Raw genomic sequence first — 57,671 nt, 5'->3', positions numbered from 1 at the left:
CCATAATTACCTTTTCATTTTCTTTCATATTAGCCAAACGCCCCTTTTTATATAATTCTACTTATATTGGTCTAATAACTGCCCGAACTGGACTTCCATCTGCATCTGTTAAGGCAAGTGGTAATGCGATTAATTCATAATCGCCGTCTGCTACGTGATCTAGTGCGACATTTTCTAAAATGTGTATGCCATGTTTAAACAATTGATGATGCGCTGCTAATTCTTTATCATCTAATGGATCAACTGATGGTACATCCACCCCAATTAAACGTATACCTTTTTCTGAAAGAAACGGTGCTATATCCGCACGTAAATGCGGAATTACATCTGGAAATTCATTAGCTTTACCATGTGAAGATGTGCGTAACAACAATCTTTCTACACCTTCTAAATGAAAGTTTTCTAATTCCTTTTTCCCAATGCTTTCAAGATTAGAAACGTCAATAATTCGCGTAGGTCCGACATAAACTTGAATATCTAAGTCTATTACTTTTTTTCCATCATTATCAAAATGAAAAGGTGCATCAATATGAGTACCTGTATGAATACTCATCGTTAACTTTCCGACATTTACTGAGCCACTCTCTTCTTTTGACCATGAAACTTCATACGAGAATGGTGTATCCCCTGGCCAAGTTGCAATATCATTATTTAGCGGTTGTGAAATATCAATCCACTCTGATGTTTTCATTCTTATGCCACAACCTCTCGCTTGTTTTCAAACTGCTTATATTCTTCATCTTTCATAATTTCCTTTAAAATCTGAACAGATTTCCATACTTCCTCGTACGTATTATATAAAGCAACTGGTGCAAGTCTCACTCCATTTGGCGCTCTAAAATCCGGAATTACTCCATTTGCTTTTAACGCTTTACATATGCGTGCTGCTTCTGCATGCTCTAAATAAATATGACCGCCTCGTTTTTCATCTTCTAATGGATTTCCAATTGTAAATCCGTAATCTTTTAATTCGTTATCAATTAAATCAATCATGTATCTTGTAATATGTAGCGATTTTTCACGTAAACGTTCTATACCAGCATCTTTAAATATTTCAAGAGAACCAATTAAAGGTGCAGTACTTAATACGTGCGGTGTACCAATTTGATAAGCACCTGCATGATCAGCAGCTGTTAAAGTATGTTCCATATCAAACTGCTTATCTTTTCTAGAACTAAACCAACCTGATAATCCTGGAAGTCTATTAAAATGCTTTTTATTTACATAAAGGCCCGCAACTCCACCAGGTCCTGCATTTAAATATTTATAATTACACCAAATAGCGAAATCAACATCCCAATCTTTAAAATAATGCGGAATAGCACCGATTGAATGACATAAATCGAATCCGATATGAATACCACGCTTATGTGCTTCCGCTGTTAAACGTTTCATATCAAGAATTTGACCGCTTCTATATAGTACAGAAGGTAATAAAATTAGCGCGACATCATCTGTCATTGCCTGAATAATATCATCTTCAGAAAGTGTTCTACCATCTCGGCTTTTCACTCGTACTAAATGCTCATCTGGATCTAATCCTTTTAAACGAATTTGGCTTTGAAGTGCATATATATCTGACGGGAATGTTAATTCATCCGCAAGAATTTTTGTACGTATTCCTTTCGGCTCATAGAACGTAGCGATTACTTGATGAATATTCGTTGTCGTGGAACCGGTTACAATAGTTTCTTCTGGTAAAGCTCCAATAAGAGGTGCTGTCAATTCACCTAATTTCTCCGAAAGGAAAAACCAAGGATGTTCACCCTCTGTCCAGCCATCAATTCCATACTTCTTCCATGAATCTAGCAATGTAAGTAACGATTTCTCTGCTCTTTTTGAAAGTAGTCCTAATGAGTTTCCATCTAAATATATTGTTCCTTCTTTTTTATAAAATTCAGTTTGAAAATCTTTCAGTTCATCATGTTTATCACATTCAAGCGCATATTCATAAGTTGGTTGAAATGGTTCTTTATACATGGTGTCACCTTCTTTTAATTTTCTTTTTATTCTAACTAATTGAAATATATCACCTTAGTTGATATGACGTCAATGATATTATGTCAGTTGACTTTATATATGAATTTCTTTTACAATACAATTATATTTTCAGATATTTCAGTATAAAGAGGTGATTCTATGAAAAACAGTACTCTTTCATCAAGAAAACACCGCTCCTTAGAAACAAAGAAGAAACTATTACACGCTGGTTACACGATTTTTATACATAATGGATTTCAAAAAACGACAATTACACAAATTATTAAACATGCAGAAACTGGTTATGGAACGGCATATGTATACTTTAAAAACAAAGATGATCTCCTTATCGTTTTAATGGAAGATGTCATGAATCAATTTTATGATATTGCTGAGCGCTCCTTTTCGCCTCAAACGAAAGAAGAAGCACATAAAATGATTCAAAATCAAGTTAGAGCATTCCTACAACTAGCAGAAAAAGAACGAGCTATATTGCAAGTTGTTCAGGAAGCTATAGGATTATCAAAAGAGATACGTCAAAAATGGGAAGAGATACGGGAACGCTTTATAAACAGTATTACGCAGGATATTACATACTCTCAAGAAAGTGTATTAGCACATCCTGAATTAAATAAAGAAATTGTAGCTCGTGCTTGGTTCGCTATGAATGAGATGTTTCTTTGGACGATTGTGAAAAATGATAAAGAATTAGAGTTAGGAGAAATTGTGCATACATTGACGGAAATGTATACGACGGGGTTATATAAATAGCACCCCTTCAATAAAAACGATATTTCCAAGGTAAGAAAAGCGAACATAGCCTTACCTCTTCTGAACTTGCTTATTGGATAACAGAAAGATTTTGTATTGATAGAAAGATGTACCAAACAGAAATTAATATTTTTAATGAGCAAACTTCAAAAAAATAACCTGTTACTCAACAAATTAAGTACCAGGTTATTTTAAATATTTTATTACCGATACAATGATACAAATTAGCGATGTAAGTAAAAGCAACAGTCCCATATTCTTATTCTTTTTTTCATCCTTCTTAACATTTTGTATCCCCATAGCAGCAAGCATAAAACCTAATAATAATTGCAAAATAAGCATACTTTGCTTCGAATCATCATTCCAACTGTAAATAGAATAGCCCATTACAATAATAGCGAGTATGATTGTGGTAATTCTAATCATAAAAACACCCCCTATTTAATTCTATTGTTTTAACCTACTCACCATTCCAACAATAAACTTATACTCATCTCTTCCTTTTCTTACTTTCTTAAACCCTTCTTTCGTATCAAAAATAAAACACGTTTTTCGAAACCAAATCCGTACATATAAAGACTCCAAGTAAATAGGTTTTATAATTCCTCGCTCCTCAAATTCAGTTCCATCTTTATTTTCAATTTCTGTGCGGACAAACCACCTATTCCCAATACCAATTTCAATATACTTCACATAAATCCCCCCTCCGGAAATTACTTTCTGACTATTCTATTATTTCCCTGGCAAGCGCACATTCCGACAGAACATGCGCCCATAAAGAAAAAGTAGATTACAAAAATCTACTTTATAGCTTATATTTTTGCATTCGTTTATAAAATGTACTTCGAGGTACATCTAAAAGTTTTGCAGCTAACGAAACATTTCCATTCGTCTTTTCTAGCGCTTCAATCATACTATCACGCTGTATTTTCTCACGGAAATTTAATGCGTTCTCTGTTTTGTTTTCTGCTTGCAATTCAAGTTGATGTTGATTTCCCATCATTGTTTGTAATAAGAAAGCGATTTGTTTTTCGCATATTTCCCTTCCTTGCGACAAAATGTATATGCGTTCTAATACGTTTAATAATTCCCGAATATTTCCGGGCCATGTATGCTGTGAAAATTGATTACAAATACTCTTTGGAAATACAACATTCCAATTCTTTCGTTCACAAAAATGTTGTATGAAGTACGGTATATCCTCTTTTCTTTCTATTAACGATGGAACATATAATGGATAAACATGTAATCGATAATATAAATCTTGACGGAATTTCCGTTCTTCTACTAATCTGAGTAAATCTTTATGTGTCGCAGTAATAATACGAATATTTACTGGTATCTCTTTTGAACTACCAATTGGGGTTACTGTTCGTTCTTGTAAAACACGCAATAATGCTACTTGCATCTCTGGCGGCACTTCACCAATTTCATCTAAAAATATTGTTCCTCCGTCTGCTTGTTCGAATTTCCCTTTATACCCTTGGCGCCGCGCACCTGTAAACGCTCCTTCAGCATAACCAAACAATTCACTTTCCATTAATTCTTTCGGTAATGAACCACAGTTAATAGCTATAAAAGGACCAGTTTTTCTTGGACTATTTTCATGAATTGCTCTCGCTACATATTCTTTCCCTACACCTGTTTCACCACATACATATACACTAGCATCAGTTGGGGATACAAGCTTAATTTCTTCTAAAGTATGTTGAAATGCATTGCTTGTCCCAATAACTCCAGGGAAAGTAATTCCGTTTATAAATGGGGAAGTTGAAAATACATTTCCTTGTTTATTTTCCTTTACATAAATACATTTCCCGATCATTCTATCATTACTATATACTGGTACTTCTAATTTAGGTTTCAATCCATTTTGCATTAAATCTTCAAGTTTCATTCGTGACCAATTAGAAACTCGTTCTCGAACCTTCTTGCTTGCAGAAATGATAACATCACGATGATTACAAATAACAACTTGTTCATCACTGTCAATTACATCTAAAAAACGATGGATTAAATGTAGTTCATTTTGATGCACTCGAATACTACATTCACGTTCAATCGCATGTGCAATCGAAGTTACCATCCCGAGCATATATGGATGTGAAAATTCAATTGGACAGGAGAAATCTAGCACACCAATTAATTTCCCATCATCATTATGAATCGGAGCGGCCGCACAGCTCCAGCTATGAGATGCGACAGAATAATGTTCTGTACCACTTATCATAATAGCCTCTTCAATCTGTAGCGCGGTTCCTATCGCATTTGTACCAACAGCTGCTTCCGTCCATTTCACACCTTCAATGAAGTTAATATGTTTCGCTCGTTTTAACGTTTGTTGATTTCCACTTAGCGATAGAACGTAACCGTCTGGATCAATTAATAATGCCATCATTTGCAGTTCATCAATGGTTTTCCTCATATTTTGTAATTGAGGTATTGCTATATCAAGGAAGATTTCGCTCTTTTTCTTTTGATCTTGAAAAATATTAGAAGACAAAATTTTCTGACCTTTATTCATATGAGGATTCACATTTGCTTGTTTACATCGATGCCATGACTCTGAAATTCTTTCGTTTATACGGTTCGAATCAAGAACTCCTTCATCAACAAACTTTTTCCATGTATGTAAGTAAAACGGTGAAGCTAACATTGTATCATCTCCCTATTCATTGTTTTGGAGATCTGTAAAAACATACTTTTATTATAAAACTGAATAAAAGCGTTTTCAACAAAACTAGAAAGACGACACGAATATGTTAATAATTTGAATATATTAATGCGCTTCTTTATTCTTTTTAAGTAAAACTATATTTTGTATAATGGACGCAAAGACAATACATAACCAAAACCACTTTTGTGGATTGCCGTCTATAAAGAAAACTATCACCGCGATTGCCAATAAAATAGTGGATGCTAAACTAAAATATAATTTTGTTTTAATTCTCATTCCCCCTCACCTCTCTATCAAATTACAGTACATACTAACTCTTCATTTTTCAACTCTACTATGTACTCCTGTAAAACATATTCTCTTCCGCCATGTTTTTCATACCAATCATGTATTCTTTTAACATGCATCTCATCACTTCTAATTTTCGATTCAATTTCTTTATACTGTTCATAACTATCATATTCCCATATGGCGAATATTTCTGTTGTACCATCATTATTATCTTTCATCCAGCGTCCTATTAACTTGGAACCATGCTTTAACTGATTAGGTAAGTTCGTGTGAGTAAAATGCTCATTAAATATTTTTATAAATTCATTCTTTACTATATAGTACTTTCTTCTGTAAAACATTCCTCTACACCTCTTTTATGAAATGTACTAATACACCTTCCCATTACAACCGTATTATAATACTTATTATCTGACAGCCTTTTATCATTTTTCAAAATACCTTCTACTTCAAAACCTGATTTTTTATATAGCTGAATGGCTTTTTCGTTTGTCTCTAACACTTGTAATGATATCTTTTTCACTTCATTTTCATCAGCCCACTGAATAGATTGTTACAATAGACTCTTGCCCATTCCATATCCCCAAAATTCTTTTAAAATACAAACGCCAAAGTCTACTTTATGAGCTAATTTCTTCAAATTTGATCCTTCACATCTTGAAAATCCTACGATTTGGTTGTTCACTTCTACAACTAAAAAGAGATTTTTCGTCTCTTCACTATCTGCTTTTATTATTTTTTGAAAACCTACCTTATCTATAAATCCCTCTCCAGCTTCTCTATCCATATTTTCAGTTTCGCCATCGATTTGAACTCTAATTTCCGATAACTGCTCAGCATCCGTTTCAGCTGCAGAACGAATTGTAAAAGTTAATCCATTTATATGAAACTCTTGTCCTTTTATAATCATTTCAAACTCCTTTTAAATGCAGTCTATTGATGCTATTATAATTTCTTTACCTTGTTTCTCAAATTGTTGAATCGTTTCTTTACTAGCCTCTTCATCTGTTATTATAAGGTCAATTTCTATCAGTGACTCTCCTTTTATAAAGCAGTCTCTTCCAAGTTTCTTATGAGGAGCTAAACAAATATTTCTTCTAGCAATTTTACTTACTCTTTTTCCAAAATAAGCAACTTCCGGAGTTGCAGTACTTATACCGTTCAATGAAATGCCACCACCTGTAGAGAAATAAAGATCAATAGATAATCTACTTATCATTTCAGAGGCAAGTGTATCTGTCATATTCCCTGATGGTTTCACCTTTCCACCAATTAAGTATGTATCAATGTTCTTATATTCCCGTAAGGTACTAGCAATTTCTAAAGCATTCGTAATCACTGTAAATGACATTTCAGGTAAGTATTTTAACATGGCATAATGAATAGAAGCCCCGCCAATAAAAACGGAATCTCCTTCTTGTATGTAGGATGCAGCAACTTTCGCAATCGCTTCTTCACCTAGTGAACTATCACGATAACGTTTCAATGGTTCAGCAGTTAAATTCCTTACTCTAGTAAGTTCGATTGCACCTCCATGTGTTCTTTTTAACAAGCCATCCTTCTCCATAATAGATAAATCTCTTCTTATAGAATCAATAGACATATCGAAACTTTCCGCAAGATCTTTAGCAATTACCCTTCCATCTTTCTTCAGTAACTCTAAAATTTTTTCTCTACGCTCTTCAGTAAACATGTTCCCACCACCATTATTGAAGATTCAGAAATTTAATCTTTATTTTAATTATATGCACGCCTCTTCCGTTTTACAATATTTTCAATTCTTATTTATTCCGTTTTATACAGTATTCTCCCTCTTTCTATCCTTTTTAACTTGAAAACTTCACCAAAATAATTAAATAATATATATATAGCAAAGCTGCCCTTTAACAGATATATATTGGAAACTTGATAATTTAGCATCTAAATAAAAAACAGTCTTATAAGACTGTTTTTTTGTTTGTAAAGTTATAAAGTTTACTAGTTACCTATCTCAAGCAATACGTCTTTTGCACAAATTGTCACTTCTTCAAATGGGCCATCAAATAATACACCTAATTCGAACCCTTCATTAGTAAGATCTATTTCATGACATAACCACCAAGCACCTTCAAAATCTTCCGGAATAGAACATTTCGTTACGCCTGTAAAAGTTACTTCCAGTTTATCAAATTCACTGCAAGTACCACTGCAATCTAATATAATAATTAGCGTATCTTTTGATATTCTCTCTACTGATTTGACTACACTGTCATGTAGTGAGTAATCATGTAACTGAATAACATTTGTTGGGAGTTTTTTCTTAATCGAATGGAATTGCTCTAAGTAGAATCGATCTAAATGAGCCCTTCTTTTCTCACAATCCTCTATCCATTCTTTCATAAGTTTTTTCAATTCACTAGAAGGATATTCTGAATTAATTATGGTGTTATGAATAAATGGGTGTATGGATTCAGGAAGGGATTTTAATAAATCTGTTTTCCTTTCCTTTATTTCCTCTATTAAACTTTGTATATCCATTTCTGACCATTCTTTTATAGACTCTATAAAACTTACAAATTCTATAATTTGCATTTCTTTATACCAATCTCCAGTGAAATTCTTCAATCGCACCACCCCTAAAACATTTTAACATCCCACAAAAGCAATACATCTATTTATTATATCATTCCAATAACTATTTTTTCTAAAGAAAAAATGCAAAACTATAAATATTCCGCCTTTTATTTCTAAAATTTCAGAATATTTACAACAGTTGATAATTAGAATACATTTTACTAGTACAAAGTTTCACCTGTACAAAATCTAAACAAAAAGGGATGGTTATATGTTGAAGAAATTAGTAGCAGGTACACTAGTAGCGGGATTTGCATTCACTGGAGGACTTGGAGTAGCAAGTGCTGAAGAAAAAACTAACACAATTAAGTCTTTTGATTATTTAAAAGTGGATGAACAGAATGTTAATTCACTTACAAAATTAAGTGATCAGGACAAGAAAGATATCCAAATTACTATGGTATTACCAGAGCAAAATGAAAATGGAGATTGGTTAGCTTACGGTTTTACTAGCCGCGAAACATTAGATGCTTATATTGAAAAGGATAAAAAAGTACTTAAAAATAAAATTAATCCTTTAGGTAGCGGTGCTGGTAGTACTGATTTTTATGAACATAAAGATAAAGGTGGCCAATATATTTACTGGAGCAGCGGTTTTAAAAACTTACCTTCTAGCTGGAATGACAGAATTTCTTCTGTAAGTACAGCATCGCCTTCAGCAAGTTATTCAACGACACTTTGGGAGCATACTTCAACACAAGGCTATGGAAAAGGTGTTGTATTCAAACATGCTGATTGGTACGGTAAAACTGCTAATTTAGCTGCTGATTGGAACGATATTACTTCAGCGATTGACGTAAAAAAATAATAAGATATTCAATTTTCCCTGTAAAAATTCAAACCACTATTCTCTTATTCATTTAGAGAATAGTGGTTTATTAATTTTCTATTTAAGCATGTACAGCATGCCCTACAGCTTGTAATAACGCTTCATGAATCGCTTCAGATAAAGTTGGATGCGCTGCAATATAATCTCTCATAATATCAGCGGTAACTTCTGTATGAATCATTACAGTTCCTTGTCCGATTAGTTCGGTTGCACGAGGACCGATAATAGAAATCCCAACAATTTCTTGATATTTAGGTTCCACGATAACTTTTACTTTACCCGTTTGTTCTCCAATAATAAGCGCCTTTCCGTTCGCTGTAAAAGGAAATTCTCCTATAAGAATATCACCGTATTGTTCTCTTGCATCTTTTTCGTTTAAACCAACACTTGCGATTTCTGGGGATGTGTATATACATCGAGGTACTGCATGATAGTTAACTTTCACATCTTCTCCACTCATATGTAACGCTGCTGTTGTTCCTTCATGGAAAGCAACGTGAGCAAGTTGTATTCCACCAATCACATCACCTGCTGCGTAAATATGTGATACATTTGTTTGCATATGTTCATTCACAGAAATTCCTTTATTTGAAAATTGAACACCTGCTTTTTCTAAATCTAATTTTTGTACACGTGGTTTTCGGCCGACAGAAACGAGAACATATTCCGGATTGGCTTCTTGGATACTTCCTTCATATTCAAATGAAGCTTGCTTCTTATAATTATTTAATCCTTTTAAAGCAGCTCCTGTAAATATTTCTACGCCATCATTTTCTAGTTTATCTCTTAAAATATGTGCGATATCTTCATCTTCACCATGTAATAATTGCGGTGCCATTTCAACAATCGTAACTTTTGTTCCAAGACGACTATAAATACTTGCAAACTCGCAACCTATTACACCACCGCCAACGATTAATAATGATTTCGGTATATTTTCTAGGGACATTGCATGGCTACTATTTAAAATCTACTTCCCATCAAATGGAGCAAAAGGTAATTCAGTCGGTTCTGAACCTGTTGCTATAATGAACTGGTCTCCATCTACTACATCTACTTTATCACCGTGTGTAACTCGTACACGGTGATCCGTTTCAAATTTCGCTTTACCTTGTATAACTTTTATTTTATTTTTCTTCATTAAATATTGAATTCCTTGGACAAGCTGCGTTACGATCTGTGATTTCCTCGCCTGTATTTGCTTCCAATCAATTGATATACTTCCTTTGTTAAGCGTAACTCCGTAATTATTCGCTTTTCTCACAATGTCATGCACTTCCGCACTTTCTAACAATGATTTTGTAGGCATGCAACCAACATTTAAACAAGTCCCGCCAAGATCAGCTTCATCAATAAGAGTGACATCTTTCCCATTTTGAGCCGCGGTAATTGCCGCTACATAGCCAGCAGGTCCGCCTCCAATAACGACTAATTTACTCATTCTCTCACCTTCTCTTTATAAAAGAATTGTTACAGGTTCTTCTAAATAACGTTTAATTGTGCGTAAAAATGCAGCTGCTGGTGCGCCGTCTAATACACGATGATCGAATGTTAAACTTAAAGGTAACATACTTCCTTTTCTTAATTTTTTCCCTTTATATACAGGAACATGTTCAATTGCACCAACACCTAAAATACCAGTTTCAGGTGTATTTAATACTGGTGTGAAATATTCAATCCCAAAGCTACCTAAATTACTAATTGTAAAGGTTGTCCCTTGCATATCGTCACTACTTAAATTACCTTCTCTTGCTTTTTGTGCCACAATTTTAATTTCTTTAGATAACTCTACTAAAGATAAATTATTAGCAAAGCGAATAGACGGAACGACTAATCCTTTTTCTAACGCGACTGCCATGCCTAAATGAATATGTTCAAATTGATGAATTGCATCATCTATATAAGCGCTGTTCATTTCTTTATGCTCCGCAAGTGCTAATACAACAGCGCGAGAAACGAAATCCGTAATGGTTAGTTTATCGTATCGTTTTTGTACAACTTCCGCTATGTCTTTATGTAAAGCTACTAAATCTGTCACATTTACTTTCATCGTTAATGTTAATTGCGCACTATTTTGTAGGCTTGCATGCATACGGTTTGCGATTGCTTTCCTCATACCAGTCACAGGAATGACTTTACTTTCTTCTTGTTCAAGTACTTCTGGAATTGCAACTCTTTCCTCAAGTGCCTTTAAAACATCTACCTTTGTTATTCTTCCTCCAGGTCCTGTACCAATTAATGATCTAATATCAAGATTTTCAGTTTTTGCAATCTTTTTCGCAACCGGAGATATTTTGATTCTTTGCTTCGCTACTTCTTTCGCATATGGTTCTGTATGTTGTATATTTTTAGGTTCTGCATTAGGTGTTTTTTCTTCTACAACATTTGTATTTTCATAGACTTCTACTTTTTCGTTCGGCTTACCGATATAGCAAATTACAGTACCCGGCGGCACTCCCTCATCTTCACTTACAGCTATATCAAGGACAGTTCCATCCGCTGGTGCTTCTATTTCAGTTTCGATTTTTTCCGAGTTAATGCTAGCAATTAGTTCACCTTTTTCTACATTATCACCTGCTTTAATATTCCAGCTCGTAATAATACCTTCTTTCATCGCCATACCTAACTTTGGCATTACAACTTCAACAGCCATGTTTCTCTCTCCCTTCTCATCGTTTCATTACACATGTAATAAAGATTGGTCTCCGATCATTTCTGATACGGTTTCAATTACTTTTTCCGGCGTTGGTAAGTATAACTTTTCAAGTGGTGGAGAGAACGGAACTGGTGTATGTGGTGCTGTAATTCGTTTAATAGGTGCATCTAACAAATCGAATCCTTTATCCGCTACAATTGCTGCAATATCCGTTGCGATACTACATCTTGGATTTGCTTCGTCAATAACAATTAGGCGATTCGTTTTTTCAACAGATGCTAAAATCGTATTTTCATCCAATGGTGATAAAGAACGTGGATCAATTACTTCTACTTCAAGTCCCTTTTTCGATAATTGCTCAGCAGCTGCAAGTGCTGTATGAACTTGTTTTCCAATTGCGACGATTGTTACATCAGAACCTTCACGTTTAATATCTGCTTTCCCTAATGGAATTGTATAGTATTCTTCTGGTACTTCGCCTTTCATATTGTAAAGTGTTTTATCTTCAAAGAAGATAACTGGATCGTCATCTTCAATTGCTGCTAATAATAAGCCTTTTGCGTCATACGGAGTAGAAGGAACGACAACTTTTATACCTGGAATGCTCGTAAATAACGCATATAAACTTTGTGAATGCTGTGCCGCTGCGCTAAAACCAGCACCATGCATCGTACGTACTGTAACTGGCACTTTTGCTTTACCACCGAACATGTAGCGAAACTTTGCGCCTTGGTTTAATACTTGATCAAGACAACTACCGATAAAATCATTAAACATTAATTCAGCAATCGGACGTAATCCTGTTGCAGCAGCTGCCATCGCCGCTCCCATATAACCCGCTTCTGAAATAGGTGTATCTAAAATACGATTTCGACCAAATTCTTGTACAAGGCCTTTCGTAACACCAAGCACACCGCCCCATGCTTCATCGTCTTGCAGGTGATCAACTTGTGCACCGCCTGCAACATCTTCTCCGATTAAAATTACATTTTCATCACGACGCATTGATATTTTCATCGCTTCATTAATTGCAGTTGACATACTTACTGTTCTAGTCATTATTTTTCACCCTCCTCTTATTTGTAAGAAACGTATACATCTTTTAATAATTCTTCATCCTCTGGATATGGACTATTTTCACTAAATTCAATTGATCTTTGCACTGCTTCATCTACTGCCTTTTCCATATCGACAAGTTCAGATTCAGTTAATAGCGCTTCATGAATTAAATGCTTACGGAAATTCACAATCGCATCTTTTTCATTTAAATGTTCTTCTTTTTCTTCTGAAGTTTTATACGTTTGTGTTTCACCTTCGAAATGACCGTAATTGCGATATGTCATACATTCAATTATTGTTGGACCACCGCCATTACGCGCACGTTCTACTGCTTCTTCCGCGGCTTTATATACTGCAAGTAAATCTTTTCCATCCACTTGAACACCTGGAATATTGTAAGCTTTTGCTCGATCTGCAATGGAATCACAACTTGACGCATATTCAAATGTCGTTGCTTCACCGTAACCGTTATTTTCGGCGATAAAAATAACTGGTAACTTCCAAATCGCTGCTAAGTTAACCCCTTCGTGAAATGTCCCTTCATTATTTGCTCCGTCACCGAAGAAGCAAACACTCACATCTTTCGTTCCTTTATATTTAGCTGTTAATGCTGAGCCGCAAGCAAGTGGAAAACCTCCGCCTACAATCCCATTTGCACCAAGCATTCCTTTATTTAAATCGGCAATATGCATGGAACCGCCTTTACCTTTACATAACCCTGTCACTTTCCCAAAAAGTTCAGCCATCATCCCGTTTAAATCACAGCCTTTTGCGATACAATGTCCATGTCCTCTATGCGTACTTGTAATACTGTCACGATCCGTTAAGTGGGCACATACACCAACTGCTACCGCTTCTTCACCTGCGTATAAATGAACGAAACCTGGCAGAACGCCTTGGGCGAATAATTCATGCACCTTATCTTCAAACTTACGAATCTCTAACATTTTTTCATACATCCAACGAGCTTGTTCTTTCGTAATTTCATTCCCTTTACTTTCAGTTGTTTTTAACATGTCCAGCCCTCCTATTTTCTTGTTCATCTTTTATATTGCAAGTACTGTGCCAAATTCTAATCATTGATTTCATCGGTTTTCTCTTTCCTTTAGAAATAAAAAAGTGGACAAAATGAGACATATGTCTCGTTTTGTCCACTTTTGTTCACTTAATGTTAGAATGATTATCTTATTCATTATCAAAACTCTTCTGTAACTTCCGGATGTAAATAATTTGACCAATATGATAAGCGTTATGAGTTGTTACATTTGCTAATATTTCCCACCACTTTGCAGAAACAGGAAATCCAACTACATCACTTTCAACCTTCTCTTCATTTATAAGCTTTTGCCATTGTAACAGTTTCTCTAGTAGTTTTTCTCTTAACTCATCGAAGGTTTGATTATTTGAAAGCATAAAACTTTTGTTATTATCACCAATAGCGGGCACGGCATCCACATTCGATTCTTTGTACCTAGTTTGCCACGTTGAATTCCAATACAGTAAATGTTGTACAATTTCAGCTATACTATTACTCTCTTCATTCGGTTTCCAGAAAGCTTCTCTCTCAGGTAGATCTTTCACTGCATCTGAAAATGGAATATACCAACTAGGATCGTTTGCATTTGCTAATAATTGATCTGCTAAAACATCTTTCACATGGGCCATTTTTTTCCCTCATTTCATTAACATATTCATACTCACTTCTCTATATACGCTGAGTCTTTATAATTCCCTTTTTTAAAAATCCCATAGAATATAGAATTAACGGGTATTGCTCTCAATACGAATGTAAGAATAATAGATTTTCTTATCATAACTCGTTATGATAAAAGAAAAAGAAAGCTGGCGGAAAATGGATAAAAAAATCGCAGTTATAACCGGGTCTTCAAGTGGTTTCGGTCTTTTAACAACACTTGAGCTTGCGAAAAAAGACTATTTAGTCATAGCTACAATGCGAAACCTTAATAAACAAGAAGATTTAATATCTCAAGCTACTAAACTGAACTTACAACAAAACATAACAGTTCAACAATTAGATGTAACCGATCAAAACTCTATACATAACTTTCAATTATATATAAAAGAAATAAATAGAGTAGATCTACTTATTAATAACGCAGGATATGCAAATGGGGGCTTTGTAGAAGAAATTCCAGTAGAGGAATACCGTAAACAATTTGAAACAAACCTTTTTGGAGCTATATCAATTACTCAACTTGTATTACCTTATATGAGAGAACAAAAAAGTGGGAAAATCATTAATATAAGTAGTATTAGTGGCCAAGTCGGATTCCCTGGTCTATCTCCTTACGTTTCTTCAAAATATGCATTAGAAGGCTGGAGTGAATCCCTTCGTTTAGAAGTAAAGCCTTTCGGAATAGATGTTGCTTTAATTGAACCTGGTTCTTATAACACGAATATATGGGAAGTTGGTAAACAACTAGCTACAAACCAATCTGATACATCTTCTCCTTACAAAGAATATATGGGCAAAATACAAAAACATATTAATAGCGGCAGTGATACATTTGGTAATCCGATAGAAGTTGCTAATAAAATTATAGAAATCGCTGAATTTAAGCGTACGAATTTACGATATCCGATTGGAAAAGGTGTAAAATTTATGATCTTTGCGAAGAGGATTCTTCCTTGGAGATTGTGGGAATACCTTGTATTGAGAACCTTTAAGAAAATGTAGTTAACTTTTTTGATAAACATTTTGAAAGAGGTGCTAATTAAATGTTAGGTTTACCGTATGGAAAAGTGTTTTTAGTTCCGTGGACTGAAGAATGGCAAATTGAATTTATGAAAGAGAAACAATTCATTGAGGAACAAATTGGCGAACATATTTTAGCAATACACCATATTGGTAGTACCTCTATTCCACATTTAAGTGCAAAGCCAATTATTGATATTGCAATCGAATTAGAAGATTATACGGACGGCTTAACATGTATTAAAAAGTTAGAACTGCTAAACTATAAATACAGAAAAGATGTATTGCCTGAACGATATTATTTTAATAAAGGAGAGCCAAGAACTCATCAAATTCATATGTATGAACAAAGGAATACATATTTAATAGAACAATTACAATTCAGAGATTACTTAATAGACAATAAAACTTCTCGTATTCAGTATGAACAGTTAAAGATTCAACTTTCACAAGCTAATACCTAATGATAAACATAAATATGCTGAGGATAAAACAAATTTCGTTACATCCATATTAGCTAAAATAAATGATGAATTTAAATAAGAAACCATTTACTACTCAATGGTTTCTTATTTATTAGTTAACTCTTGATTTGTACCATCAATAATCACCTTATTATGCAGCAGGTGGAACGAAATAAACTAGTATTGAGAGCATCAATATAAATGCAACCATTCCCGTTATCGAGAGTATATATTCTTTTGATTCTCTATCATACTTCCATTCCATCCATGCTCTTAAAGTCGATGATACCCCTAAATAAATGAACATGACATAAGCCATTTTAGAGTTTTCAAATTTAAACATATAATAACAACTACCTATTATATAAATAATAATAAGTCCTATTTCTATTTTTACATGTAAACTATTCACATGCTTATATCCGAAGAAGCCTCTTTTCTCCATATTTAATTTTATTCTTAAACACTGTTCTAAAAAGTAACCACCTATAGCCAGTCCAATAATAATAATCAAGATTGTAGAAATACCCATTGTTATCCCCCCTCTTATTACTTTATTTATTTTTAGAAATAGAGTGGACTATATTACGTTTATTCTCTTCTAAATAACTTACAATTCCTTCAGGATATGTGGACCTCTCCTTTAATTCATTTATACTTTTCCAAATTAATATAATATCCTCATATTCTTTATGTCTAATTTCATTTATTACCCTGTCTTTAACAATTCCCCTATGTATCAATGTACAATGATGTCCTTTTTCGTTGTCCCACTCGAAAATATGTTCATTTACTACGGCCAATTCTTGAACATCAATCTTCAAATTGTATTCTTCTATTAATTCTCTTACTATTGCTTCTTTTGCTGTTTAACCAAATTCAATGTAACCTCCTGGAAAACGATAAAATGTTTCTCTTAAATCACATTGTACAAGTACGTTAGAATGATCTTCATTTAAAATCATTACTTCAGCACGTAATCGAGGACTTTTCATTTCTTCTCTCCCTATAATTGCTCATTTTGTGATATTGCCATAGTGTCTTAATCAATACGTATTAAATAAGGAAATATAGAATTATCCCCGTTATCAATAGTGATACAACTCCGCCTAAGGACATCAAAAACTCCCTTGATTCTCTATCATATTTCCATTCCATATATGATTCGAAACTATACAACGTAATTAAAAACAGAAAGGGTAGGAAGCCCATGTATAGAGGGTTCGAAAGAGAAGAACATATAATTATAACTACTATATACGAAAAAATAATAATCCTGTTTCCCCATTTATGCAGCTTATTTACATATTTATTATTCCATCCTTTTTGTTTCGGTATATTTAGCCTTTTTCTCACTATATTTTCTAAAACAAATAAGAATATGATCCATAAAACTAATACAATTACTTTCACATGCATTAGAGAGATCACCTCCTTTATCTTATCGTCTGGATTTTCTCCGGCTGATCACTCGGATACGTAGTACTCATTTTGTTCTCTACGTCCCAACTAATAATAGTCGCACTATCTCTCCCTAATTGCTGATGAACGTGTTCTAAAACATTATGAACATTTTCTTTTAGTTCTACATTACTTTCGTTCATATCATTATACAGATTCAATGGTGTTTCATAATGACGTTCCCCGCATTCTAATACCCCATCTGTGACTATTACAATTCGATTCTTTCCAGCACGTAATTCACGAATTCCTGTTGAATAGCAAGGGACTGGTAAATTAAATGTGTTTATATTTCCAATCCATTCGTAAAAATGACGTTGATTTAATGCATATTGTCCTAACTTATGTAACTCTTCATGAAATACATAAACTAAACAATCACCAATAGATAACCACCATATGTAGTTTTCTTTTCTTACACATATTAAGCACGCTGTTTCCCCTTTTACTCTTTTGCACTTTTCTTTAAATGAGAGGGATTGAAAGATTGTAAGTAGATGATTTTCAACAGATCGAAATACTGTATCAATCGATTCATTCATCATTACTTTTATATTTTCATATTCTTTTTGGATTGTATTTACTACTAAATCAACACTTTCCGCACTATTATGTCCATCTAAAATAGCTGCAAATTCCCAATCACCATTTGACCAAACTAACGCACCATCTTCGTTCTTTGTTGCTCCGGCGCTTATATTCCCGCCGTATTTTCCAAGTACAACGTCACCATATTGTTTAACTGAAATTTCTCCTAAACACATTTCTGTATTTCCAACCCATGAATATTGTCTATTATTTGTTGTATGCATACTCATTTACCATATACTTTCGTATTCTTTCACATATTTTTTTAATTTTCTCTTCGTCACCATATGGCGCATCAGTCCATTTCGCTACTTCAGTTGGTGACCAAAATTCTTTGGGTGTATTTGGATAACGCGGTATGATGTGCATGTGCATATGTGGTACACCATTTCCTGAAACAAAAGTGTAAATATGCTCTGCACCTTCGCTTTCTTTTAACGCTTTACTTACTCTACTTGTTATAAGTCCGAACGTTTTCGCTTCCTCATCTGTTAGTTCAGCAAGACCAGGTATATGTCTTTTTATATCTATCATTACATAACCAAGGTATGTTTCTTCACTATCCCAGTGGACATGTCCAACATAAACGAGTTCATCTTCATAAATAGCTCCACCTGGAACTGTAATATTTCCTTTATGTTTCTCGCAAATAAAGCATTTTCGTTCTACTTGATTATTTGTTGACATATCCATCACCACCCTTTTTATTAATAATATCATAAAAAAAGGAAAAATAGGATTTATATTCCGAAAATTCATTCTTTCAATTCGGCAATTTTTGAAATAAATTTGCACCTTATTATTTCTTCAAAAACGCAATCCCAATTACGATTCCAATCACAATTCCGATTACTAAATTATTAGTAAAAAAACCTTGAAATACACCGATTACAACCCCTATACCGACACCTATTGCCAAGGCATCATTCCTTTTATTATTTTTAGCCAAAATTGCATCTCCTCCCATCATTTCTCCCTAAATAACATACATTTACTTGAATGTATTAATATATTCATTATCTCACTTGAATATTTCCAAAAAATGAACTATAACTTCACATATAATATTTTCCATTTTCTGTGCATACTCCTTTATAATGAAAAAATTTCAAGTAACCATTAAATATATATAGGCATTTACTATAAGAAATATCAGTAATTTATTTAAGGAGGAACGATTCAAATGCATCCTCATTGGAATCCAAATATAAATCAATGGAACAACACCAAAAACAAGTTTGTGCACCACCTGGTGGTTCTGTCATTGTTCGTGTGTAATCTATTCAAACAAAAAACACACTTTGTATAATAAAGTGTGTTTTCCTTTTATCTTCTTTTTTGATGAAATCCTTGTGTAATGCGGTCTAATATAATCGCAATGACAACAATAGCTAGTCCGGCTTCAAATCCCATTCCAATATTAACTTGTGTTACAGAACGGTATACATCAACTCCAAGACCTGGTGCTCCTACAAGAGATGCTGTTACTACCATCGATAAAGAAAGCATTATACTTTGGTTCACACCAGCCATGATTGTTCCAGTTGCGAGTGGTAATTGTACTTTAAATAATTTTTGTGATGCGGTAGAGCCAAACGCATTCGCTGCTTCAATTAAATCTTCTGGAACTTGTCTAATTCCTAAGTCAGTAAAACGAATTGTCGGTGGCATTGCAAAGATTACGGATGCGATAATCCCAGGCACTACACCTACTCCGAAAAATGTAATTGCAGGAATAAGATATACGAAAGCCGGCATTGTTTGCATAAAGTCTAATGTCGGTTTTAAAAATTTTGAGAATCGTTCATTTTGAGAAGCTAAAATTCCGATTGGGATTCCTACAATAATTGAAATAATAACAGACGTAAGTACAAGTGCTAATGTTTGCATCGTCTGTGCCCAGTAGTTAATATTTAAAATAAATAATAAACCGATCAGTGTAAAAATAATTAAAGATACCTTTCTCGTTGTGTACCAAATGAGGAAACAAAGGATAATAATCATCAATATGGCCGGTATTATTGTTAAAAAATTAGTGAGTAAATCAACGAATCCACCGATAATATAAGAGAATCCTCGGAATAAACCTTCAAGGTGCTCATATAAACTTGCAACAAATGAATCGACCCATTCCCCTAATGGAATACGTGGTATACTACTCATCGTCTTTCACCTCTTCCTCAATATTACCTGCAAGAGCTTGAATGACACTTTCGCGTTTAATAATTCCTCTAAGCCTTTTCTTCTCATCAATTACTGGTAACGGATATTTCATCTCCGCCATTTTCGCATACGTTTCTTCAAGTAAAGTATCTAAATACACATGCGGGATATCGGTAAGTAATAAATCAGCAATTGGCCACTGTTTTTGAACGGCTTTACTCGCATCATCTGCCGTTAATATCCCTAAAAACTCATACTTTTTGTTAACAACATACACAGTAGAAACGCCAGCGTTCCTCATAATTTGAAGTGCTACACGCGGTCCACGATCAATTAATAAAGTCTCCGGTCGTTTTAATATAGATTCCGCCGTGATTACTTTTCCTAAATTTACATCCGCTACGAATTTCTCTACAAATTCATTGGCAGGACTCATCATAATTTCTTCCGGTGTTCCAATTTGAACAATCTCTCCATCTTTCATTAATGCGATACGATCTCCAATTCGAAGAGCTTCATCTAAATCATGTGTAATAAAAATAATTGTTTTCTCCATTTTATCTTGTAATTCTAACAGCTCATCTTGCATTTCTTTTCGAATCAGTGGGTCTAATGCACTAAATGACTCATCCATTAACAATACATCTGGATTATTTGTTAATGCCCTTGCGATTCCAACACGTTGCTGCATACCGCCACTAAGTTGACTTGGATAATTATCTTTATGATGATCAAGTCCTACTAACTGTAGCGATTCTAACGCTTTATTCTCTCGTTCCTCTACTGGAACTCCTTGAATTTCTAACCCGTACGCAACATTTTGTATCACTGTACGATGTGGAAATAAAGCGAACTTTTGAAACACCATACTCATCTTCGTTCTTCTCACTCTTCGCAACTCTTCTTTTCCCATCGTTGCGATATCTTCACCATCTATGTATATATGCCCCGCTGTTGGTTTAATTAATTGGTTTAACATCCGAACTAACGTAGATTTCCCGCTACCAGACAAACCCATAATAACGAAAATCTCTCCAGTATATACTTCAAAGGTTGCCTTTTTTACACCAACGTTCATTCCTGACTCTTTCAAAATTTCCGATTTGCTTTTTCCTTCTTTTAATAAAGACAGCGCTCTTTGCGGGTGTTTCCCAAATACTTTTGTTACGTTTTCAACACGCACCTTTGTATTATCCATGTCACTACTCCTTTTCTACCCATCTATTCATATAGTGTTGCGATTTTACAAAGAAATATTACATAAAAATGACATTCATAAGATTTCTTTAAAATTCGCGTTTCCGTTCATAATAAGAATGCTTACTTATACATTTATTTAAAAAGGCAAACATTTCTTAGGAGGGTTTCGATGAAAAAGAAAATATGGATTATATGCCTTGCATTATTTATTACTATGATATTCTCTTCATGTAATGCAACAAATGCAAATTCGAAAGGAAAAATTAAACTTGGTGTAACAAGTTGGAAAGAAAACATTGCAACGGCAAACATGTGGAAAGTTTTATTAGAACAAAAAGGTTACAAAGTTGAGCTCATGTACTTAGAAAAAGCTGCAATTTGGACTGGCGTTGCTCGCGGTGATGTTGATGCTAATTTAGAAGTATGGCTACCTGTTACGGATAAACCGCTAAATGCTCGTTATAAAGATGATATAGTCTTAAAATCAAAATGGTATGAAGGTACTGGACTTGGCCTTGTCGTCCCTTCTTATATGAAAAACATTAACAGTATTGAGGATTTAAATGCTCATAAAGATGAACTAGATAACAAAATTGTCGGTATCGAACCCGGTAGTAGTCTTATGAATTTAACAAATAAAGCGATGAAGGAATATGATATTAAACTAAAACTTGTCCAATCTTCTGAAGCTGCGATGATGAGTGAATTAAAGAAAGCATATACGAAAAAGAAACCAATCGCTGTTACGCTTTGGAATCCGCATTGGGGCTTTTCAGAATTTGACTTAAAATATTTAAAAGACCCTAAGAAAGTATATGGTGAAAAAGATGATATTTATTACTCTGTTCGTAAAGGTTTCGAAAAAGATTATCCAGATATCGTGAAATACTTTGACAAATGGAAAATGAACGATGAACAACTTGGTACATTAATGGTCATGTTAAATAAAACGAAAGATCCTGAAGAAGCCGCGCGCAAATGGATTGAAAAGAATCAAGCACTAGTTGATGAATGGGTAAAAGATTAATAAAACAGGCTAGAGGATATGCTATTCCTCTAGCCTGTTTTATCTTATTTTTTCGTAACAACATCATCTACAATCCCATATTCTTTCGCTTCTTCAGCAGTCATAAAATAATCTCTTTCTGTATCATGTGCTACTCTTTCAATCGATTGCCCCGTTTTTTCTGCAATCATTTTATTAATATCACGCTTTAACTTTAGTATTCTTTTCGCTGTTATTTCAATTTCTGTTGCCTGGCCTTGCGCACCACCAATTGGCTGATGAATCATAATTTCACTGTTAGGGAGCGCAAACCGTTTTCCTTTTGCACCTGATAATAATAACAATGCACCAAACGATGCTGCAAATCCCATGCATAGCGTTTGTACATCTGGTTTAATGAGATTCATCGTATCTAATATGGCAAAACCCGCTGTCGTTGAACCACCTGGGCTATTGATGTATAAATATATATCTTTCTCTGCATCTTCCGCTTCTAAAAATAATAATTGAGCTACGACACTACTCGCTACTTGATCATTTATTTCTGAACCGATAATAATAATGCGGTCTTTTAATAGCCGTGAATATATATCATAGGAACGTTCTCCTAATTTCGTTTGTTCAACTACATATGGAATTGCATTCATTTTAAATCCCTCCAATAATTGTTATGCCGCATAAAGCATACAACTGTAGGAAGAAGGTTTTTTCTCATTAAATAGTAAGACTGACTGTTTAGATGGTAACTTAGTAAAATCTATTGTAGGAAGAAGTTTTGTTAATAATTCCGGCTTTTCCTCCCGAATAGACGTTACTACAACTTCAATGTCATCTGTGAATTCGACTATCTCAATCCCTTCTTCACTTACAGTTTTCAGTCTATTTCTACTCCGAAATAAAGAAGCTTTCACTGCACCTTCTGATACGGAACATACTTTAGCAATATCACCTATACTATATTGAAAAACATCTTTTAATAATAAAATTGTGGATTGTTGTACATTTAATGACGATAATACTTTCCCTACCATTTCATGCAAATCTGCAATGTTCTCTTGTGGGGCATCAAAAATAATTTGTTCCTTTATTTTTTCATGAACTGATTTTGATTTCATCTGGTCTATCCAGCGATTTCTAGCTATTTTATATACAAGCGTCATACAAATATCTTTATTACTGTATTTTTGAAGAACTTTACAAACTGTTTCTTGGGCAAGATCTTCGCCGTCCCATTTGTTTTTCGTTAAAAATGTACAGTACCTTTTCAATTCTCCATATTGCTCAATTAAAAAGTTTATATTTGAATGATTCATATCGATATGATTCTTTAAAATATGAGTTACTTTTGTGCACAAAATAACCACTCCTTTTCAGCGCTTACTTAATTAACGATTAAACAAATAAAAAAGTTACGGGGCATATAAAAAAATTATGTTTATGTTCAATAATTCGCGGTCATAAATATGTTATGTACAATTTTACTTGAGGAGGAACAAATTTGCCAAAATTAACAATTGAAGGTGCGGGAACTTTTGATGTAAAAGAAGGCACAAAGTTAGTATTAGCGATCGAAGATAACGGTGTACACATTCTCCATCGCTGCGGCGGGAAAGCACGCTGCACAACTTGTAGAGTAGAAATTATAGCAGGTGAGTTTTGTGAAGCAAGTTCTAATGAAAAAAATGCAATTACGGAAAAAGGAATTGAAGATCACTTACGTTTATCATGCCAAATGCACGTACATAAAGATATAGTCGTTCGTCCTATACTCACAGTGGAAAATTCAGGTCTAGATGCAGGCCCACGTCCAGCAGAATAATATGCTAAATTTAAAACAACTCGTTGGTGAATATGCTGCTATCTTTGTAAAAGATGGGATGAAAGTTGGACTTGGCACAGGTTCTACTGTATATTGGACGATACAAAAATTAGATGAGCGTGTAAAAGAAGGCTTATCATTTCAAGCTGTACCAACGTCAAAAGAAACGGAAGTATTAGCTAAACAACTAAATATCTCTCTAATTTCGTTAAACGACGTACAAAGCCTTGATCTTACAATTGATGGAGCGGATGAAATTGATGCTAATTTACAACTTATAAAAGGTGGTGGTGGCGCATTACTTCGCGAGAAAATTGTTGCCACTTCCTCCAAAGAACTAATTATTATTGCTGACGAATCGAAACTTGTAACACATTTAGGTACTTTCCCAGTACCTGTTGAAATTATACCTTTTTCATGGAAACAAACCGAAAGGAAAATTCAATCTTTAGGTTGTCAAACAACGTTACGTTTAAAAAATAACGAAACGTTTATTACCGATAACAAAAACATGATTATCGATTGTATATTCCCTCATAACATATCTAATCCAGCCAATTTACACACTCAATTAAAAATGATTACAGGTGTAGTTGAAACAGGGTTGTTTGTTAATATGACTAGTAAGGCGATTATTGGAACTGAAAACGGAATAGAGGAATTATAAATCCGCTTTATTCCGTGTAGTTAAAAAGGATGAGGTGCTTCCTCATCCTTTTTTCATGTCATTGGTAACGCATCTAATTGTATGAATTACAAACATTATAATAAAAATTACTGTAACAATTAACGGAAAGTAAAAATCATTAGATGTTGTTTTACGGCTATATATAATGAACCAAAATATAGGTATACCAGGTAACATTACTACACCACTAACAAAATTGAGGGTAATTTTATTTATTTTGCTTTTTAACAGAATATGAATAATGAAATTAGAAAGGAAAATAAGAAATAATGTAGTTATTAATAATGACATTATACAGCCTCTCCTTTTCCATATTGATTGCAGGCGTTAGTTCATAATATATTCTTTTTGACGTCAGAAACTCAAAATCATTTATTTTATGAAAAATTTAACTTCCATCTTTTTTATTGTTCAAGCACAAAAAATAAAATAATGTTGAAGTATGATATACTATGAAAACAAAAGAACATCACTCTAGAAAGGGCTGAACAATTTGCACTCCAAAATCATAACAGAACTTACAGATTTAGAAACTGCCTTTCATATTCGAAAAGAAGTATTTGTAAAAGAACAAAATGTCCCTCTTGAAGATGAATTCGATACATTCGATAAAATTGGTGAGAAATGCAAACATATTTTAGTTTATTATAACGATCTTCCTGTAGGTACAGGTCGTATACGATTTGTTGACGGTGCAGGAAAATTAGAACGCATCTGTATTTTAAAAGACTATCGTAAATACGGATTAGGAAAAGTAATAATCAAAGCGCTAGAAGAAATTGCTCGTGACAAAGAAGCTACAAAAGTAAAACTACACGGTCAAACACAAGCTGAAGGATTTTATAAAAAATTAGATTATCAAACTTCTTCTGATGTATTTATTGAAGATGGTATTCCGCACGTTATTATGACGAAAGTACTATCATAATAAAAAGGGTAGTATATGAATTTATATACTACCCTTTTTTATAAATAGAAAAGTGAATTCTCAAGATTTTCTTTTGCATCAAAGCCCATCATCTCTTAGTTCATATCTAGGTAAAGCTTACACTGTTTTCCATAATGATAAGGCATAAATCCAGTTTGGATCCCCATTTCCTTGATAACTCTGGACAGCTTCATATACTTTTCCCTCGTGTAGAACTCTATCTCCCTTTTCATATGCTTTCTTTGCATTCCACTCTTCATATGAAGCGCTTTCAGTTTTTGTAGTAATTGTGAATATATCACTCTGTACAGATTCATTTCCAGCTACATCAACAGCTTTCACTACATATTTATAAGTAGTATTAGGAAGTAAATTTTTATCCATATAAGAAGTCGTATTGGATGTTGCAATTTTTTTCAATGATCCTTCTGTTTCTCTATAAATATCGTAATGGTCTACACCAATATTATCGTCAGAGGAACTCCACATTAGATCCACACTTGACGCTGTCGTTCCCATACTATGTAATCCTTTTGGTTGTGTTGGTACTTCTGTATCAGGCGCCTCAACTGTTGTTTTTACTGTAAGCGCTGCACTTTCTTTCGATACATTTCCAGCTGCGTCAATTGCTTTTACAGTATAAGAGTATTCTGTACTTGGTTGTAATTTTTTATCAATAAAATGAGTTCCTGGTACTGTATCAATCATCTCTCCGTTACGGAAGATTTGATACCCTTTTACCCCTACATTATCCGTAGAAGCAATCCACGTTAGTTCTATATTATTCGCTGTTACTTTAAGTGCTTGAATTCCATTTGGAGTACTTGGAGCTTCTATGTCCGGTTTCACATCATTAATAAGATTAACATCAATTACATTATAGAATGCATTTGCTGTATCCGCTACATCCCATACTGCTAAAATCACATGATATCCACTACGATCAGTAGGCACATTGATTTTGTGAGTTAAATGATTTAAGGCTGCAGAACCATCATGTTGTACAGTTCCAATTGGTTCTAAATCTGCTCTTGTGAGCGCTTTATTTGGGTTCCATTCTTTTTTTGTAATATAGTAATGCCATTTACTTGTTAAGTGAGGCGCTGTATATTTCCAAGTAAAAGTATTTTCCCCGCCTGTGATTGTATTTTTAAACCAACGATTAGCTGTTTGTTGATCTAAAACACCACCAAATTTACCACCTGCAGAAGCGATTTGTCCATCAACTGGGCCAGCTTGCGGGAACCCTTTTGGAGCTTCCAAACTTTGTGGTTCATACATAACACTTCCACAGTTTGCATTTAGTGCACCATAGGTTGGACTACATAAAGCAGATCGGCTGCTAGGCTTTTCAACAAAACCGTGCGCGTATGCGTTTTGAGGAATAAGTGTCGTGCCAATAATTCCAGCTGTTAATGCAACAGCTCCTAGACTTTTTTTGTTCATTTTCATGTTTTGTAGTTGTTTTAATAATCGATTATTCATGTTCCTGTCCCCTTCTTGTTATACTTTGTAGTGTAATGTGGGCTTCGATGTAAAAGAATAACAAGAGACAATCTTGTATCGATGTATGTGTTAATTATGCATACACCGCAGTGAAAATATATTTCATTTCTTGTGAAATATTTCACTTGATGAATATATCATGACATAGAAATCATCAAAGTATGTGCAGAAGTTGTGCAGAAATGATGAAAGCATTAGTAACACGTAAAACTATGGTCCGAATTTATAAAACAGAATATTTAACATTTCAAAACAACGAATTCTCCGCTTCATATAAAAGAAGAGTGTCTATATCATTTCATATAGACACTCTTCTCATGTATAATCTTCCATTTATTACTGACCTATAAATGTAAAAATCTCATCAGCAGCTTCCTTATGACCACCAGATTTTCGGAAAGACTCCTTCAAATTCAATGCAGCTTCTTTATATGATGGATTATTTAATACAAATTCTACACTTTCACGTAGTTCTTCCACAGTTAATTCATTTATAGATAACTTAATCCCAGCTCCTAGATTCTCTACTTGCTTTGCGATTACTGGCTGATCTGCACTTTGCGGAATTACAATAAGTGGAATCCCGTTATTTAATCCTTCATGTGTACTGTTCATTCCGCCATGTGTAATAAACAACTTTGTATATGCAAGTAGTTTAGTTTGTGGTACATAGTTTTTTACAATGAAGTTTTTAGGAATGTTACCTAAATCACTTATTTTTGTTTTATTACCAATAGACATAACAATAGTATGATCACTATTCTCGAACGCCTTCATACAAAGTTTATAAAAATCAAGCGATTCATTAAAAACAGTGCCTAGTGAAATGTAAATCGGGCTTTTTTCTTCAATTGTAGTAAAATCAAACTCTTCATCTTTTACTTGTGCAGGGATGGACCTACAAATTTAAATGTTTCATTAAACATATCTCCAAAAGGTTGGAACTCTTTTATTGTATACACAATAGTAAGTGGCGCTGGATTACAGAAAACTTCATATGGTGAGTTTATTTCAACACTATATTTTTCCGCAATCCCCTTAGTTAATCTTTCAAAATCATTATGTATCCTATCCTGAACTTCCATTGGGATACTTTTAGACAAGTAATCCAACATTTGTTCAAATGATTTTTCATTCTGTGCAAAAGATGTACAAGAATTTATTGCTGGAAGATTTAGAATTTGAGCAATTAAACGGCCACAGCCAAACATTGAATCATGAATGATGTAATCAAACTGTTCCCCTTCAATTTGTTCAAGAACATTTGGTATAATAACATCTGCCGTATGTAAAAGACCATTTATTCTCTCTGGTAAATAATTTCGACCACCGGAAAGAAAAGCATTTATAAATTTTTGATCGTCAATTGTTCGTACAGTAGCACCCGTCTTCTCAATACGCTCTCTAAAAGATTCTATTGAAAAATAAACTACCTCTTCCCCGCGTGAGACTAATTCTTCTACAACTTGCAATGTAGGATTTATATGTCCTTCTGATCCAGTATTAATGAATAAAACACGTGCCACTTAAAACACTCCTTCATTAAAATCTTTTCTATGTTGTCATTAGTATTACAGGTATTTTGTCTTATTTTTCTAAATGGACCTAGCAAGCCTAAATCCAAGGTCATCTATATGAAATGTAGGATGGCTACGGCGACGACAAGTCGCACCGCAACCTCTAGCTGCTTCAGCCCAGCTACCGCCGCGGAAAATTCGGTATGATCCGTACACTTGTTCATCATATAAATCATAGCACCATTCCCAAACGTTTCCTAACATATCGTAAAGTCCCCATGCATTCGGTTCTTTTTTTCCGACCTCATGAATATGTCCACTAGAATTTTCATTGTACCAAGCAATCTCTTTCAGTTCTCCATATATGTATCCGGTAGTTCCTGCCTTACACGCATATTGCCACTCTGCTTCAAAAGGTAATCGGTACCCATTTGAATCTAAATTACAACTAACAATTTGACCACCATCATTAATAGAATAATACTCTTTTAATCCCGCTTTTTTTGAAAGTAAATTACAAAATATAATGGCATCATTCCATGAAATATTTACAACTGGTTTGTTACTATTTTCATTACCATTTAGTGCACGATTCATAATAGCATAATATAATTCCACTGTTACAACATACTTTGCAAGAAGAAACGGTTTAACTTGAACTTGCCATTGTTTTTTTATTCGATCATCTCTTAATTCTACTTTTCCTGCTGGAATTTTCACCATATTAGAATCAACCGGGCTAATGAATCTATTCAATCCTATCCCCCCATGTTACTTCTTTTTATAGTCTAATTATCTATGGTATCGTATTTCTCTAAAAATAGTCTTACTTCATTTGAAGATTTTAAAATAATAACCTCTTTTTCCTTACTCAATTGATTTAGCCTTTTTAAAATTGAGGGTCGTTTCGTTTTAGGATATTGCCATATCCATTTAAAAAATTGCAAATCAAACCTTTCTTCACATCCAGCACCCATATCCGGTCTTGTTTTATTCCGATATTGTACAACCCTTTTAAAAGCACGATAAACACATATTGTTCTATGAATATCAAGAAAGATAATTGTATCAGCAGCGTTAATTCTTATGTCCATTGTCCCGCCATAATTCCCATCAATAATCCACTCATCTTCTTTAACTAATTCATTTTGAACCTTTCTTTGCTCCTCTTTCGGTACACCTTCCCAATTCGGTTTCCAAAATAACGCATCAAGATGATGTACTTTAATATTTAATTTATTACCTAACTGCCTTGCTAATGTAGATTTTCCTGAACCACCAGAACCTATTAATATTATTTTTTTCATACATACCCCTTTTTAAATCTATTATTTCTTCTGTAATATAAACTCACAAAACATTCCAATCCCAACACCAATTGTATAAGCAACTAAATCACTCCACAAAAATCCGTAACCTAATACGAGGCCACCTAAAGTCGTTGCACGAATGCTATCTATCCATTCAGCATGATACAATTGGCTTACTTCAATCCCGTAGCAAAACAGTAAACTTATAAAAGCCAATTTCTTCGTTTCTATTTTAGGAAATAAAAAACCGAGCCCTGTAAAAATCATGAGTGCCCATAAAGCATCGCCTAAGTACGCGTTTAATAGATGAGGTAACGCAAAAGCTAACTTTCTTGAGCTAAGACCTAAAATAATTATAACTATAGTAAATAGCGCATATAATAATCTATTTCGTTTCTTATTCATCTCAAAATCTCCTAATATGTAATTAAAAACTGTAAATAGGTAGTAAAATATAATTATTTTACTACCTATTTTTTAATGGCTTTCATAATAAGAAAATGTGGATTTGTATTTAGATAATGATATGATGTTTCATTTACTTCTCTCATTTTTTCAACCGGCCTCGGTTCCACCATTTTATCTAACACAAAATAATTTGTTGTTTCATTAATTATGTCTTGGAGTGATCTTCTAAAAAAGCTAACTTCTATTGTAATATTTGGTTTAACCCAAGTATCTACTAATAATTGTTTTTCGAAATAATTTTCACTAGTAAACTTTGTAAAATCCATAAAAGGATGATGAATGGAGTATATAAATTCGCCACCTGGCTTCAATACTCGATGAAACTCCTGAAATACTTTATCCCAATTTTCTAAGTAATGAAGCGTTAACGAACTTACAATAACATCAAAAGTATTATCTTCAGATGGTAATACTTCTTGCAAATCATGACAAAGAAACGTTGCTTTATTACCCGTACTTTCCTTTGCAGCTTTTACCATTTCAGAACTTACGTCAATTGCAGTAACATTTGCTCCCCTTTCTACAAATTGAGTAGTATACCATCCAGCTGCACATCCAGCATCTAATATACTCTTCCCTTCTAAATTCTTTGGAATCATCTCCATCATCGCTGGTCTTTCATAATAACTGTTATATGGATTTGCCAAGTCTAGATTTTCTTTATATGTACTCGCTAATTTATCATATGTATCTTTGATCGTGTCTTTCATTACTTCCACCCCTTATACATATTAATCTAATAACTCTTGCTGCTTTTTCTTTGAAAATGATTGTAGAACTAAATCATATGACCAATCAATCATCTTATTAATTTGCTCTTGCTCTACATCTTTATGTATATACACTGTATTCCAATGTTTTTTATTCATATGATACCCGGGAATGATTGCTTCTGGATACTCTTCTCTTAATCTTAATGCAAGTTCTGGATCACATTTTAATGTAATCGCAGCTTTTTCTCCTTCTTCATGGTTTATTATCGCAAATATTTTATTATTAAGCCTCATACATGTTGCATTCCAACCATCAGGAGAATCTTCAGTCGCTTTTCTTTTTGATAAACAATATGTTCTTGTTGCATTCATTTTCCTTTGCACCTCTTATTCTTTCACTATTTGATTACGATGCATTACAATTTGTTTCGTCGCTTGAAATTGGTGTTCACCATAAAACTTTATTAACTTCTCTCCACAAAATAGACTAACAATATGAACATGAGATATTTCTTGAAGTAACATTGTAAGCATCTTCTCCCCAATCCCTTTATTTTCTTACAATCTCATGCACAACAACATCTTCTATGTACGCTCGAAAAACACCATCAGAAACAACTCTAGCAAATCCGATTAATTCATTTTCTTCCCATACTCCAATTGCTATACTATGCTTTAACATTTTTTGAATATCGATTTCTTTTCTTTCTGGCCACCAACCGACAGAGTCATAAAGTTTTTTTATTTTGCCTACGCAGATTGGTTGTTCATGTTGCAATTTATACGTGTACATTTTCTTTCTCCCATCAAATTACTCATTATATTTATTTTGTCTTACTTTACTTCTTTCAATATAAAACTATAGAATCCAACCTGTTACAAAAAAACTTCATAAAATAAATTTATAATATCAATTTTACAATTGCAATCGTTACTCTCATCCTTTTATATTACGTATATCAAATATACAGAATAAGAGAAAACTAATGAATATAATACCAAAAGCATTTCTCATATTATTTTTAACTATTAAAACTTGAATTTCTTGCAATAAATGGTAAAGTTAATTAGGTAAAAAATATACAAAGTGAGGCGATTTTTTGAAAAAGTTTAGTTTATTACTAACAGCATTTGTCATAATTTTATCATTATTCATCCCTAATTTTACAAGTGCTAAATCTTTCCCTGATGTCCAATCTAATCATTGGGCAATTAAAGAAATTAACTATTTATCGGATAAAGGTATCATTAAAGGTACGCCAGAAGGAACTTTTAAACCGAGTGATGATGTAACTCGTGGACAAATGGCCTTAATGCTAGATTTATCCTTAAAATTAGAAAAACCATCTAGCTATAATCATATTTTTTCCGATGTAGCCAAAGGTATCTATTACTATGATTCTGTACATAAGTTAGCACATAATAACATTGTACAACGTGAAACAAACTATTTCCCTGACCGCTCATTAACTCGTGCAGAAATGGCAGTAGTTTTAGTTAAAACTTTTAATTTGAAGCCTACAGGTGCAGACGTCAATTTCCCTGATGTTCCATCTAATCACTGGGGTTACAATTATGTCAAAATTTTAGCACAAAATAATATTACTACTGGATTGCCTGATGGTACATTTGGTCCAGGTGTAAAAGTAACTCGTGAGCAATTCGCTGCATTTTTGGCTCGTGTATTAGAACCAAATTTCCGTCCAGCTCTTCCTAAGCCTAAAGGTAACTTAGAGGTACATTATATTGATGTCGGACAAGGTGATGCTACTTTTATTAAATCTCCAAGTGGAGAAACGATCCTTATTGACGCTGGTAACAACGGCAAAGGTAAAGTAGTAGCAAATTATTTAAAAGGATTAGGATTCCAAACTATTGATTATATGATTGCCACTCATCCTGATGCTGATCATGTAGGCGGATTAGATGAAGTGCTTTATGCTATGAATGTAAAAAACGTTTACGCCCCTAAAGTAAGTCATACGACACAAACGTTCAAAGACTTCCTAACTGCAGTAGCTAACAAAGGATTAACAATTAAAGAAGCGAATTCTGGAGTAACTTTACCAATCAACGGTTTAAACTCACAATTTTTAGCTCCCGTGAAAGAATACGATAACGATCTAAATGAGTGGAGTGCGGTATTAAAAGTAACACACGGTAGCAAATCTTTCTTATTTACTGGTGATGCTGAATCTAAAAGTGAAAAAGATATGGTTCTAGCACATGGTTCTAACCTAAAATCTGACGTATTAAAACCTGGTCATCATGGAAGTAAGACATCTTCTTCTCAGCCATTTTTAGATGCAGTGAAACCAAGTATCGCTGTAATTAGTGCAGGTGCAGGTAACCGTTATGGCCATCCTACACAGGAAACTTTAGCAAAGTTACATTCAATGTCTGTTAATGTATATAGAACTGATTTAAATGGAACTGTAATTATAAATAGTGATGGTTCTAACATTTCTGTAAGAACGGAGAGATAATTATGAAAAGAGGTATTATTGACCGTTTTGAAGGCGAACTAGCAATTATTGAATTGAATAACGTAACAATTGATGTACCTAAATCCAAACTCCCTTCTACTGCAAAAGAAGGTGATATTCTTATAATCGAGGATGATACGTATACAATTGATAAAGACGAAACAGATAAAAGAAGACGTGAAATCCAAGATTTAATGAATAAGCTATTTGAATAGCAAAAAAAGAGCCATCCTGTTGGAGGGCTCTTTTTTGCTATTCAAATAGTAACTAGTAAATTTTTACTATTTAACTTCATACCACCAACCTTTTCGATCAAGCCAGCCTTTCATAGCATTTAATTGCGTATCACTAGTTGGTTCAGTAACAAAATACGTTAAACCATCCGATTGTAAAATGAAGGTAGCAGTCATTTTTAAAGAAGTTAACGCTCCCATAACATCTGGAGTTTCATCAGGTGAAAAGGCTCCAGATTGAATGATATTTTGTTTAGAAACTTGTCCTTGTATATTTTCTTGTTTCGGTACTGATTCAGTAAACCAGGAAAGTGGTTTATTACCTATTAATTGATTTAAATCACATTTGCCGATACCTGGTACATTACCTGTCTCCGTGTATTGCCAAATATCACAAGGATATGCTGGTTTATTGCCGCCATATCGAGGAATCCATACAAAATCACTTTTTACGTTCGCCATTCCGAAAGGCTCATATACATGATGCCCAACATATAAACCAACTTTTTTAGCACCTAGTCGGCGTAATTCATCGATAAAAGCTTGTGTACCTGCTCTCATGTCATCCATTGTTTTCACTTCTACGTCAGCAGCCCAAACTGTAGCACTCTTATCACCGCGATTCCAAAAATCTTGCGCTTCCTTCTTCGCATCAGCAATTGAAATAAAGCGACAGAATCCATAGTTACCAAATGGAATATTTCTAGTTCTCATTGCTTGGACATAATTTTTATATAAAGGATCTACATAATTTGATCCATCTTGTACCCTAGCAATTACGAAATCTAGTTGTGGAGCGGCTACATCCCAGTTAATGTTACCGTTCCATTTTGAAATATCTACAATGTAACCCATTGCTTAACACCTCCTTTATTAGTATTATATTCAGAGCTCGTCTTATTGCTCTTCCTCTCCTAAAAATTCAATAGTATTTGCTAGTACATATAGTAAATACGACAAGTGTCTTCTACAAAGACAGTAACTCATTTCCATTAAAAAAGAAAATCATAGCTATACGAATCGTACTATTTGTCCCCATAATTACATCAGCTTGAGTAGTTGCTATAAATTAAAAATAGCATCACCTTGTTTGGTGATGCTTTTAAAATCAACTTTTCTTCTAGAGCACGAATACTATTACTATAGCCGCTTCTCTAAAAAGTGTTGGCTATGTCCTTTAGGATGATCTTCAACAACACCATATTCTCGGTAGCCGTGCTTTTTATAAAAATCTGGCGCTTGAAAACTAAATGAATCTAATAATATTAATCTACACCCTTTTTCCTTCGCGATGTCTTCGATTTTATGTAACAGTTGACTGCCATAACCATCATGACGAACTGTTTCATCAACCCATAAAAAATCTATATGAAGATGATAAAAATACATCGTTCCTGTTACCCCACCAAATATTTTTCCATCCTCATCTTTTACTACAAAACTTACTTGCTCCATCGGCTGTTTTGCTTCATCCCTTAAAGTCGACATGTTATATTGAATTACTTTATTTTTTATGTACTCTCCTTCAGTACGAGTACCATACTCTATGTGTTTCATATATTTCTCCATTTCAACTTAGTAAGCTATCTTTAATTTTTACTTTTTCTCTTTAAAATAGTAATAAACACGAATCCACCATAAGTAACAAAGCATGAAAAACCAATTATCCCTGGCACTGAAACATAGCCTATTCTTATATAACTTATAATTGCAAAACTAGCGATAGACAATAAAATAGATGGCCAAAATATAAGAGCTGTTTTGCTTCCTCTCTGTTTCGATGTACTTTCTTTCTCTTTAGAAATACGTGTGCCAAAAAGCAATACTATACAACTGAGGATTGCTGCAAAGTAAATCGTATCTAATGACAGATTATGATCATAAATCGCAATTCCAACTTCCAAAGCGATAATCGTTAAAATTAATATGATGATTGTTGAAGTTTTTAAGTTTCGTTTCAATTTTCATACCTCTTTTTATATTGTTTTATCACATTCTTAAATTTCGATATAGAATATTAAAAACCTTTTTTGTTACATGATATTTATGCATACAATAAAAAAGATAGCATGAAATTTCCCCATGCTACCTTTCTAAAATACATAATTCGCATAACGCAAACATTTACTCTTCCGTAGGCTTTTTAGGACCATTAAGCTCCAATTGATAAAAAGCTAAATCTAACCACCTATTAAACTTATAACCAGCCTTCTTAATTGTCCCCGCATGAACAAATCCATAGTTTTCATGTAAGGCAATGCTTTTCTCATTTTCTGCATCAATTCCAGCAATTAAGGTCATATATTCCCTTTCTTTTGCAACTGTGATCAATGCTTGCATTAATGAAGTTCCTATCCCATTTTTTCTATATTCCTTATGAACGTACACAGAATGCTCAATTGAATATTTATAGGCAGGCCAAGCTCTAAACGGGCCAAATGTCGCAAATCCTACTATTTTATTATCTAATTCACATACTAAAATCGGATAGCCGTTAGTCTTTTTTTGTTCATACCAATCTATTCTATTTTCAAGGGTTACAGGTTTATACGTATAGACAGCTGTTGTATTCAATATAGCATCATTATAAATATCTAAAATGTATGTGACATCTTGTTTCCTTGCTTCCCTTATCATCACTTTCTTCCTTTCCTCTAATTTCACTCCTATATACGAATACGAGCTTTTCGGAAACCATCAAATATATTTAGCGCAGCAGACAAAATGTAAATGATAATACCTCCACCAATTAACCACTTTTTAACTTCCTCTGGAGAAGTAGTAAACACATTTGCCACATACGCAATAAATCCTTCATTAAATAAATGCGGATTTACTACAATTACAATGAATACTATTGTTCCAACTATTTGAAGAATAGCATTCCCGATTGCCAGCTTTTTCGTCCATTGTCCTTGTACTAACTTATAAAGAGATATACCTATTTCAAACACAATCACAATTACAACGATTGGCCAATACTGAAGTAACACATCTTGATTAAAAGTTGCCGCGACAAACTTCAATCCGCTTTCTGTACCATGATATACACCTACAAGATGGTTCGCATAAAAATAAAGTGTTGCCCATATTGCCGTCCACATTAACCCGCCAAATACTTCGAACTTTGAGATCGACTTTTTCTTTGGAACATACGAAGTATTTTTCAAATCATCAGGCGTCCACTTTTTTAAACTTGTCGTCAACGGTTGAGTACCTTTGTCTTTATCTGTTCTTTCTAAAATTGCAAATACAAGTGTCAACCAGAAAAATACATGGAGGCCTACTTCGATAATTTCCCCAATTCCTTTACCTATCAGATTTAAAATAACATTTAATACCGCTTGCTCACCATCATATCCTACAAAATTTTCTGCAACCATTGCAATGAGTGCGATAACAGCTGCAATCGGTATGATCATTTTTAATAATGTCGTATATACATCAAAATAACGTGGTCCAATTAAATACATCGGCCTATCTAAGTACCCATTTGCCAATGAAACTGGACTCCCCAATTTTTCAAGAACTCTTTTTTCATCATCTTCATTATAATCATCCGGTAACATATCCTCGATTGTTGACCGTAGTTCAAGAATAATATCTTCACGATTTTTTTCAGGTAATCTCTTCGCTACTTCCTCGACGTAAATATCAATCAAATTCATTCTTGTCCTCCTCCTTTAATAATTTATAAAGTTCTTTCGAATCCTTTATCCATTCCTTTTTCAACTGCAAAAATATCTCTAATCCGTATTCACTTAAAATATAATACTTACGCGGTCTACTCTCCGTTTTATCCCAACTACTCGTCACTAGCTCCTGCTTTTCTAATCGGCGAAGTAGTGGATATAACGTACTTTGATCGATTGTAATCCCTGATTGCTCCAATAATTGGACAAGTGAATACCCATACTGCGGTGTTCTTAACTGGCTTAAAACCGCTAATGTTAATGTACCTCTTCTTAGTTCAGTAATTAACGAATTTAATAAAGCATCCATTCACTCACCTCATTTTCATTACTATATGTCATACAGTATGTGTTTTATACTATGTATCGTACAGTATTAATGTGATAAAAACAATACGTATTTACAAAAAATAGAAAATAAAAAAAGCACAAACTATATATTTTGTGCTTTTCTGGCTAATTTAAATGCTTATAACAATTTTAATTTTGTACCTCTTGTAATATAAACTCTCCTTTTTCTTTAATAAATGGGGTAACATTTACAACTGATTCAATATGAATTACTCCGTATACATGCGGATATTCTTGACCGTTAAAAGCAAGTTCATATTTTATTTCTGCTTTTATTAATGATGGATCAATTGTAAGTAATAAAACATCTTCTTCATGACTAAAATATTTTTCAGCAACTTCTAAAGCTTGTTTTAAAAATGAACAATGAATAAATCCTTCTTCTTTTAGTGAAGTTTCATTAATTTCTCCATTTATCTTTGCGATTTCCCAATTTCTTTTTGTTATTACTTTTGTGATCATTGTTATTTTCTCTCCATGTCTTTATATAGAAAAACAAGAGGTTCTTCTTTTTGTTACTAGAAACGCCTCTTGTTTTTCATATTTATTTTATTCCTTTAATTAAAGGCGATGCTTCCCCGCTATGGAAAATCCATAAATCATGAAGTGACCTTGTACATCCGACATATAGTAACTTCGCATCATGTTTCATATTTTTATAATGTTCTTCATCAACATCGATTAATAGAACCGCATCAAATTCTAGCCCTTTTGCCAAGTATACAGGTACTACTGAAATATCACCTTCATATTTACTTTGATCTGCTTCAATGATGTTTACGGCCAATCCTGCTTTTGTTAATTTCTCATATATATCGCGGCATTCATCTTCTGTTCTTCCTATTACCGCAATTGTTTTCACATCTTCGTTTTGTAGATATTTTAACGTCTTCATAATCTCATTAAATTGATTTTCTGCATGGATTACCTTAACATTTTCACCACTGCGAAAAACTGGTGTTGCGAGCCCAACTGGAATCTCTGCGTTTTTAATTATTTCGTTCGCAAATTCTATAATTTCTTTTGTAGAACGATAACTTCTCGTCAGTTCATAATAACCTGTTTCTTGGAATACTTCCTTAAAAGCACCCCAATCTTCAATCCCTTGATAATCATAAATTGCTTGAGATAAATCACCTAATATAGTGAAAGAATTACCTAGTGTAATTTCTTTTAATACATACACTTGGAATGGTGAGAAATCTTGCGCTTCATCAATAACGACGTGATGGAATTTCTGTCCGATTTCAATACCTGTTATGCGGTGATGTAAGTAAATTAAAGCTGGTAAATCTTCTACATACACTTCTTTTTTACGACAACTCTTTTCAGTTTCTTTCACAAGTTCTTCAGGCAATACTTCGAGTATTTCTTTACTTTTCAATATTGAACTATAAAGTGAAAGTGGGCTCATTTTCGGCCAAAACTTCATATATGTGTTCAATCTCTTTGTCGCTTCTTTTTTTAATAATTTCTTCTCGTTTGTTTCTCCATACTTTTTCAGTTCAATTTCAATCCAGCGCTTCATTCGGCCGACTAATCTTTCTCTTCTTTTCTTTAATGGATAATGTTTATATTCAACTTGCATCCATTTTTTTATGTCTTCTACTGGAATAATAGCTTTGTCCCATGCCTCAAAATCACTTGTTGGTATTAATTCTTTTTCAAATTGAACCATTCTCTCTTCAATAAAGGACTTAAATTCCAGCGTGCCTTTCAATTTACCGAGCATAACCTTTTCTTCATCACGATTAATAGAAAAGGCTTCTTTCAACTTTTCTTCTGTTTGCTTTAGTTTCACAGAATCATCTAACGTACGTAATGCCCAATCTGGAAATGTTGTTTGACTAATATTCCCTACACCTAATTCAGGAAGCACACTCGAAATATAGTCTAAAAACAGACTATTCGGAGCGAATACAATCATTCTCTCAGCTTCTAATTGTTCACGATATTCATAAATTAAAAAAGCAAGGCGATGTAAAGCGATCGTTGTTTTTCCGCTTCCTGCAACCCCTTGAATTAATAATGGTAAGTTTCTTTCCGCACGAATAATATCGTTTTGCTCCGATTGTATTGTCGAAACAATATCCTTTAGTTTATTATCTTTATTCTCACCTAATCGATATAGAAGAAAATCATCGGCATGTGAGACATCTTCATTTCCTTTTACATATGTATCAACAACACGTTCTAGTTCTCTTTTTCGAATAGAGATGTTTCGCTTTAAATACACATCACCTTCTACTAATCCGTCTGGCGATTGATAAAATGCTAATTCATCTCCACCGGTAAATGAATAAAACATACTTGCAACAGGTGCCCGCCAATCTATTACAATTGGTTTCATTGTGTCTTTATGTGAAACACCTACTTTACCGATGTAGATCGGCATAACATCTTCCTTGCCATCCTCTTGAAAATCTAATCTTCCAAAGTACGGTTCTTGTACACCGATACGTAAATTTTGCCTATTAGATTCTCTCATACTTTCTAGAATTTGTTCTTTAAAATCATCTCCATAATAAACCGGAATGTTTTCGAGCTGTTCTAATTGATCATCCATCGTACGTAATGTATCTTTCATCCTTTGTAACTCTTCTTCAAAAATGTTGTTCATTTGATGATTCCCTCCTGTCCGTTCTAATTTTTCAGTCGAAATACAATTGTATTAAAAATCCATTTATAAAGTCAATAGTTTTAGTAAGAATTTTCTAAAATAAAGAAGAGTAGAGATTAATCTCTACTCTTCTTTATTTTAATTCGGTACGCCAAACATTCATTTAAAGTTGCTAATTCTTTATATTTTCGTTTTTCAAAATCATATGCTCCGCCTGGGAAGAACCCTACAATACTTAATCCAGCTTCAGCACATAGATTGCTAATCTCATCTACCGTATAACAACGTAAAGACTGTGTAACTATATCATTTGGATTATTAGGATGCCACCAATGATCTAACATTCTTTCATTTATACTATCATATTCGTATTTTCGCATAGCTGCACTTAAGGTCATTTCTTGTCCACTTACCTTTTTCCAATAAAGTGGTTGATAAATATCAATAAGTGCACATCCGTCATCCTTCATCCAGTTTTTAATCCGTTTTAATAGAATCAATTGCTCATCATCTGATCCTACACCAAATCCGTCTAAATAACTAACAACATCAAACTTTTCTTCAAAATTAATTTTATAAAAATCAGCGCAATGAATATCTATATCATTAGTAGAATGTTCTTTTGCAAACATAACTAACTCTGGTACAAGCTCAACAGTAGTCATTTTTACTTGTAACTTAGACATCGCCCTTGCAAATCCACCATTTCCTGCTCCTAGTTCTAACATTGACTGAAATGGATGTCCAATTTGTTCTTGAACTTCTTTCGCAACCTGTTCTAACCAGCTTTCTGTATTAATATCGTAATTGGATAGTTCGAATTGTTTTTCGTAAAATTCTCTCACATCTAATTCATTCATTATTATTCTCCTCCTGCAATAGATTTTTCTTCTACAGGTGAGAAACTAAATTTCTGACACCCATGAAAAAAGGTTATTATTCTCTATATTTACAATTTTATCAAAATAATAAGAATTTTTAAAGTAACAATATAAAAAGCAGATAATGAATGATCCCACTATCTGCTCTATGGCTGCTATTATTTTTCTTGTTGATACTCTACCCAATCACCAGAAATGATAACTTTCTTTAGCATCTCTTTATCTTGAGCGACATACACAAATGCACGTATTATTCTATCTCCTAAATAAATCGTTTCGGTGATTCGGTCATATAAATCACTTTCTGCATTACCTGTATATTCTTCAAGTTCATCTAATTTTTGCAGAACAACCTCATTTACTTCATAAACTTCTCCGTATACTTTGTCCTCATTTGAACAAATCATTGCCGGATACCCCTCGTTTGTATCAAATAATTTACCATACGTCCATGCTCCGTCTGCGATGCATATTGCACCTTGCATAAAATGAACATTCGTTTGCTCTTTTCTTAATGTGCCATACACGAAAACGTGATGCATATATCCCCTATCCCCTTTATATATCTCTACTTTCTAAATTGTAAATATGCACGAATCATAAAGTAACTCACTTCATTTGGAAGTTGTTCCTTAATTGATTTCAGACCACCTTCTGCATTTTGCACGGCAGTTTCAATCAGTGATTCATATTCTGCAGGAACAAAACTGTTCCAGTCTATTTCCATTCCATCTTCAAAAGAGCGAATTAAATGATTTTCAATTGTTTGTCTTGATAAGCCACGTTCTTTCGCAATTTCATCTAGATCAATGCCTTGTTTATACATTTCATACGTTTCTAAATGAGAATTTGCTGAAGCTTTCCCTGACTTTTTCCGCTCTGTCACCACTTCTGTTTTAACTGTTTCAGCATAGTTTGGATTGTCCTTAATAAAGTGCTGAACTGCTTGTAAGAAGTGAGAACCATACTTCACAAGTTTATGTTCGCCGATCCCTTTCACAGTTAAAAGTTCAGAGTCACTTTGTGGCATTTTTGCACACATATCCTTCAACGTTTGATCAGAGAAAATAACGAATGGAGGTACACCTTCTCCTTGCGCAATTTCTTTACGTACTTCGCGAAGTACTTCAAATAAAGGATGATCTTGAACAATTTGTCTTGTCTCTACTCGTTCTTTACGTAAAACATTCTCTTTACCTAATAATACTTCTTTCCCTTTTTCCGTAACTTTTAATGTCGGATACGTACCATGTTCTACTGCAATTAACTCATCTGAAATTAGAAACTCAATAAATTCACTAACTTCTTTTACACTACGATTTGATAGTAACCCGTATGTTGGTAAAGTATGAAAATTGAATTCAATAACTTTCTTATTTTTCGAACCAGTTAAAACTTGTGCAATCATTTGTTTTCCAAATCGTTGGTTCGTTCTAATCATGCAAGATAGAACCATTTGTGATTCTCTCGTCACATCGATACTTTCCCGGTCGTCCGTACAATTTCCGCAGCGGCCACAATCTTCTTTCGGTTCTTCTCCAAAGTATTGCAAAATAAATGATTGTAAACATTGTTCTGTATGACAATAATCAGTCATATTTTGCAGTTTTTCAAGTTCATTTGAAAATCGAGATTCACCTGTCGATTGATCAATTAAAAAGCGCTGTACTTGCACATCCTGAGAAGAATATAACAATATACACGCACTATCTAATCCGTCACGTCCAGCACGTCCTGCTTCTTGGTAATAACTTTCCATGTTTTTTGGCAGTTGATAATGGATAACGTAACGAATATTCGATTTATCAATCCCCATCCCGAATGCAGATGTCGCTACCATTACACTCACTTCATCACGTAAAAAGAGTTCTTGCTGCTCATTTCGATCGGTATCACTCATACCAGCATGGTATTTTGATACCGAAACTCCCGCTTTCATTAAATCTTCATACAACTGATCAACTACTTTTCTAGTAGCTGCATATATAATCCCAGATTCCTTTTGATTTTGACGAATATAATCCGCTAAATATGCATTACGATCTTGTCCTTTAATAACAGAAAATGATAAGTTCTCGCGCTCAAACGTTGTCATAATCGTATTTTCTTGATTAATTCCAAGCGTGTTGCAAATATCTTCACGAACTTGTGGTGTTGCCGTCGCAGTTAAAGCTAATACAAGCGGCTTTTCTGGAAGATAATCTAATATGCGATGTATATGTAAATAACTTGGACGGAAATCATGTCCCCACTGCGAAATACAGTGCGCCTCATCAATTGCAATCATCGGGATTTTCATATCGATAAGTTGGTCAACAAACTCCATTGAATCAAGACGCTCAGGCGCTACATAAAGTAACTTATAATGTCCTTGTTTCGCTAATTGAATGCGTTGATTCGCTTCTGTAATTGAAATAGAACTATTAATATAAGTAGCTGAAATACCGTTTTGTACTAATGTATCTACTTGGTCTTTCATAAGTGAAATCAAAGGTGAAATAACTAATGTCGTTCCTTCGAATACTAATGCGGGAATTTGATAACAAATTGACTTACCACCACCCGTAGGCATAATACAAACCGTATCTTTCCCATCTAATACATTTTTAATTGTTTCATCTTGTCCTCTTCGGAATGACGAATAACCGAAATAAGACGCTAAAAGTTCTTGTGCTTTTGTAAACAAAAAAGAGTCACCTGCTTTTCTATATCTTTCATCTATTCCTATTATATCATCACTTATGCGCCATGAAAGTGATGAATACATGACTAACAGCTTGCTTTTTCATTTTTTATGCTTTTCTACGTTTTAAAGGTTGTTTAACAACGGTGTTTTAATGGCTATTTATGTTTATAAATTTTAAAACATAAATAAAGCACATATAAAATGAATTACAAAATAAATATACATTTTATTACCCTTCCTTGAATACTACTAATCTTATACATATGAATTCAGGAGGTTACTATATGAAGCAGCAGAATATTAGTTCCATCAAGCAGAAAACAGTACCGAACCAACTCCAATTTTCGAATCATGATGCGTGGAAATATGAATCGTATTATAAATACCAGCCATTATTTTCTTATAGAAAGCTTTTCCATTTTCCTTCTCAACTTTTTAAACGTTAATGTGTATGTGATATATTATCCATAATAATTTTCTCAATATATATCTTATAGACTTACTATAATACAACTGTTATCATATGAAATATTCTGTTGGATAAACCCCTTAAGTTGACCTGCTTATAAAAGCAGGTCTTTTTTGATTATTATACATTTCAGTACACTTTTAGATACACTTGTATATCTTTTCTCTATTTTATAACCATACTCCACTCACAACAAATGATAATAGTAACGAGATGTAAAATATAAGTTCTTAACATTTATTGAAGTAATTCTTTTTTTCTCAATACACAAAACGAATTTCACTTATTACTATAAAAGTACTCCAGATGAGTTTTTGCTCATCAACATTATCTAGTTAACGGGATCTGCTGCGGGAAGCTGATCCCATTGACTTTATTAAAGATCCACTTTCATTTGGACACATTTACCAGGTTTTTTAAATAGAATTTTATGATAACATTACTTAGTCGAGTCCGACATCTCGGCAATACCCTTTTGAGGCTCTGCAACTTCCCTTGCAGAGCCTTGTTTATTTTTATATTCATTTTATTTGTATATACCACAATAAAATTATCCATCTTTTTCCATATCAATTTCTGAAATTAATTTAGGACACGTAACTAAAAATAAATTCCCATCATACTTTGAGTTATACATGTTCAAAGGAGTGTTACCGTTTATGTATTCTTATTGGCAATCGTATTACTCCCCCTATCATAACCCTTATGTACACTTTGATACATCTGTACGTAATTACCGAATTAGTAAAAACGAGAACTTTTTAAAAGGTTATATGCGTTCTTTATGGGAACAACATGTCGCTTGGACGAGATTAGCTATTATTAGTATTGTCTTTAATTTACCAGACGTAAACGTTACAGTTGGGCGACTTCTTCAAAATGCAACACATATGGGACTGTCACTTGAACCATTCTATGGTGAAGATGCTGTAAAAAAATATAGTGCACTAATTAAAGATCACTTAGTCATTGCAGCGGATCTAGTTAAAGCCGCAAAATCAGGTGATCAAAATGCAGCTGCCGCTATAGAGAAAAAATGGTACGCTAATGGTGATGAAATTGTGGCGTTTCTTACTAGCATCAACCCATATATAGAAAAAGAAGAATTCAGAAAAATGTTTTATGAACATTTAGCACTTACGAAAGCAGAAGCGCTTGCCTTCCTAAATAAAGATTTTGAAGCAAGCGTAAAACTATACGATAAAATTGAAAAAGAAGCATTAGAAATGGCTGATATGCTAACAAATGCAATCGTAAAACAATTCCCACAAGTGTTTCAATAATAAGCCGATTTGAAAAAACAAATCGGCTTATAAAACTTTCTATCAATGAAATTTCACCTCTCCTCTTTACATTTAACGTATATCGATATATTTTATTAATATCCGTTTTTTATAGGAGGAAATCTTTTGATTAACGCCATTGGTCTCGTATTTATCCTCACAAATAAACACGAGAAAAAGAAGAAAGTTTATCTGAATGAAAAATTCGCATTAATAGACATTATTGATTCTAAAGAAGTAATTGATGATGAAGGGAACTCACTAGTAGAACTAACATGTAAATACAGTATTTATCTAGATGAAAAATATTACTGTAAATCTCTCGATGATTATACTGGACAAGTATTTCCGTTCTTGAGCGCTAAAATAGGAAAAGGTCTTCTCAGAAACTTAAATTACTATTTCTCTTACGTTGATGCCTATGATAAAAAACCACCCGTTAAAGAAATTAGGCCACTTATGAAACAAGTAACGAACAGATAGCGAAAAATACTAAAAAAAGAAAGCATCTAACTTCGGATGCTTTCTTTTTTTAATCTAGAACTCATTAACTTCTATCCTTCTTCTAAAAGTATGTATCGAGGCATACTTTTAATTAAAAACATTGGAGGATTAAACTAAATGAAATACTCAGAAACGATTGTTAGTAAACGGCTTCGAACACTTAAAATATCTAGTATATTTATTATGCTAGTTTTAATTGGATGGCTTGGATATACAAAATTACTTTATGAAAACGGATTTCTTCAAGAAAAGAAACTTTCAGTTGAAGTAATGAATACTAGTATTACAGGTGAAATTGAACAAAGTTTCCATGTAAACTTACAAGGTTACCGTAAAACAGACGTTGATACTATTATAGATGCAAGTAAAACCGATCCGAGCGAACTATCTTTAATTGAGATTATCAATACATCTTGTTCACGAGATTGCATAGGTGAACCATTGGCATATGTAAACTCAAACGATGGATATATCTTTTATAAGGAGTCTACCGGAACTAATGTTGCTTTAAAAATCAAAAAACAAGACTCGTGGGAAATCGTAAAAAAATCTGTTCAAGATGGAATATAACATTAGAAAATTAAAGAGTACGTAACGTACTCTTTTTTATTATTAATACCCTTCATGTTTACAATGACATTTTGGTTTCTCTTTACAATTACATTTTTCACAATCACACTTCGGTTTCTCATTGCAACGACATTCGTGACAATCCCTGCATTTACATCCACATTTTCCGAACATTAAATCATCCCAAAATGAACGCCTGCAATTACAATGATTCCCCATAAATATGCCTCCTCCTAAATAGAATTCATCATATTCTATGTTTAAAAGAGTAAAAATGCTTGTTTACTAGTCTATATTCTAGTTTTATAAGTATAGTTATAAATGTTATACTTTTCTATTAGTTGTACTTTATATATTTATAGGGACTACTACAAAAAAAGCCCAATAGTTGGGCTTTAAATTCATATGTATTTTCTTTCTTCTCGCTCACAATATATATAAATTGAAAAGCTCAAACAAATAGTTAACTATAATTCCTTCCCATCCCCCACAGCCCCTTTCAACCTCTGCAACATATACCCAATTCCTTTACATCCTGCTAACGGATACGTAATAATTTCTTCTGCATATAATTGTGTCACTACTTTCTTATGCTTCTTGCCTGCAAGTAAAACGATTTCATCAAACTGAAGCAAGTCTTTTTCAATCATCTGTTGTTTTAATTGTTCCATGCTAATAATCTCATCGCTCTTTGAATCAAAGGCAAGATCATAGTTTTCTAGTACAATATCATTCGGTCTTAAAAATCCATGCTTCGCCGATAATATAACCCAATTCTCGAAAAACATAGTTGCATATGCCTGACATGCTTTTCCGAATGGACTAATATATACATCTTTTACCTCCATCGATCCGTAATCTGGATACTTATCCCAAATCTTCTTTTTCCCGCATGGAATTATGCATAACCTTTTCATTTAAATTTCTTACCTCTCTTCTAACTTTTTAAATATAAAAATATAGAATTCTCTACTTCTTCATACTCACCTTCTATATCTCCAATCCCCGCTACGTTCCATCCATTATTTGTTTCTATCGGTTTTTCATTCATTATAATATGAACTTGTGTCATATTTTTAAAATCTTCTTCAAAAGATGCTAAAACAGGTTGATCTATCATATATGTTTTATTATGTATACTCACACTTAAAAAGGTTTTATGTAATGCTTTATTTCCGTTTAAATTTACATTCATTGGATTAAACATGTTTAATTTCATATTACCTACAATATACAGATGATACCCTTTTTCTTTATAGAATTGTTTAAAATCCTTGTCTCTTTCGTTTTGAACAAAATGAAGGATTTGCTTCGTTTCTTTACTTATTGCAATTTCATTATTAAAACTCAAATCCACATTTATATTTTGTTTTAAAAAGGCATATAACGATTTATCACTATTAAAGAAGCTCGTTTTCCAGTTAGGAAGGATTTCATCTAATAATAAACATAAAAGCATTCCTGAGCTATAGCAGCTCTTCCTAATGTTATAATTAGCTTCATATGCATCTAAAATAAATCCGCTATATTTTCGTAATGTTTCGCTTTCATCCTTTTCACATATTGCATTGTAAGCGTTCATTTCTACATACCAAGCAGGCCCCTCTATACTTTCAACCATACACTCATATGTTATAAACTCTTCTTTCATAAAACTAGTTCTTTGCTCTCTTAGTTCAATAAATTGCTTAATATAATTATATTTCTCAGCTTGTGACTTACAATGCACAGCATCATATAAACACATTCGTTCATTATTTCGCAATTGTATATTTTCTTCTGATATAGGATATAGAAATCCTAGAGATTCATTTGGAAATCTACTTTCTTTATTCAAATATTGATAGCAATGAAAAAGTTCATGCACAACAACCGCAAATAAACTTTCATAATCTTTATACCTATTCATATTCACAATGGCAGTCGGATAATCTTTGAATAGAATAAGTGTATCGCCTTTAAATTCATCATCCCGCTTTAAAACGGCATACTCACCATCATCTTTCAAAAATAATGGATGATGAAATACATACACATGCTCATCATTATATAATGCAAATGCAGCCCTATTAAAACCAGGCCAAAGCGTATTCAATAATTCTATACTTACATCTTTCTTTATTCGATTTAATATATTGTTCATTATATGTAACACCCCTATATCATTCTACATACACCTATTCTATTCCACTTAATAACAACCCTTTTATTTACATAAATGTTAGAAAAACATATATCTTTTCTCAAACCATAATGTATTATACAAATATACATGTGATGATTTTATGAAAAGGAGGTGAACAAATGAAAAATATAATCCCTGCGCTAGTACTCTATATTATCGTTTGCGTAATCGCTATGATTGCTCCAGCATCTGAAGGCTATAATCATGTTGGCTGGAAATTGTTTGTTGGGCAAGCATATGCTATACCTATTTTCCTCATTACTGCAATTATTACATTTTATATAAACAAGAAAAAATCTACGAACAAACAGTTATAAGAATAGCAAATGCTATCCTTATTTTAATTCATTTATTAGATCAAAAATTACACTTGCAGTACTTTCTATCCTTTCTTCCGAAAAGTCAAACGTAACACCTGTTTTTTCATATATTTCTTGTATAGGTAAATTCCAATCTGCATTCGCTCCCTCTTTAAAGAAAGCAATCGCTTTTTTTGGATCCTCTCGATAAATTTGAAACAATTGCATTGCTCCTATTTGCGCAATTGCGTATTCAATTTTATAGAAAGGAAACTGAACATAATGAAATGACTCTAACCAGCTTGCACCGATTTCATCTTCTAATCCTACAATATTGACTGGTGAATATTGATACCTTTTACATACTTCAGCGTATTTCTTATCACGTTCTTCTGATGTATGGTTTGGATTTGTATAGATCCAGTGCTGGAATACATCTCCTGCAATTGACGACATTAATAAAGACAAAGCACGATATAATTGTACGCGCTGCACTTCTTTATATTCATCCTCTTGCTTATAAAAGATATTGAGCTTATCCATTACTAGCAACTCAAGACCTAGGGAATAAAGCTCAGCTACCTCTTCACGAAGATATCTTTCTTGCATGCTACTATCATTGTTAAATTGTTTATAAAAATGAAATGCATGCCCCACTTCATGTATTAGCGCGTTAATTGTATAAAATGATGGACTAAAATTAGAATACACAAAAACCTCTTTACTATGAGGAAAGGTAAAACAAGCAGCTCCCGGTGCTTTATTTTCACGCTCTTCTACGTCAATTAATCCCGTTTTTCGTATATGAATAAATTTCTCATAAAAATATAAATCTGTCTTCCGAAATATTTCTTCCACCCCATTCAATAAATCAATAGCATTTTGGAATGGAGCTTTTGGTAATTTACATGGAGTAAGGTCCCAAGGGCAATATTTTTTTACACCGAGATTGTTTTTAGAAAGAATCCCCGACTGTTCCCATATTGGTACAACATACTTTTCTATAGATTCATGAAGCTTATAACACTCTTTAATACTATAATCTCTATTTTTTTGTTTAAAAGCATACTCACTATAATTATTAAATCCTGCATTTAAAGCGATCTCATTCCGCAATTGTATGAGTTCATTCATAATATAATCTATTTCTATTTTCACTATACTTCTTGCTTCACATAAAGCGTACCAAGCTTTTTCGCGAATAGCTCTATTGGGGTTATCTAGTTTTGCTTTTACGTATGCATACGTCTTTTGCTCTCCTTCCCAATTAATAGATATGTTAGACATTATTTCTCTATATTTCGTAATAAGCTTTTGCTCTTTAATGGAAAGAGCAATGTTCTTGTCATTAAACATTTTACTTTTTACCAATCTTGCTTTTTTCATAAAACCGTATTTCTGCTCATTTAATAAGTCGGAAAACGGAGACTTTCTAAATTTCTGGTCAAATTTCGCATTGTATCTTTTTAAAAGTGGTTGAATTGTATTTTGATTATACATATGTAAATTACGTTTATTTCTGTCATTTGTATCTCTATACGTGGCAATTAAACTACTTGTTATCTCCTCTTCTATTTCAGCGGTTACACGCAGTTCATCCAAAAGCCAACTCTCTAATTCTGAAACAGAAGTAATATTTCGCTCTAAAAGTGACTGTAATTTACTCTCCAAATCATTAAGCATACACAATCCTCCTGTTTTTAAATTTTAATTTTCTGTTTTTTAGAGATAGAAAAGGACAAGTAGCCAATCCGACTACTTGTCCTTGCTGTGTATCTGTACTCAATAAAATTAAGCTTGGAATGCTTCTGTTAATACTGGTACGATTTGTTTTTTACGAGATACAACACCTTTTAAAGTAGCAGTGTTGTTTTCTAGAGATACGTTGTACGCTTTCTCAACAACGTTTGCTGCTTTACCGATCGCAAGACCGACAGAATCGTTAGTTAAGATATCAGTTACAACGAATAAGAATAGGTCTAAACCTTTTTCTTCTACTACTGCAGAGATAACTTTTTCAAGTTCCGCTTGATGTACAAGAACGTCGTTTGTATCAACAGCGTTTACTTGTGCGATTTCAACTTTCGCATTACCCATTTGGAATTCTTTAGCGTCAAGAGAGATTAATTGCTCCATTGTTTTTCCGCTTAAGTCAGCACCAGCTTTTAACATTTCTAAGCCGTAGTTATCAGCATCTACACCAGCGATTTCCGCTAATTCACGAGCTGCTGCTACGTCTTGCTCTGTGCAAGTTGGAGATTTGAATAGTAAAGAATCTGAAATGATTGCAGATAACATTAAACCTGCAACTTCTTTACGAATTGTAACGCCATTTTCTTTGTACATTTTGTTTAAGATTGTAGCTGTACAACCAACTGGCTCACAACGATAGTAAATAGGATCGCTTGTTTCAAAGTTAGCAATACGGTGATGGTCAATAACTTCTAACACACGAACAGACTCGATATCGTTAGCACTTTGTTGACGCTCGTTATGATCAACTAAAATAACGTTGTCCACTTCGCTTGCAACTGTCTCAACAAAACGCGGTCCTTCTACTTTAAAATGGTCTAACGCAAATTGAGTTTCACCGCTGATTTCGCCTAAACGTACAGGCTCAGCATTCATTCCTAATTCTTTTTTCAATTCTGCATAAGCAATTGCAGAACAAATTGCATCTGTATCTGGGTTTTTATGCCCGAAAACTAGTACTTTTTCCATGTTTTCCACCTCTTCATGAAAAGGATATCTTAAAGAAGCAAATATGACAATATTTAAAGCATAATTTTTTATAAATAATTGCACTTTCTTCTATATTTTTCATCGTTTTTCGTAAAAAAAGATCATCTAAAATGAATTAGATGATCGAAATGTATATTTTATTTAAAATAAGGTAGGAGCCTGCACTACATGATTTAGCGCGAAATTTGATGCCAAACCGTTATTTACAAGGTTAACATCTATAACTTGATAAAATGCATTCCCAGTATCTGCAATTTCCCAAACAGCTAAAATAAGGTGATATCCATTTCTATCAGTAGGTACATTTGCTTCATGTGTTACTGAAGTTCCTGGTCTAGTTCCTCCATCATTTTTCACATAGAACGGCACTAAATCTAAACTAGACCTTGTTAAAGGCATATTTGGATTCCAATCCTTCTTTGTAATGTAGTATTTCCATTCTTTCGTACTATGAGGAGCGGTTAGTTTCCACTTGAATGTATTCGTCCCACCGTTTAACGTAACTTTCTTCCACCTATCGACTGTTTGAACGTCTAAAGCAGGAAAATGGCCAGCTCCTGCGATTTGTCCATCAGAAGGTCCTAATTACGGGAATCCACCTATTCCTTCTACACTTTGCGGCTCGTATTGGATCGGTCCGCAATTTACATTTACCCCTTGCTTACATAAATAAGAACGGCTCGCTGGTGATTCAACATATCCATGAGCTGAAGCTTTTTCTGAAAAACCGAAAGTTAACAATCCCGTAAGTAATATACCACCACTTAATATAACTTTCTTCACCTTCTGTAAACCTTTCGTTCTCATCCCGTCATCCCCTTTCCCATAATAAAGCGAAAATAACTATAGTCGGCTAGTCATCTTCTCTACATCCATTATAAGTCAAGGAGTATAACGAAAAGAACCCTCTAAAAACTTTCTCAAATTCATTTAGTACATTATATAAATTTTATTGATACATTCAAATAACACCGCTAGAGAAATATAGACGGTGTTAAATATACTCAATTAAACTATTCGTTTATAAATAAATTACGAAATTGGCAAAGTTAGTCTAGTTATCAAATAGCCCTCTCCCTCTCAGATTTGCGGAAACTGGCTCCTTTTCGATTTCACGTGCCCATATAGATAACTGGCCGATATGATGGATTTCGTGGACAATGACATGACGTATTAACTCTCCGTGTGTACATTCAATGACTCGGCGCCTAATTGGTGCGTCTCTTGAGCTAATCGGCTCTTCATTGAAGTCAGCTTTTGAAAGTTTCCGAGAATCCATTTCATTTGTCCAAGAGGTCACAAATGGCTTCACTTTCCCGTGGTATTGAGCTGAAAGATTTTTCACTTTTTGTAAGCTGGCATACTCTTCAAACAATGGCTCCTCAGGCACTGATTCACCACGCAACCCTAAGATCCACATATATTCCACATCTACAATATGAAATAGGGTATGTAGTATACTGCCGAATCCACCGACCCGTTTCTTTACCAGTTCTTCGGCCGATATGTCTTCGCACCATGTAAACCAATCATCACGAACTTGCCAGTTATATTGAAACAGTTTCAACATCACAGCAACCTCCATCTTTTAGATTAACATTTAATATTCACCAAAAGACTTCAAAATTCCTATTTAAGTAATACCTCTTATACAACTGTTAAAACCTTATACAAATTGGCCCTCAAATTGAACATTCAATATGAAGTTAATGAATGAAAAGAAAACCCCTATTATACAGGGGGTTATCAATCTTTTTACAAATCAATACTCAGACCTAATAACAGATTTTTCGTTTAAAAATATCTCTCTTTTTAAATAAAAATACTAAATCATTTTATAATAAATAACCGTTGCATCTAAATTACCATTTGGAGATATTGCGTATTCTGGTATTTTTCCAACTTCTTTATAGTCTAATGATTTATACAATCTATTAGAAGGGTCTCCTTCTCTCGTATCTAGCACTATAAGAGACCTATTTTCTTGCTTTGCTCTTTCCTCTGCTTTTTGCATAAGCGAACGTCCAATGCCGTTACGTCTAAAGTTCGGGTGAGTCATTAACTTGCAAATTTCAGCTCTATGAATCCCATTAGGCTTTGTAACTAAATGTAATTGAATACTCCCTGCCACTTCATTATTTATTTTAGCAACATACAAGATCACTTCTGGTGCTAAAACAGTTTCCCAATACTTTGTTGATTCTATTTGTTCCAGTGGAGGTAAAAAACCAATTGACGCCCCATCATCTACAACCGTTTTCAAAAGTTTAGAAAGCTCTTCCATATCATCATTTATTTGCTTAATCTCTTCAATTACTAAATTTTGCATTACTAATCCCCCTTTTGTTTCATTGTACCAAGTTTTAAGGAAGGAATAACAGGTTACTAAAAGGAAATATATATTTAGATAAAACATACTTATATACTGTATGGCAAGTGGAGGGATTAACCATTAGTAAAACAGGTTTTGACTTAATAAAACATGAGGACAACTTTAATCTTGGCTATGAAGATATCGAAGAGATATCTATGAGCTGTAAATTCTCTAACTGCACTCATACAAATGAACCACACTGCGCAATTAAAAAAGCTATTTCCGATGGAATTATTACAGAAGACATGATGAATAGTTATTATAGGGATAAGAATGAATTCGAATATGTGTGTAAACAAAAGAACAAAACAAAAGCTATTGATTATATGCAACAATTGAAACTTTTTCGGAAAACTTAAAACTAAATAAATAGTTGTTATTTCTCATTCCCACTAAATTTAAAATTCTTACTTTAATACATTACATACCAGGTACTTTTTATACTCAAATTCAAACTCACATAAAAAAACGTTTTAAACATAAAGTTTAAAACGTTTTTTTACATTCAATGATTTTGATTTTTCAGTTCTGTTAAACATTCCTGTACTAAAGTTACTGCTTGACTCATTGCAGCTCCGCCAGCAAATGCTGCTGATACACCACATGCTTCCAGAATCTCTTTATCTGAACATCCTTGATCAAGACAACCTTTTGTATGATAAATAGTACAATATTCATCTTGCGTTGCTAGACTAATTCCTAATGCGATAAGTTGTTTTTCCCTTTTTGTTAAAGCGCCCTCTTGAAAACAAGCTTGTGTGAATGCATTATATGTTTCTGCAATTTCAGGAATTTGGTTTGTAAAACTACCGATACCTTCTTTATAATGATGTAGAACGTCATTTACTGAACTATGTTGTTCGTGTTCCATCTTATTATTACCCCCATTCAAATTATGTGTACCTATTGTAGTATGTGATGAAAAGAAGGTAATATACCTCATTCAATAGAATGAATATTCAGTTTATTATAACTAAAATTTCAAACTATCATCCTCTACCGTTTGTTCTTTATAGTTTTTCCTTTCAATTTCTTTACTTCTTTCTTCCCAAAACGTTAAACCTTCAATTCCCACATTTTTAGGATCAAATACTGGATCTTTCCCTTCCTTTTTCTGTGCTTCATAATCTTTTAACACTTTTAATGCGATTTTACTTAATAGTAGAATCGCAATTAAGTTTAACCATGCCATGCTACCGATTCCTAAATCTCCAAGATTCCATAAAAGCGACGCTGATTCTACGCTACCGATGTAAACCATAATTAAAAATCCAATTTTTAAAACTGGTTTTAACCAGCTATGTTTAAGCTCACGATCTAAATAAGTAAGTGTCGTTTCAGCGATATAGTAGTATGCGAGTAAAGTTGTAAATGCGAAGAAAAATATTGCGATTGAAATAAATAATGGACCAAACCCTGTCATAACAGTTTCAACTGCTTGTTGTGTATAGATTGGACCTGCATCAACATTCCCTATATTCTTTACTATAGCGCTTTTCCCTTCAGGTATAACATTATACATACCTGTTATTAAAATCATAAGAGCTGTCGCTGTACATACAACAATTGTATCGATATATACAGAAAACGCTTGAACTAACCCTTGTTTTGCAGGATGGGATACTTCAGCAGCAGCGGAGCTATACGTCGCTTCTCCAACACCAGCAACATTTGAAAATACAGCACGCTTTACGCCCCATGCGATTGCTGCACCAACGATTCCACCAAACATTTCATTTACACCAAAAGCACTAGAGAAAATTAAAGCGAACATACTTGGAATTTCTGTTACATTCGCAATTAATACGATACATGTAACAATTACATAACCTATTGCCATAAATGGAACAAGCATTTGCGAAACGCCCGCAATTCTCTTTACGCCACCAAAAATGATTGATGCTAATAATATAACTAATAATATTCCAGTTATATATTTGCTAATGCCATTAGAGTTTTCAAACCCAACTGCGATACTACTAGACTGAATACCTGGTAATAAAACGCCATATGAAAGTGTTACAACAACCGCTACAATGACTGCAAACCATTTCATTTTCAGGCCTTTTTCAATGAAATATGGTGTACCACCTCGGTATTCATTCCCAACTTTACTTTTATACACTTGAGATAATGTTGATTCAACAAATGCACTCGTTGCTCCTAAAAGAGCCATTACCCACATCCAAAACACAGCTCCTGGTCCACCAAAAGCGATAGCTGTCGCGACCCCTGCGATATTACCTATTCCAACCCTACCTGATAAGGCTAAACAAAATGCTTGAAAGGATGAAATTCCCGTCTCCGAGCTCTTCCCTTCAAATAATAGTTTAATCATCTCTTTAAAATAACGAATTTGCAGAAAACGAGTGGCAATTGTAAAATACACACCTGCCCCTAATGCAAAAACAACTAACCCAATACTCCATACTTGCCCTACTAACCACTCTACTAATTGCTCCATCCAAATCCCCCTTAACATTCTTTTGAAAACTATTTTATATATAAGAAAACGGACAACTATTATTAAACCTTACAGTTGTCCGTATCTCTCATTATTTCATCCCTCTATTTATTAACAGTTAGATTCTCTATTACTTTATATTTACCCAAACGCTTTTCACTTCTGTATAGTTATCAAGCGCATATGAACCTAACTCACGACCGATTCCAGATTGTTTAAAGCCACCAAATGGTGCAGCTGCATTTTCTAAGTTATAATCATTAATCCATACTGTTCCTGCCTTTAATTTATTGGCAACTTGATGTCCTGTTTTAATATTTTGTGTCCATACGCCCGCAGCGAGTCCGTATGAAGAGCGATTTGCTCTTTCGATAACCTCTTCTGTTGAATCAAATGGAAGTACAACGAC

63 protein-coding genes and 7 pseudogenes (2 of these 70 running past the window's edge) are annotated in these 57,671 nt (G+C 33.6%); 16 read left to right on the top strand and 54 right to left on the bottom strand.

Features of this window, described 5'->3' with window-relative positions:
- The 3 genes in view from kynA to kynU are tightly spaced (at most 33 nt apart) and all read right to left on the bottom strand, a layout consistent with a single transcriptional unit that may run on beyond the window.
- Window positions 1-28, bottom strand: the 5' portion of a protein-coding gene (gene kynA, locus JDS99_RS00975; protein ID WP_199694243.1) for a tryptophan 2,3-dioxygenase. The gene continues 812 nt to the left of window position 1, outside the view; the window shows 28 of its 840 coding nt (coding positions 1-28); its start codon is at window positions 26-28; its stop codon lies beyond the left edge, outside the window.
- A gap of 33 nt (window positions 29-61) precedes the next feature.
- On the bottom strand, window positions 62-691 hold the full coding sequence (kynB, locus tag JDS99_RS00970) for an arylformamidase (protein WP_199694241.1): 630 nt from the start codon (window positions 689-691) through the stop codon (window positions 62-64).
- A 2-nt stretch (window positions 692-693) separates the two neighbouring features.
- On the bottom strand, window positions 694-1,980 hold the full coding sequence (gene kynU, locus JDS99_RS00965; protein WP_199694239.1) for a kynureninase: 1,287 nt from the start codon (window positions 1,978-1,980) through the stop codon (window positions 694-696).
- Window positions 1,981-2,139: 159 nt separating this feature from the next.
- Between kynU and JDS99_RS00960 the strand changes: the two genes are divergently transcribed.
- Complete coding sequence (locus tag JDS99_RS00960; RefSeq protein WP_199694237.1) at window positions 2,140-2,751, top strand: TetR/AcrR family transcriptional regulator; 612 nt, start codon at window positions 2,140-2,142, stop codon at window positions 2,749-2,751.
- A gap of 186 nt (window positions 2,752-2,937) precedes the next feature.
- On the opposite strand, the gene JDS99_RS00955 is transcribed toward JDS99_RS00960, so the two are convergent.
- From JDS99_RS00955 to JDS99_RS00925, 7 genes and pseudogenes are all read right to left on the bottom strand, one after another.
- Window positions 2,938-3,177 (bottom strand): DUF3953 domain-containing protein, encoded by a 240-nt coding sequence (locus tag JDS99_RS00955; protein ID WP_199694236.1) that lies wholly within the window; start codon window positions 3,175-3,177, stop codon window positions 2,938-2,940.
- Between the two features lie 21 nt (window positions 3,178-3,198).
- Window positions 3,199-3,444, bottom strand: coding sequence for a DUF3977 family protein (locus tag JDS99_RS00950; protein WP_199694235.1), 246 nt, complete (start codon window positions 3,442-3,444; stop codon window positions 3,199-3,201).
- A 112-nt stretch (window positions 3,445-3,556) separates the two neighbouring features.
- Window positions 3,557-5,407 (bottom strand): sigma-54-dependent Fis family transcriptional regulator, encoded by a 1,851-nt coding sequence (locus JDS99_RS00945; protein ID WP_199694234.1) that lies wholly within the window; start codon window positions 5,405-5,407, stop codon window positions 3,557-3,559.
- Between the two features lie 314 nt (window positions 5,408-5,721).
- Window positions 5,722-6,060, bottom strand: coding sequence for an NIPSNAP family protein (locus JDS99_RS00940; protein ID WP_199694233.1), 339 nt, complete (start codon window positions 6,058-6,060; stop codon window positions 5,722-5,724).
- Window positions 6,033-6,629 (bottom strand): annotated as a pseudogene (locus tag JDS99_RS00935) (GNAT family N-acetyltransferase). The gene JDS99_RS00940 and the pseudogene JDS99_RS00935 overlap by 28 nt, the downstream one beginning before the upstream one ends.
- A gap of 12 nt (window positions 6,630-6,641) precedes the next feature.
- Window positions 6,642-7,412 carry a DeoR/GlpR family DNA-binding transcription regulator gene (locus tag JDS99_RS00930; RefSeq protein ID WP_149212821.1) on the bottom strand — a complete coding sequence of 257 codons (771 nt, stop codon included), beginning with the start codon at window positions 7,410-7,412 and terminating at the stop codon, window positions 6,642-6,644.
- Window positions 7,413-7,696: 284 nt separating this feature from the next.
- Window positions 7,697-8,323: a DUF4085 family protein gene (locus tag JDS99_RS00925; protein ID WP_149212820.1), complete on the bottom strand. Its 627-nt coding sequence runs from the start codon at window positions 8,321-8,323 to the stop codon at window positions 7,697-7,699.
- 220 nt (window positions 8,324-8,543) lie between these two features.
- Here JDS99_RS00925 and JDS99_RS00920 point away from each other — a divergent pair, with 220 nt between their 5' ends.
- Window positions 8,544-9,140 carry a hypothetical protein gene (locus tag JDS99_RS00920; protein ID WP_199694232.1) on the top strand — a complete coding sequence of 199 codons (597 nt, stop codon included), beginning with the start codon at window positions 8,544-8,546 and terminating at the stop codon, window positions 9,138-9,140.
- 82 nt (window positions 9,141-9,222) lie between these two features.
- Here the strand turns inward: JDS99_RS00920 and lpdA are convergent.
- The 5 genes and pseudogenes from lpdA to JDS99_RS00895 form a co-directional block, all read right to left on the bottom strand.
- Window positions 9,223-10,602: pseudogene (lpdA, locus tag JDS99_RS00915) on the bottom strand (dihydrolipoyl dehydrogenase).
- Window positions 10,603-10,617: 15 nt separating this feature from the next.
- Window positions 10,618-11,814: a dihydrolipoamide acetyltransferase family protein gene (locus JDS99_RS00910; RefSeq protein ID WP_199694231.1), complete on the bottom strand. Its 1,197-nt coding sequence runs from the start codon at window positions 11,812-11,814 to the stop codon at window positions 10,618-10,620.
- 27 nt (window positions 11,815-11,841) lie between these two features.
- Window positions 11,842-12,876, bottom strand: coding sequence for an acetoin:2,6-dichlorophenolindophenol oxidoreductase subunit beta (acoB, locus tag JDS99_RS00905; RefSeq protein ID WP_088608819.1), 1,035 nt, complete (start codon window positions 12,874-12,876; stop codon window positions 11,842-11,844).
- A 17-nt stretch (window positions 12,877-12,893) separates the two neighbouring features.
- Window positions 12,894-13,892 (bottom strand): acetoin:2,6-dichlorophenolindophenol oxidoreductase subunit alpha, encoded by a 999-nt coding sequence (acoA, locus tag JDS99_RS00900; RefSeq protein WP_199694230.1) that lies wholly within the window; start codon window positions 13,890-13,892, stop codon window positions 12,894-12,896.
- 169 nt (window positions 13,893-14,061) lie between these two features.
- On the bottom strand, window positions 14,062-14,541 hold the full coding sequence (locus JDS99_RS00895) for a DinB family protein (protein WP_060486729.1): 480 nt from the start codon (window positions 14,539-14,541) through the stop codon (window positions 14,062-14,064).
- Between the two features lie 187 nt (window positions 14,542-14,728).
- On the opposite strand from JDS99_RS00895, the gene JDS99_RS00890 reads away from it, so the two are divergent.
- On the top strand, window positions 14,729-15,574 hold the full coding sequence (locus JDS99_RS00890; protein ID WP_206773103.1) for an oxidoreductase: 846 nt from the start codon (window positions 14,729-14,731) through the stop codon (window positions 15,572-15,574).
- Window positions 15,575-15,615: 41 nt separating this feature from the next.
- Window positions 15,616-16,135: pseudogene (locus tag JDS99_RS00885) on the top strand (GrpB family protein).
- A 72-nt stretch (window positions 16,136-16,207) separates the two neighbouring features.
- Here the strand turns inward: JDS99_RS00885 and JDS99_RS00880 are convergent.
- The 8 genes and pseudogenes from JDS99_RS00880 to JDS99_RS00845 form a co-directional block, all read right to left on the bottom strand.
- On the bottom strand, window positions 16,208-16,588 hold the full coding sequence (locus JDS99_RS00880) for a DUF4181 domain-containing protein (RefSeq protein ID WP_199694226.1): 381 nt from the start codon (window positions 16,586-16,588) through the stop codon (window positions 16,208-16,210).
- 22 nt (window positions 16,589-16,610) lie between these two features.
- Window positions 16,611-17,051, bottom strand: a pseudogene (locus JDS99_RS00875) (NUDIX domain-containing protein).
- 61 nt (window positions 17,052-17,112) lie between these two features.
- On the bottom strand, window positions 17,113-17,475 hold the full coding sequence (locus tag JDS99_RS00870) for a DUF4181 domain-containing protein (protein ID WP_000558206.1): 363 nt from the start codon (window positions 17,473-17,475) through the stop codon (window positions 17,113-17,115).
- A gap of 17 nt (window positions 17,476-17,492) precedes the next feature.
- Window positions 17,493-18,335, bottom strand: coding sequence for a PP2C family serine/threonine-protein phosphatase (locus JDS99_RS00865; RefSeq protein WP_199694225.1), 843 nt, complete (start codon window positions 18,333-18,335; stop codon window positions 17,493-17,495).
- Window positions 18,313-18,864 carry an HIT family protein gene (locus JDS99_RS00860; RefSeq protein WP_098856934.1) on the bottom strand — a complete coding sequence of 184 codons (552 nt, stop codon included), beginning with the start codon at window positions 18,862-18,864 and terminating at the stop codon, window positions 18,313-18,315. Before JDS99_RS00860 ends, JDS99_RS00865 begins: the two co-directional genes overlap by 23 nt.
- A 40-nt stretch (window positions 18,865-18,904) precedes the next feature.
- On the bottom strand, window positions 18,905-19,072 hold the full coding sequence (locus tag JDS99_RS00855; RefSeq protein WP_048547350.1) for a glycine zipper domain-containing protein: 168 nt from the start codon (window positions 19,070-19,072) through the stop codon (window positions 18,905-18,907).
- 359 nt (window positions 19,073-19,431) lie between these two features.
- Window positions 19,432-20,268: an ABC transporter permease gene (locus JDS99_RS00850; RefSeq protein ID WP_000095064.1), complete on the bottom strand. Its 837-nt coding sequence runs from the start codon at window positions 20,266-20,268 to the stop codon at window positions 19,432-19,434.
- Window positions 20,261-21,466: a quaternary amine ABC transporter ATP-binding protein gene (locus JDS99_RS00845; RefSeq protein ID WP_199694224.1), complete on the bottom strand. Its 1,206-nt coding sequence runs from the start codon at window positions 21,464-21,466 to the stop codon at window positions 20,261-20,263. The genes JDS99_RS00850 and JDS99_RS00845 overlap by 8 nt, the downstream gene beginning before the upstream one ends.
- A 171-nt stretch (window positions 21,467-21,637) precedes the next feature.
- Here JDS99_RS00845 and JDS99_RS00840 point away from each other — a divergent pair, with 171 nt between their 5' ends.
- A complete protein-coding gene (locus JDS99_RS00840; protein ID WP_199694223.1) occupies window positions 21,638-22,495 on the top strand; it encodes a glycine betaine ABC transporter substrate-binding protein in 858 nt (285 codons plus the stop codon).
- A gap of 44 nt (window positions 22,496-22,539) precedes the next feature.
- On the opposite strand, the gene clpP is transcribed toward JDS99_RS00840, so the two are convergent.
- Together clpP and JDS99_RS00830 are read right to left on the bottom strand one after the other, a co-directional pair.
- Entirely contained in the window at window positions 22,540-23,121 is a 582-nt protein-coding gene (gene clpP, locus JDS99_RS00835) for an ATP-dependent Clp endopeptidase proteolytic subunit ClpP (RefSeq protein ID WP_199694222.1), read from the bottom strand.
- A 21-nt stretch (window positions 23,122-23,142) separates the two neighbouring features.
- Entirely contained in the window at window positions 23,143-23,829 is a 687-nt protein-coding gene (locus JDS99_RS00830) for an RNA polymerase subunit sigma-70 (protein ID WP_199694221.1), read from the bottom strand.
- A gap of 143 nt (window positions 23,830-23,972) precedes the next feature.
- On the opposite strand from JDS99_RS00830, the gene JDS99_RS00825 reads away from it, so the two are divergent.
- The 3 genes from JDS99_RS00825 (at window position 23,973) to JDS99_RS00815 (ending at window position 25,909) form a co-directional block, all read left to right on the top strand.
- Window positions 23,973-24,293, top strand: coding sequence for a 2Fe-2S iron-sulfur cluster-binding protein (locus JDS99_RS00825; protein WP_001125375.1), 321 nt, complete (start codon window positions 23,973-23,975; stop codon window positions 24,291-24,293).
- Window position 24,294: 1 nt separating this feature from the next.
- A complete protein-coding gene (gene rpiA / locus JDS99_RS00820) occupies window positions 24,295-24,960 on the top strand; it encodes a ribose-5-phosphate isomerase RpiA (protein ID WP_199694220.1) in 666 nt (221 codons plus the stop codon).
- Window positions 24,961-25,474: 514 nt separating this feature from the next.
- Window positions 25,475-25,909 (top strand): GNAT family N-acetyltransferase, encoded by a 435-nt coding sequence (locus JDS99_RS00815; protein ID WP_060486723.1) that lies wholly within the window; start codon window positions 25,475-25,477, stop codon window positions 25,907-25,909.
- A gap of 117 nt (window positions 25,910-26,026) precedes the next feature.
- Here the strand turns inward: JDS99_RS00815 and JDS99_RS00810 are convergent, their stop codons facing one another.
- The 8 genes and pseudogenes from JDS99_RS00810 to JDS99_RS00775 all read right to left on the bottom strand — a co-directional run bounded on the left by JDS99_RS00810 (window position 26,027) and on the right by JDS99_RS00775 (window position 32,216).
- The gene (locus JDS99_RS00810; protein ID WP_199694219.1) at window positions 26,027-27,394 is read right to left on the bottom strand and encodes a lytic polysaccharide monooxygenase; all 1,368 of its coding nucleotides are present in this window, start codon (window positions 27,392-27,394) and stop codon (window positions 26,027-26,029) included.
- 357 nt (window positions 27,395-27,751) lie between these two features.
- Window positions 27,752-28,941 (bottom strand): annotated as a pseudogene (locus tag JDS99_RS00805) (macrolide family glycosyltransferase).
- 69 nt (window positions 28,942-29,010) lie between these two features.
- Entirely contained in the window at window positions 29,011-29,655 is a 645-nt protein-coding gene (locus JDS99_RS00800; protein WP_098090270.1) for a formylglycine-generating enzyme family protein, read from the bottom strand.
- Between the two features lie 65 nt (window positions 29,656-29,720).
- On the bottom strand, window positions 29,721-30,239 hold the full coding sequence (locus tag JDS99_RS00795) for a DNA topology modulation protein (protein ID WP_199694217.1): 519 nt from the start codon (window positions 30,237-30,239) through the stop codon (window positions 29,721-29,723).
- 21 nt (window positions 30,240-30,260) lie between these two features.
- The gene (locus tag JDS99_RS00790) at window positions 30,261-30,647 is read right to left on the bottom strand and encodes a ribosomal maturation YjgA family protein (RefSeq protein ID WP_098856930.1); all 387 of its coding nucleotides are present in this window, start codon (window positions 30,645-30,647) and stop codon (window positions 30,261-30,263) included.
- Window positions 30,648-30,712: 65 nt separating this feature from the next.
- The gene (locus tag JDS99_RS00785) at window positions 30,713-31,420 is read right to left on the bottom strand and encodes a class I SAM-dependent methyltransferase (RefSeq protein WP_137015553.1); all 708 of its coding nucleotides are present in this window, start codon (window positions 31,418-31,420) and stop codon (window positions 30,713-30,715) included.
- 21 nt (window positions 31,421-31,441) lie between these two features.
- Entirely contained in the window at window positions 31,442-31,795 is a 354-nt protein-coding gene (locus tag JDS99_RS00780) for an MmcQ/YjbR family DNA-binding protein (protein WP_088063687.1), read from the bottom strand.
- A 15-nt stretch (window positions 31,796-31,810) separates the two neighbouring features.
- A pseudogene (locus JDS99_RS00775) lies at window positions 31,811-32,216 on the bottom strand (GNAT family N-acetyltransferase).
- 307 nt (window positions 32,217-32,523) lie between these two features.
- On the opposite strand from JDS99_RS00775, the gene JDS99_RS00770 reads away from it, so the two are divergent.
- Together JDS99_RS00770 and JDS99_RS00765 are read left to right on the top strand one after the other, a co-directional pair.
- A complete protein-coding gene (locus JDS99_RS00770) occupies window positions 32,524-33,909 on the top strand; it encodes an S-layer homology domain-containing protein (protein WP_097890112.1) in 1,386 nt (461 codons plus the stop codon).
- A gap of 2 nt (window positions 33,910-33,911) precedes the next feature.
- Complete coding sequence (locus JDS99_RS00765) at window positions 33,912-34,124, top strand: DUF3006 domain-containing protein (protein WP_087983863.1); 213 nt, start codon at window positions 33,912-33,914, stop codon at window positions 34,122-34,124.
- Between the two features lie 66 nt (window positions 34,125-34,190).
- On the opposite strand, the gene JDS99_RS00760 is transcribed toward JDS99_RS00765, so the two are convergent.
- The 11 genes from JDS99_RS00760 to recQ form a co-directional block, all read right to left on the bottom strand.
- On the bottom strand, window positions 34,191-34,997 hold the full coding sequence (locus JDS99_RS00760; protein ID WP_199694215.1) for a GH25 family lysozyme: 807 nt from the start codon (window positions 34,995-34,997) through the stop codon (window positions 34,191-34,193).
- Between the two features lie 285 nt (window positions 34,998-35,282).
- Window positions 35,283-35,699 carry a GNAT family N-acetyltransferase gene (locus tag JDS99_RS00755; protein ID WP_199694214.1) on the bottom strand — a complete coding sequence of 139 codons (417 nt, stop codon included), beginning with the start codon at window positions 35,697-35,699 and terminating at the stop codon, window positions 35,283-35,285.
- 32 nt (window positions 35,700-35,731) lie between these two features.
- Window positions 35,732-36,103: a hypothetical protein gene (locus JDS99_RS00750; protein WP_199694213.1), complete on the bottom strand. Its 372-nt coding sequence runs from the start codon at window positions 36,101-36,103 to the stop codon at window positions 35,732-35,734.
- A gap of 163 nt (window positions 36,104-36,266) precedes the next feature.
- Window positions 36,267-36,779, bottom strand: coding sequence for a GNAT family N-acetyltransferase (locus JDS99_RS00745; RefSeq protein ID WP_199694212.1), 513 nt, complete (start codon window positions 36,777-36,779; stop codon window positions 36,267-36,269).
- Between the two features lie 29 nt (window positions 36,780-36,808).
- Window positions 36,809-37,810, bottom strand: coding sequence for an HAAS signaling domain-containing protein (locus tag JDS99_RS00740; RefSeq protein WP_088063694.1), 1,002 nt, complete (start codon window positions 37,808-37,810; stop codon window positions 36,809-36,811).
- The gene (locus tag JDS99_RS00735) at window positions 37,797-38,144 is read right to left on the bottom strand and encodes a PadR family transcriptional regulator (RefSeq protein WP_048547374.1); all 348 of its coding nucleotides are present in this window, start codon (window positions 38,142-38,144) and stop codon (window positions 37,797-37,799) included. Before JDS99_RS00735 ends, JDS99_RS00740 begins: the two co-directional genes overlap by 14 nt.
- Window positions 38,145-38,314: 170 nt before the next feature.
- Complete coding sequence (locus JDS99_RS00730) at window positions 38,315-38,647, bottom strand: DUF952 domain-containing protein (protein ID WP_048547376.1); 333 nt, start codon at window positions 38,645-38,647, stop codon at window positions 38,315-38,317.
- Between the two features lie 82 nt (window positions 38,648-38,729).
- Window positions 38,730-40,805 (bottom strand): HelD family protein, encoded by a 2,076-nt coding sequence (locus JDS99_RS00725; protein ID WP_199694211.1) that lies wholly within the window; start codon window positions 40,803-40,805, stop codon window positions 38,730-38,732.
- Window positions 40,806-40,921: 116 nt separating this feature from the next.
- Entirely contained in the window at window positions 40,922-41,665 is a 744-nt protein-coding gene (locus tag JDS99_RS00720) for a class I SAM-dependent methyltransferase (protein WP_098856922.1), read from the bottom strand.
- Window positions 41,666-41,844: 179 nt separating this feature from the next.
- Window positions 41,845-42,228, bottom strand: coding sequence for a gamma-glutamylcyclotransferase family protein (locus tag JDS99_RS00715; RefSeq protein WP_199694210.1), 384 nt, complete (start codon window positions 42,226-42,228; stop codon window positions 41,845-41,847).
- A 26-nt stretch (window positions 42,229-42,254) separates the two neighbouring features.
- Complete coding sequence (gene recQ / locus JDS99_RS00710) at window positions 42,255-44,372, bottom strand: DNA helicase RecQ (protein WP_087983852.1); 2,118 nt, start codon at window positions 44,370-44,372, stop codon at window positions 42,255-42,257.
- 284 nt (window positions 44,373-44,656) lie between these two features.
- Between recQ and JDS99_RS00705 the strand changes: the two genes are divergently transcribed.
- From JDS99_RS00705 to JDS99_RS00690, 4 genes are all read left to right on the top strand, one after another.
- Entirely contained in the window at window positions 44,657-44,818 is a 162-nt protein-coding gene (locus tag JDS99_RS00705; protein ID WP_176551429.1) for a hypothetical protein, read from the top strand.
- A 682-nt stretch (window positions 44,819-45,500) separates the two neighbouring features.
- On the top strand, window positions 45,501-46,124 hold the full coding sequence (locus JDS99_RS00700; RefSeq protein ID WP_141555559.1) for an acetylglutamate kinase: 624 nt from the start codon (window positions 45,501-45,503) through the stop codon (window positions 46,122-46,124).
- A 126-nt stretch (window positions 46,125-46,250) separates the two neighbouring features.
- The gene (locus tag JDS99_RS00695) at window positions 46,251-46,607 is read left to right on the top strand and encodes a hypothetical protein (protein WP_000606238.1); all 357 of its coding nucleotides are present in this window, start codon (window positions 46,251-46,253) and stop codon (window positions 46,605-46,607) included.
- A 138-nt stretch (window positions 46,608-46,745) separates the two neighbouring features.
- The gene (locus tag JDS99_RS00690) at window positions 46,746-47,198 is read left to right on the top strand and encodes a hypothetical protein (protein WP_000877594.1); all 453 of its coding nucleotides are present in this window, start codon (window positions 46,746-46,748) and stop codon (window positions 47,196-47,198) included.
- Between the two features lie 467 nt (window positions 47,199-47,665).
- Here the strand turns inward: JDS99_RS00690 and JDS99_RS00685 are convergent, their stop codons facing one another.
- Window positions 47,666-48,115, bottom strand: coding sequence for a DUF6884 domain-containing protein (locus JDS99_RS00685; RefSeq protein WP_199694209.1), 450 nt, complete (start codon window positions 48,113-48,115; stop codon window positions 47,666-47,668).
- 20 nt (window positions 48,116-48,135) lie between these two features.
- The gene (locus tag JDS99_RS00680) at window positions 48,136-49,341 is read right to left on the bottom strand and encodes a peptide ABC transporter permease (RefSeq protein WP_199694208.1); all 1,206 of its coding nucleotides are present in this window, start codon (window positions 49,339-49,341) and stop codon (window positions 48,136-48,138) included.
- Window positions 49,342-49,502: 161 nt separating this feature from the next.
- Here JDS99_RS00680 and JDS99_RS00675 point away from each other — a divergent pair, with 161 nt between their 5' ends.
- Window positions 49,503-49,700, top strand: coding sequence for a DUF4017 family protein (locus JDS99_RS00675; RefSeq protein WP_087983846.1), 198 nt, complete (start codon window positions 49,503-49,505; stop codon window positions 49,698-49,700).
- Window positions 49,701-49,718: 18 nt separating this feature from the next.
- Here JDS99_RS00675 and JDS99_RS00670 read toward each other — a convergent pair whose 3' ends face one another.
- From JDS99_RS00670 to JDS99_RS00650, 5 genes and pseudogenes are all read right to left on the bottom strand, one after another.
- The gene (locus JDS99_RS00670) at window positions 49,719-51,365 is read right to left on the bottom strand and encodes a M3 family oligoendopeptidase (RefSeq protein WP_199694206.1); all 1,647 of its coding nucleotides are present in this window, start codon (window positions 51,363-51,365) and stop codon (window positions 49,719-49,721) included.
- Between the two features lie 108 nt (window positions 51,366-51,473).
- Entirely contained in the window at window positions 51,474-52,403 is a 930-nt protein-coding gene (ppaC, locus tag JDS99_RS00665) for a manganese-dependent inorganic pyrophosphatase (protein WP_000416840.1), read from the bottom strand.
- Window positions 52,404-52,565: 162 nt separating this feature from the next.
- Window positions 52,566-53,231: pseudogene (locus JDS99_RS00660) on the bottom strand (lytic polysaccharide monooxygenase).
- 247 nt (window positions 53,232-53,478) lie between these two features.
- Entirely contained in the window at window positions 53,479-53,994 is a 516-nt protein-coding gene (locus tag JDS99_RS00655; protein ID WP_199694204.1) for a DinB family protein, read from the bottom strand.
- A 255-nt stretch (window positions 53,995-54,249) separates the two neighbouring features.
- Entirely contained in the window at window positions 54,250-54,753 is a 504-nt protein-coding gene (locus JDS99_RS00650) for a GNAT family N-acetyltransferase (RefSeq protein ID WP_088063705.1), read from the bottom strand.
- Window positions 54,754-54,860: 107 nt separating this feature from the next.
- Between JDS99_RS00650 and JDS99_RS31810 the strand changes: the two genes are divergently transcribed.
- Window positions 54,861-55,157 carry a hypothetical protein gene (locus tag JDS99_RS31810; protein WP_345943209.1) on the top strand — a complete coding sequence of 99 codons (297 nt, stop codon included), beginning with the start codon at window positions 54,861-54,863 and terminating at the stop codon, window positions 55,155-55,157.
- A 146-nt stretch (window positions 55,158-55,303) separates the two neighbouring features.
- Here the strand turns inward: JDS99_RS31810 and JDS99_RS00645 are convergent, their stop codons facing one another.
- From JDS99_RS00645 to JDS99_RS00635, 3 genes are all read right to left on the bottom strand, one after another.
- Window positions 55,304-55,741, bottom strand: a complete 438-nt coding sequence (locus JDS99_RS00645; RefSeq protein ID WP_199694203.1) for a carboxymuconolactone decarboxylase — start codon at window positions 55,739-55,741, stop codon at window positions 55,304-55,306.
- Window positions 55,742-55,771: 30 nt separating this feature from the next.
- Window positions 55,772-57,262: an alanine/glycine:cation symporter family protein gene (locus tag JDS99_RS00640; protein WP_242475593.1), complete on the bottom strand. Its 1,491-nt coding sequence runs from the start codon at window positions 57,260-57,262 to the stop codon at window positions 55,772-55,774.
- A gap of 130 nt (window positions 57,263-57,392) precedes the next feature.
- Window positions 57,393-57,671, bottom strand: the 3' end of a protein-coding gene (locus tag JDS99_RS00635) for an aldehyde dehydrogenase family protein (RefSeq protein ID WP_147787670.1). Its footprint extends 1,206 nt past the window's final position; the window shows 279 of its 1,485 coding nt (coding positions 1,207-1,485); its start codon lies beyond the right edge, outside the window — the gene reads right to left on this strand; the stop codon is at window positions 57,393-57,395.

The organism is Bacillus cereus group sp. N6 (assembly GCF_016483705.1).
In the GTDB taxonomy this organism is placed as follows: Bacteria; Bacillota; Bacilli; order Bacillales; family Bacillaceae_G; genus Bacillus_A; species Bacillus_A wiedmannii.
Note: the sequence above shows the minus strand (reverse complement) of the source record. Positions and strands in the feature narration are given on the sequence as shown.

Coding starts and splice junctions, on each gene's coding strand:
- kynB (WP_199694241.1), bottom strand. CDS start 691: ATGAAAACATCAGAGTGGATTGATATTTCACAACCGCTAAATAATGAT.
- kynU (WP_199694239.1), bottom strand. CDS start 1,980: ATGTATAAAGAACCATTTCAACCAACTTATGAATATGCGCTTGAATGT.
- JDS99_RS00960 (WP_199694237.1), top strand. CDS start 2,140: ATGAAAAACAGTACTCTTTCATCAAGAAAACACCGCTCCTTAGAAACA.
- JDS99_RS00955 (WP_199694236.1), bottom strand. CDS start 3,177: ATGATTAGAATTACCACAATCATACTCGCTATTATTGTAATGGGCTAT.
- JDS99_RS00945 (WP_199694234.1), bottom strand. CDS start 5,407: ATGTTAGCTTCACCGTTTTACTTACATACATGGAAAAAGTTTGTTGAT.
- JDS99_RS00940 (WP_199694233.1), bottom strand. CDS start 6,060: ATGTTTTACAGAAGAAAGTACTATATAGTAAAGAATGAATTTATAAAA.
- JDS99_RS00930 (WP_149212821.1), bottom strand. CDS start 7,412: ATGTTTACTGAAGAGCGTAGAGAAAAAATTTTAGAGTTACTGAAGAAA.
- JDS99_RS00920 (WP_199694232.1), top strand. CDS start 8,544: ATGTTGAAGAAATTAGTAGCAGGTACACTAGTAGCGGGATTTGCATTC.
- JDS99_RS00910 (WP_199694231.1), bottom strand. CDS start 11,814: ATGGCTGTTGAAGTTGTAATGCCAAAGTTAGGTATGGCGATGAAAGAA.
- acoB (WP_088608819.1), bottom strand. CDS start 12,876: ATGACTAGAACAGTAAGTATGTCAACTGCAATTAATGAAGCGATGAAA.
- acoA (WP_199694230.1), bottom strand. CDS start 13,892: ATGTTAAAAACAACTGAAAGTAAAGGGAATGAAATTACGAAAGAACAA.
- JDS99_RS00895 (WP_060486729.1), bottom strand. CDS start 14,541: ATGGCCCATGTGAAAGATGTTTTAGCAGATCAATTATTAGCAAATGCA.
- JDS99_RS00890 (WP_206773103.1), top strand. CDS start 14,729: ATGGATAAAAAAATCGCAGTTATAACCGGGTCTTCAAGTGGTTTCGGT.
- JDS99_RS00880 (WP_199694226.1), bottom strand. CDS start 16,588: ATGGGTATTTCTACAATCTTGATTATTATTATTGGACTGGCTATAGGT.
- JDS99_RS00870 (WP_000558206.1), bottom strand. CDS start 17,475: ATGCATGTGAAAGTAATTGTATTAGTTTTATGGATCATATTCTTATTT.
- JDS99_RS00865 (WP_199694225.1), bottom strand. CDS start 18,335: ATGAGTATGCATACAACAAATAATAGACAATATTCATGGGTTGGAAAT.
- JDS99_RS00860 (WP_098856934.1), bottom strand. CDS start 18,864: ATGAATTTTCGGAATATAAATCCTATTTTTCCTTTTTTTATGATATTA.
- JDS99_RS00855 (WP_048547350.1), bottom strand. CDS start 19,072: ATGGGAGGAGATGCAATTTTGGCTAAAAATAATAAAAGGAATGATGCC.
- JDS99_RS00850 (WP_000095064.1), bottom strand. CDS start 20,268: ATGAGTAGTATACCACGTATTCCATTAGGGGAATGGGTCGATTCATTT.
- JDS99_RS00845 (WP_199694224.1), bottom strand. CDS start 21,466: ATGGATAATACAAAGGTGCGTGTTGAAAACGTAACAAAAGTATTTGGG.
- JDS99_RS00840 (WP_199694223.1), top strand. CDS start 21,638: ATGAAAAAGAAAATATGGATTATATGCCTTGCATTATTTATTACTATG.
- clpP (WP_199694222.1), bottom strand. CDS start 23,121: ATGAATGCAATTCCATATGTAGTTGAACAAACGAAATTAGGAGAACGT.
- rpiA (WP_199694220.1), top strand. CDS start 24,295: ATGCTAAATTTAAAACAACTCGTTGGTGAATATGCTGCTATCTTTGTA.
- JDS99_RS00810 (WP_199694219.1), bottom strand. CDS start 27,394: ATGAATAATCGATTATTAAAACAACTACAAAACATGAAAATGAACAAA.
- JDS99_RS00800 (WP_098090270.1), bottom strand. CDS start 29,655: ATGGTGAAAATTCCAGCAGGAAAAGTAGAATTAAGAGATGATCGAATA.
- JDS99_RS00795 (WP_199694217.1), bottom strand. CDS start 30,239: ATGAAAAAAATAATATTAATAGGTTCTGGTGGTTCAGGAAAATCTACA.
- JDS99_RS00790 (WP_098856930.1), bottom strand. CDS start 30,647: ATGAATAAGAAACGAAATAGATTATTATATGCGCTATTTACTATAGTT.
- JDS99_RS00785 (WP_137015553.1), bottom strand. CDS start 31,420: ATGAAAGACACGATCAAAGATACATATGATAAATTAGCGAGTACATAT.
- JDS99_RS00780 (WP_088063687.1), bottom strand. CDS start 31,795: ATGAATGCAACAAGAACATATTGTTTATCAAAAAGAAAAGCGACTGAA.
- JDS99_RS00765 (WP_087983863.1), top strand. CDS start 33,912: ATGAAAAGAGGTATTATTGACCGTTTTGAAGGCGAACTAGCAATTATT.
- JDS99_RS00760 (WP_199694215.1), bottom strand. CDS start 34,997: ATGGGTTACATTGTAGATATTTCAAAATGGAACGGTAACATTAACTGG.
- JDS99_RS00755 (WP_199694214.1), bottom strand. CDS start 35,699: ATGAAACACATAGAGTATGGTACTCGTACTGAAGGAGAGTACATAAAA.
- JDS99_RS00745 (WP_199694212.1), bottom strand. CDS start 36,779: ATGATAAGGGAAGCAAGGAAACAAGATGTCACATACATTTTAGATATT.
- JDS99_RS00740 (WP_088063694.1), bottom strand. CDS start 37,810: ATGAATTTGATTGATATTTACGTCGAGGAAGTAGCGAAGAGATTACCT.
- JDS99_RS00735 (WP_048547374.1), bottom strand. CDS start 38,144: ATGGATGCTTTATTAAATTCGTTAATTACTGAACTAAGAAGAGGTACA.
- JDS99_RS00730 (WP_048547376.1), bottom strand. CDS start 38,647: ATGATCACAAAAGTAATAACAAAAAGAAATTGGGAAATCGCAAAGATA.
- JDS99_RS00725 (WP_199694211.1), bottom strand. CDS start 40,805: ATGAACAACATTTTTGAAGAAGAGTTACAAAGGATGAAAGATACATTA.
- JDS99_RS00720 (WP_098856922.1), bottom strand. CDS start 41,665: ATGAATGAATTAGATGTGAGAGAATTTTACGAAAAACAATTCGAACTA.
- JDS99_RS00715 (WP_199694210.1), bottom strand. CDS start 42,228: ATGCATCACGTTTTCGTGTATGGCACATTAAGAAAAGAGCAAACGAAT.
- JDS99_RS00705 (WP_176551429.1), top strand. CDS start 44,657: ATGAAGCAGCAGAATATTAGTTCCATCAAGCAGAAAACAGTACCGAAC.
- JDS99_RS00700 (WP_141555559.1), top strand. CDS start 45,501: ATGTATTCTTATTGGCAATCGTATTACTCCCCCTATCATAACCCTTAT.
- JDS99_RS00690 (WP_000877594.1), top strand. CDS start 46,746: ATGAAATACTCAGAAACGATTGTTAGTAAACGGCTTCGAACACTTAAA.
- JDS99_RS00685 (WP_199694209.1), bottom strand. CDS start 48,115: ATGAAAAGGTTATGCATAATTCCATGCGGGAAAAAGAAGATTTGGGAT.
- JDS99_RS00680 (WP_199694208.1), bottom strand. CDS start 49,341: ATGAACAATATATTAAATCGAATAAAGAAAGATGTAAGTATAGAATTA.
- JDS99_RS00675 (WP_087983846.1), top strand. CDS start 49,503: ATGAAAAATATAATCCCTGCGCTAGTACTCTATATTATCGTTTGCGTA.
- JDS99_RS00670 (WP_199694206.1), bottom strand. CDS start 51,365: ATGCTTAATGATTTGGAGAGTAAATTACAGTCACTTTTAGAGCGAAAT.
- ppaC (WP_000416840.1), bottom strand. CDS start 52,403: ATGGAAAAAGTACTAGTTTTCGGGCATAAAAACCCAGATACAGATGCA.
- JDS99_RS00655 (WP_199694204.1), bottom strand. CDS start 53,994: ATGTTGAAACTGTTTCAATATAACTGGCAAGTTCGTGATGATTGGTTT.
- JDS99_RS00650 (WP_088063705.1), bottom strand. CDS start 54,753: ATGCAAAATTTAGTAATTGAAGAGATTAAGCAAATAAATGATGATATG.
- JDS99_RS00645 (WP_199694203.1), bottom strand. CDS start 55,741: ATGAGGTATATTACCTTCTTTTCATCACATACTACAATAGGTACACAT.
- JDS99_RS00640 (WP_242475593.1), bottom strand. CDS start 57,262: ATGGAGCAATTAGTAGAGTGGTTAGTAGGGCAAGTATGGAGTATTGGG.